The sequence below is a fragment of the Rhodococcus sp. WAY2 genome (assembly GCF_009859915.1).
GTDB classification, from domain to species: domain Bacteria; phylum Actinomycetota; class Actinomycetes; order Mycobacteriales; family Mycobacteriaceae; genus Rhodococcus_F; species Rhodococcus_F oxybenzonivorans.
Genome location: NZ_CP046572.1, coordinates 5429066 through 5486736 on the forward strand (window position 1 = coordinate 5429066; position 57671 = coordinate 5486736).

Consider the following 57671-nt stretch of genomic DNA (forward strand, 5'->3'; position numbering starts at 1 on the left):
TAAGTGACGGCTCCCTGATTCGGGGACGTCGCTGCCGCGCGGAGTAATACGTCTGCGAGAGTGTGGCTTTCACTCAGAGCGACGGGCTGCCGCCAAGGCGTGAGCGCGGCGTGCCGCTCGGCTGCATCGAGGATCTCGATGTCACCGATCGGGGTCTGCGGATTCTCTGTGACCGCCTCCAGTATGCGCAGGAAACGCTCGGCGAATTTCCGCACCGTCTGCTCGTCGAACAGATCGGTGGCATACACGACCCCCGCCTGCATACCGAGGGGGGAGCCGTTGGTGTCGATGCGCTCGGAGAGCCAGAGCTGCAGATCGAACTTGGCCATTCCCGCGTCGTAGTCGACCGGCTCCAGGCGGAGTCCGGGCAGCTCGAGACCGTGCAGTTCCCGGCCCGAAGGCAAGATGTGTTCGAACTCGAGCAATACCTGGAAGAGCGGTGAATATGCCGATGAACGTGGGGGGTCCAGCACCTCCACCAGCTGTTCGAACGGGATGTCGGTGTGACCGAAGGCGGCGAGATCGGTGTCCCGCAAGTGCCGAAGGGTGTCGCCGAAACCCGTCGACAGGTCTGTCTGGGTACGCAGCACCACGGTGTTCACGAACATGCCGACTACGTCGTCCAGCGCTGCCTCGCCGCGGCCTGCCACCGGAGTGCCGACGGCGACGTCATCGGATCCACTGAGCCGGGCCAACAGAACTGCCAGTGCGGCGTGCAACACCATGAACACCGTCGACGTGGAGTTTCGCGCAAGCTCGAGCACGGCGCCGTGCAGCTCGGGGTCGATCGCGAATTCGACACGGCCGCCACGCAGCGACCGGGTGTCCGGGCGCGGGCGGTCGGTGGGCAACTCGAGCAGAGCGGGACTTCCGCTCAGTGTTTCGGTCCAGTAGTCGAGTTGCCGCGACAGCAGGCTGTCCGGGTCCGTGTCACTTCCCAGCAATGCACGCTGCCAGAGGGTGTAGTCGACGTACTGCACGGCGAGCGGTGGCCACTGCGGGGCGTGACCGGCGGTGCGCGCGGCGTACGCCGTGGTCACGTCCCGAGCCAGTGGCGCGGTCGACGCCCCGTCCGCCGCGATGTGGTGCAGAACCAGTGCCAGGACGTACTCACTGTCGCCGAGCTGAAGGAGGGTGCAACGCAAGGGGACGGCGGTGGCGACGTCGAACCTCGTCGAGCACACCTCGGAAAGGCGTTGCGCCAGTTCGCTTTCGTTCTCCACGAGGGTCGGTTCAATGACGGGTACCGCGTCGGCGGCCGGCAGGACGACCTGGTGCGGGCCGTCGGGTGATGCGGGGAACACGGTGCGCAGCGATTCGTGCCGTTCCACGATGTCACCGATCGCGGCCACCAGGGCAGGCACGTCGAGTCGTCCCGTCAAGCGGACGACCAGCGGAATGTTGTAGGCGGGTGACGTGGTGTCGTACTGATTGATGAACCACATGCGCTGTTGAGCGGAGGACAGCGGAATGACGGCGGGGCGTGCCACCGGGGCAAGGGCGGGACGGTCGGGCCCGCGATGCTCTTTCCGGTCGAGTCTCGCAGCCAGTGTCGCCACGGTCGGCGCCTCGAACAGTTCAGCGACCCCCATCGTGGTGCCGAGGGCCGCGTTCACCCGGGCCACCACCCGGGTCGCCGTCAGCGAATTCCCGCCCAGATCGAAGTAGTCGTCGTCGGCGCCGATGCCGCTGACCCCCAGCACGGTCTCCCAGACGGCGGCGACGGTGGCCTCCGTCGGTGTGGCCGGCTTCCGATGAGTGCTGCCGGGCAGGAAGGTGGGTGCGGGCAACGCCGCACGGTCGAGTTTCCCACCAGGGGTGAGCGGGATCTCGTCGAGCGGCACGATGGCCGACGGAAGCATGTACCGAGGGAGGGTGCGTCGCAGGAGCGTTTCTAATCCGGGGACGTCCACCTGCGCGCCTTGCGCCGGTCGCACGTATGCGACGAGTGTGGGGTCGCCTGCGCTGGTGGCGCGGTCGACCGTCGCAGCGAAGCTCACCGTGGGATGCCGCATCAGGACGGCATCGATCTCGCCGAGTTCGATACGGAACCCGCGGATCTTGACCTGGAAGTCGCTGCGGCCCAGGTACTCCAGCGACAGGCCGGTGGGTGTTCCGTCCGGAAGGCCGGCACACTTCCGCCACGCGGCGACGTCGCCCGTGCGGTAGAGGCGCTCGCCCGGTGGACCGTGCGGGTCGGCAACGAAACGTGCTGCAGTCAAGCCGGGTCGCCGGTGATACCCGCGGGCAAGGCCGGGACCACCCAGATACACCTCGCCTGCGACTCCCGGCGGAACCGGATGGAGTCGGGAGTCGAGAACCAGGATCGAGAATCCCCGGATCGGCCCGCCCAGGGTCACCCGTTGCCCTGGCGTGAGCGGTGGGCTCAGCGTCGACATGATCGTGGCCTCGGTGGGGCCGTATGCGTTGCGGACCCTCCGGGCGTCAGACGCCCACCGCGTGACCAACTCGGGCGGGCTTGCCTCGCCGGCGAGGGCCAGATCGGTCAGCTCGGGGAGGGCTGCGGGATCGAGTGTCGCCGCGGTGGTCGGCGTGAATATTGCGTGGCTGACGTGCTCGTCGGCGAGTACCCGGGTCAGTTCGGCGCCGCCGACGACGGCAGGTGGCACGATCACCACCCGCGCGCCCGCACCGAATGCGCTGAGCAGTTCGAAGATGGAAGCGTCGAAACTGGGCGAAGCGAAATGGGAGACCCGCGACTTCGGTGAAATGTCCAGACCTTCGCGTTCCGCGCTGACGAGGTCGGCGATGCCCCGGTGACCGACCGACACGCCCTTCGGGATGCCGGTGGAACCGGACGTGTAGATCACGTAGGCCGCGTGGTCACGCCGCAGCGGCCGCAACCGGTCCGCCTGGGTCACACGGGTAGGTGAGCACCCGGCGACCGTCGTCTCGGTTCGTGTGTCGTCCAAGTCGAGCCAGGACACGGCAGGCGAACGCAGGCGGTGCCGGTGATCGGTCACGCCCAGCACCGCGCCCGAATCGGTCAGCATGTGCTCGATGCGTGCCTGCGGGTAGTTCGGGTCCACCGGGAGGAACGCTGCACCGGACTTCGCGACGGCCCAGAGCGCGAGCACGAACTCGGAAGATCGCGGTAGTGCGAGCGCGACGATGGTGTCCGGTCCGGCACCGCGCGCGATCAGCAGGCGCGCCAACTGATTCGATTCCTCGTCGAGTTCCCGGTACGACATGTCCGTGCCCCGCTCGGAGACGGCGATGGCGTCGGGATCGATCTCCGCGGCCGAAGTCAGGATGTCGGGCAGCAGTCGGGGCGGCAACGCAGGTGGTCCCAGAGCGGGTACCAGGTTCGCGCGTTCGGCGGGAGTGAGGACGTCGACATCGCCGACGGCCGCACCGGAGTCGAGCGTGGCGACATCGAGCAGGCGCACCAAGCGGTCTCCGAACTCCCGCACGGTGTCGGGTTCGAACAAGGCCGTCGCGAAAAGAAGCTGGATATCGACGCCTGCGCAGTCGGGTTGCGCCGTGCAGACGACCGACAGATCCGCGCCGTCGGTCGGTGACGCGTCCGTTGCCGCACCCACGAATTCGAGACCGATCTGGAATGGGTACCGGCCGGACGACTCGTCCCGTCGGCCCAGTGCCTCCGCGATTTCGTCGAAGGGAACGTCGGAGTGGGTGTACGCGCCCAGCTCCGTGTCGCGGACCCGTCCGAGCACGTCGGTGAACGTCTGAGCGCTGTCGACGAGGGTGCGCAGGATCAGCGGCCCACCGCCGGGACCGCCGGAGGTGCCGACCGCGATGTCGTCGGTGCTCCCCAGTCGCGAGAGCAGTGCGACCAGCCCGGTATGGATCGCGGAGAAGGCTGCGAATCGGCAGTCGGCGCCGACACTGTGCATGCGTTGGTGCAGTTCGGCCGGGATGCGAACATCGACCCGTCCGTCGGCCACGAGTGTGCGATCGGCGGGCCGCGGGTGGTCGGTGGGCAAAAGGTCGTTCGCGGACAGGCCGTCGAGGGTCTGCTTCCAATAGTCGAGCGCAGCCATCTTCCGCCGTCGGCGTGCTCCTTCGGCGGCGGATTCGACATGAACGTCCGCTGTCGCGTCTTCGGGGCGGGCCCCCAGGAGCTCCTCCAATAGGGCGACGAAAGCGGAATGGTGCCGACGCAAGTCCTCGTCGGTGTACCGGTGCGGGTTGCCCCGGAACTCGACCAGCGTCCTCTCGGGTGTGCCGCTGCGGTAGACGTTCACCAGGAGGTCCTCGACGGGACCGGACGTGACGACGTGGAATTCCCCGGTCACCGGGCCCAGTGTGATTTCCGGGTGGAAGAGCATGACGTTGACCATCGGACCGGTGAGCCGGCGGCCGGACGATCGGTCGCCGGCATCACGGCGAATGTCCTCGAGGGTGTAGCGCTGATGGCGGAGTGCGCCCATGAGCTCCAACTGGGACCGGCGCAGCATCTCGTCCACCCGGTCTCGGGGCGGCGCGCTGATGTGCAGTGGGGCGAGGCTGACGAGCATTCCACCGGAACGTCGCAGGGTGGTGGTGGTTCGACCGGAGACGGGCAGGCTGAGCAACACTTTCTCGCGGCCGCTCATTCTCGCCAGGTAGCAGCCGAAGGCAGCCACGACCACGCCGGCTGCGGGAACTCCGAACACCTCGTCCGAGTGCATCAGGCGCTCTGACGCGGCATCCGACAGCGAGGTGGTCAGGAGGATGCTCTTCGCGACCGCCGGCGAGACCACCTCGGACAGGCTCGACCCCTCCGCGAACCCGGCGATCCGCTGCGCCCAGTAGTCGCGGTCGGCTTCGAATCGAGACGACGACCGATACTGCTGGTCGAGGGCGTAGAGCGTGCGCAGATCCGCCGCGGGATTCGGTTCCGGGGGGCGCCCCTGCACGGCAGCCGTGTAGAGGGCGGCGATGCGATTGACCATGGTCATCGCCCCGTATCCGTCCAGCGCGATGTGGTGAATCCTGCTGTACCACAAGTAATGCTGATCCCCGACGTGCAGAACCGCTGATGCGGCCAGCATGTCCGCCTCGGGGTCGAGGGGTCTCGTGTAGTCGTCCTCCATCCACGTGTGCGCCGCCGCCACCGGGTCGGCGGCGGCCCGGAGGTCGACGTACTCGGTCGACAACTCGAGGGTCGGGTCGACCACCTGGAAAGGTTCGCCGTCCACCTCGAAAATGCGGAGGTACGGGGAGTGGAACTCGCGCGCAGCGGTCACGGAGGCCTCGTCGAGCAAGCCCACATCCAAGGGTCCGTGCACTTCGACGTACTGCGCGATGCAGAGGGGAACCTCGGGCGTCAGCCGCTGCGCCAGCCACATCCCGCGCTGCGCCGACGACAGCGGGAAGCCGGCACCGAACCTGTCGGTGTGGGGGTCGGATGAAGTTGAAGAATCCAAGGGGAGGATCCCTCCATGCAACGACCGGGGGTCGCGGGTGACCGCCACACCCGTGGGGCGTGGAGGTCAGAGAGGCCCGGGGTACGGGTTTCAGTTACGGTGCGGTGATCGTTCGGGACCGCGTGCTGACTGTGTCCTTCCGGTGTGGTGCTTAGCCTTGTTACATCGTCAACCCGACGCCCCCCGTTACGGGTCCCGGCCAGGAGTTTCGGCAGCCGTGTGGCATCTCCGGGCTACCACCGGGTTACACCCCGAACGGTGACCCGCGCAACTGGTGATCGGTCACCGCGGCCGAGGCCGTAGAATCCAACGACCGTGAGCCTTACCCTCGGAATCGTCGGACTGCCCAACGTCGGCAAGTCCACCTTGTTCAACGCGCTGACCAACAACGACGTGCTGGCCGCGAACTACCCGTTCGCCACCATCGAACCCAACGTCGGCCTGGTCGAACTGCCCGATCCCCGGCTGAACAAGCTCGCCGAGATCTTCGCTTCCCAGCGGATCCTGCCTGCGACGGTGTCGTTCGTCGACATCGCCGGCATCGTGAAGGGCGCCTCCGAAGGCGCCGGTCTCGGCAACAAGTTCCTGGCCAACATTCGGGAAGCCGACGCCATCTGCCAGGTGGTACGCGTGTTCAACGACGACGACGTGGTGCACGTCGACGGCCGCGTCGACCCGGCGTCCGACATCGAGGTGATCGAGACCGAGCTCGTCATCGCCGACATGCAGACGTTGGAGAAGGCTCTGCCGCGGCTCGAAAAGGAAGCGAAGAAGAACAAGGACCTCAAGCCCCTGCACGAGGCCGCACTGGCCGCGCAGGAAGTGCTCGACACCGGCAAGACGCTGTTCAGCGCGAAGGACAAGCTCGACTTCACACTGCTGCGCGAGCTGAGCCTGCTCACCACCAAGCCGTTCCTCTACGTGTTCAACGCCGACGAGGCAGTGCTCACGGACGAGGCGAAGGTCGCCGAGCTGCGCGCGTCCGTCGCCCCCGCGGACGCCGTGTTCCTCGACGCCAAGGTCGAACAGGAATTGCTCGAGCTCGACGAAGAGGACCGGCAGGAGATGCTCGACTCCATCGGACAGTCCGAGCCCGGCCTCCACGCACTCGCCCGCACCGGCTTCCACACCCTCGGCCTGCAGACCTACCTCACCGCAGGCCCCAAGGAAGCACGGGCCTGGACCATCCACAAGGGCGACACCGCACCCCAGGCCGCCGGCGTCATCCACACCGACTTCGAACGCGGCTTCATCAAGGCCGAGATCGTCTCCTTCGACGACCTCGTCGCTGCCGGCTCCATGGCCGCCGCCAAAGCCGCCGGCAAGGTGCGCATGGAAGGCAAGGACTACATCATGGCCGACGGAGACGTCGTGGAGTTCCGCTTCAACGTCTAAGACTCGGGTGACTACCCAGCCGAGTTCGGTCGCTCGAGACGGTTCCCTACACTGTGTCCCGTGCGGATCGCGACCTTCAACCTCAATGGGATTCGTGCGGCGCAGCGGCGCGGATTCGAGGAGTGGCTGGCTGATCGTCGACCCGATGTGGTCGCGATCCAGGAGATGCGGGCCCGTGCCAGCGCTATTCCGCCGGGTGTGTTCGGCGAGTACCACCTGGCGTACGACGAGGGGGAGCTCGCGGGCCGCAATGGTGTGGCGGTCCTGACTCGGTGTGCGCCCCTCGCGATTCGAACGTGGAGTGGTGCGGCGCTCGTGCAACGGCCGGGGGAAACGCACACCGAGACAGTCGAACTCGACCCTGTGGCGTTGGCCCGTGGGCTGGGGGAGTTCGCCAAGGAGGGCCGGTACCTCGAGGTGGACCTTGCCGAGGCGCCGATCACCGTGGTGTCGATGTACCTCCCGAAGGGCGGTCTTCCGGCGCACCTGCAGAAGCCGGGGCGCATGCGGGAGGCGCCCGACGGTGGAGCCCGCTACGACCGCAAGATGCGGTTCCTCTCCGCATTCGCGCGACAGCTGACCCGCGCGCGCCGCACGGCACGCGCACGGGGCAGGGAACTGCTGGTGATGGGTGACCTCAATATTGCGCACACCCGTCACGACGTTCGGAACTGGCGCCGCAGCAACCAGGTGGAGGGTTATCTGCCGGAGGAACGTGAGTGGTTCGACTCCATCCTGTCGCCGCGCACGCTCGTCGACGTCGTCCGGCGACAGCATCCGGGTGTCGACGGTCCGTACTCGTGGTGGTCGTGGCTAGGGCAGTCGTTCGTGAACGACGTCGGGTGGCGCATCGACTACCACCTTGCGACGCCAGGTTTGGCGGGGGCGGTGGTCGCGGCCGGCACCGACCGGGATCCGGCGGCGGACCGCCGGATGAGTGACCACGCTCCGGTGGTCGTGGACTATGCGCTCTGAGCAGATCACGTACTTGGGACAGTGCGGCGAGAACTACAACCCGCGACGAGCGACCTCGGCCTCGAGTTCTTCGATGCGCTCACGGGCGTGGATGCAATACGCCTCGCCGTAGTCGTTGGCAACAGATTCTCCGAGGAGTGCCCGCTGCTCCGCCAGGATCGCGGTCAGCTTTTCGCTGCCCAGTGTGGTGACGTCGTCGTACACCGTCCCATTGTCGCAGGCGTGGGCCGCCGAAGCACGCGTACTCTCGACCGGAAGTGGCTGCTCGTTCCTACGTGTGCATCTGCTCAGCGCGCGGAGTTGAGAAAGCAGCTCCGAGGGCGCGCACGGTCCTGTTCGGTGGGTCTTATGCCGGGCAGGACTTTGTGCTGCAGTGAGCGGATCAGGAGGGTTCTTTGGCCGTCTCGTCGGCGGTTGTGGCGTCGACTCCGGAGACGGCGGCCAGCAGTTCTTTCGCGACAACCCGCAACTTTCGGTTGCTGCGCTGCGAATTCTCGGCGAGCATCTGGAAGGCGGCGTCGGCGTCGATCCGGTGGATGGCCATCAGCATGCCCTTGGCCTGTTCGATCGGGGCGCGGCTTTCGAGGGCCTCGCGTAGCCCGTCGGCGAGATCCCGCGCATGCCGGAAGCGCGCATAGTCGCCGATGGCACGGGCCAGAGCGGCGGTCAGGGCATCGACGACGGCTTCGTCCTGCTCGGTGAAGGCGTCGGGCCTGCGACCATAGATGTTGAGCGAACCGAAACGCTCGCTAGGTGTGTAGAGCGGGGCAGCGAGGAACGAGCGGACGCCTTCTTCTTTCGCGGCGGCGATGAACTGGGGCCAGCGTGCGTCGGCACTGTCGACGTCTACGCGCACTGTCTCGCCCGTGGTGGCCGCATGCAGGCACGGACCCTCGCCGATTTCGTACTGGTGGGCGTCGACCTGCAGGGTTCGCGCATCGGTGTGCACTGCGGTGAAGGTGCGGCCGCCGGACACGATGGTGATGCCGCAGCTGTCGGCGCCGTCGATCGCCTCGTGCGCGATCTCCACTGCTCGCTGCAGTACAACCACCAGGTGATCTTCGTCGGAGATCGACCCGCCCATAGCGGTCACCAACGTAGCCAACCGCTCGACGCTCAGCGTCGCGGCAGACCGGGCAACCTTCTTCACCACCGCGGGGGCGTCCTCGGGTGAGGCGAGGACGGAATCTGCGGTGGCCGCATCAGCGTGATATGCGTCCATAACGACCCATTATGACCCCGCGCCCCTTCGATGTGGAACCAGGGCGTTCCAGAACTGCGGCGGCGGTCGGCGCCAGGGGAGGCGTTCCAGGCGCAGGTCTGAAGCTGTGGTTGAGCAATCGGGTATCCGGGCACGTCTCTTTAGGAAGGTGTCAGAAGCGGTCGGCAACCGGAGGGAGATCCTGATGAGTGTGCGACAAACGGTGACCGGTGCACTCGCGGTCGGGAGGTTGGCGCTCGACGCGGGAGTGGCTCTCATCTCCCTCGGCGGACTGATGGCAGTGCACAGTGCGGTCGGTGAGGGAGCGTCGATGGCCGTCGTAGCGCGTTCGGTTCAGGCGGCCGGGCTCAGTGACTCGGAGACCGTGTGGTCATCCACCGTGTCGCACAGCCAGCGTGCCAACACCTGACATCCCGTCAGCCCACTCGCGTCGAGGGGCTCGGTTGCGTACGCGATGTGCCGTCCACCCCGCCGGTTGGCGATACGAATGCCACGCCAGGCCAGCCGTGGCGGGAGGTAGCCAAGAATTTCGACGAGTGCGATACGCAGACGCCGGAGGTCGGTACGCCACTGACGGGGGCTGAAGCGGGTGTTCGCCGCATTCTGGAAACTGTTGTGGCGGAGCAGCTGCCACATGTGCGTACACCAGGTGTGCACGGTGTGCAAGGACATCGATCGGGTGAGATCCGCAATGTCGCGGATGTAGCTGTCGTCGCTGGCGTTGCAGATCATGTCCTGCGGGTTCGCCACCCACATCACCGAAACCGCGGCGGGGAGTGGCGGGCCTTCGCCGGCGACGCCGCGTCCCTCGCAGCCCGGCACCACCCCGGCCGGTTGCTGCGGATCCGAAATGAATCCGGCGGCAACGATGCGGCCCGCTGGGACAATGCCCGCAGCGATCATTCCGAGAAGTTCCCGGATGACCGTGCACCCCTGCGAGTAGCCGATCAGGGCGATCGGGCCGGCGTCTTCCCGGAGTCGGTCGAGTAACGCGCAGACGCCCGCTTCGGTGCTCTGCACGTAGCTGAGGCCACCCGTCGCGACCGGCCCGTACGACGCCGGGTAACCCACCCATCGGGGCGCAAAACGGTCGTCGAGTCGGACGGTCACCTCGCGGAGGAGGCCCGAGACTTCGGTGCGGCGGTCATCGGGACGGGATTCGCCGGTGCCACCGACGGCGAGCACGGTCATCTGTGACATCACTCCATGGTGCCGCCCGGTGACGCTCCCGGGTGGGTTCGGAGCCTGAGAACTTACTGGCAATCGCGAGACGATCGTGCTCATCCGATCGCCAGGGCCACCAACGCCACCAGGGGAGGTGTGCTCTGGGACAGGGCTCCGGCGACGCCCGACCCGCGAGGGCGGCTCAGGGCCATACGGTCCGAGACGGCCAGGGCGATTCCTGCGAGGAACATGAAGATGCAGGTGTAGATCACGAGGGTGCGGCCTGCGGTGTCCGACCCGGCCCACCAGAGAACCACGCCGGCCACTGCGCCGGAACCGAGGAACAAGTTGTAGAACCCGACGTTGAACGCCCACAGGCGGACAGCCGGTACGTCGGAGGTGGGAATCCTGAACAGCCGCTCGTGCACCGACGGCCGGGGGAACACCACCGATTCCCACACGAACGCGAGTAGGTGAACGGCCGCCGCGATCAGCGCGGCAATCTGAGCAATGACGATCATGACGCACCCGCTTGGCTCGCCAGCGTGATCCCGTACTCGTTCGCGACCTCGAGGAGAAGGGGTGCGGCGTCCTCCTCCGAGTGCTGAGCGCGACCGAGAGCGTCGAGTTCGGTGAAGAACCCGCTCATGTGCGCACCGGCCGTGACGAGGAGGAACTCGGCCGACTCGCTGAGAACGGTGAAGGTGTTCATCGTTCCCGGGGGGAAGGTGATGGATTCACCCGCGGCGAGTTCGTAACCGGTGTCGGCCGCCTGAACGAGAATCCGGCCGCGCAACAGGTGGTAGGACTTCGGCCACGGCTCGGTATGCAGTGGCCCCGGTCTGCCTTGCCGACTCTCGACCAGGAAGACCTCGTATGCCCCGCGGGTGACCTCGCCGGGTACCAGCACCGTGATATCCGCGTCGGGAATGGTGAGGCGTGGGCCGTCACAGGAGCGGAGGATGTGAACGTGGGTAGACATACTGCGACCGTAGAACCGGCGTGATCGGTGGCCCATCCCAGAAATCTGGGATAGCCGCGAGGGTGTGAGCAGCGCATACTTGGCTGCATGCTCGAGATCCGAGCGGACAGGATCCGCCGGGAAGTGGTGGCGTTGGCGGCATCGGGTGCCGGCGTCCCGCAAGTGCACGAGCGCGCCATCGAGCTGGTCGAGCAGACGGTGTGCAGTGACCTGACGTGTTGGGCGATGATCGACCCGGAGTCGCTCTCGATCAGTTCGATGACCAGCGGGCGCAATCGCATTCCTCAGGAATACGAGCCGCTGCTTGCCGAGTCGGAATACGGCGGAAGTGATCCCGCGACGTTCGCCGATCTCGCCTGCACCGGTCGTGGAGTCGCCCGTGCCTCCGACCTGCCCGTCGACGAGGTGGCGCGCAGTCTCCGGCACAGTTCCGTGTGGCGGCCCCTCGGTCTGCCACGAGAGGTTCGGGTCATCTTCCGAGTGGACGGAACCTGCTGGGGTGGAGCCGGCTTCGTTCGATCGGGGCCAGATTTTTCCGACCGCGATGTCGAGTTCCTCGCGCTGGTGGCGCCGGGACTGGCGGCCGCGACCCGGGCAGCGGCAGTGCACGCTCCGGCTACCCACCCACCGGACGATCAGGGGCCGGCAGTGGTGTTGACCAGTGCCACGGGCGATCCCCTTTCCTTCACTTCCGCGGCCCGAACCTGGCGGGATCGCGTCGAGGAAGTCGCCCACGGGCGGATGACCGTGGTGCTACGGGCCGCGACATTCGGTGCACGGTCCAGCAGTTCCGGGATGTTCCGGGCCCGCATCCGTGACGCACACGGCGGCTGGATTCTGGTGCGAGCAACCGCCATGCTCGGTGGCGACGAACCGCAGGCCGTGGTCACTTTCGAATCGGCCGGTGGCGGCGACCTCACCGGTCTGCTGCTCGCCGCCTATGGGTTGACCGCACGAGAACGCGAAATCTGTAGCGACGTTGTGGCGGGATACGCCACATCCGACATCGCGCAGCGCCGTGCCATTACTGCGAATACCGTGCAGGATCACCTGAAATCCGTCTATGCGAAGACGGGAGTTCGCAGTCGCGCCGAACTCGCTGCGCGGCTCCGATTCGGCCCTGCGACGGAACCGGCAGGCGCCGGTTCCCCGCAGGTGCGTCGGGCAGAGTGATCACCTGCGCCAGAACAGGTGGTGTGCCACACCGCTGGGGCTCGGCACAACCTCGAGATGAAACCGGTCGAGCAGTTCATCGGGGGAATCCCACAGTCGCACGCCGGACCCGAGTTGCACCGGAGAGACCACCACATGCATGGTGTCCACGAGGTCGGCGTCGAGGAACTGGCGGATGGTGGTAGCCCCGCCGCCGAGTCGGACGTCCTTGCCGCCCGCGGCGTCACGCGCTTGCTCGAGAACCGTGGCAGGGTCACCTCCGACGAAGTGGAATGTGGTGTCGGAGAGGGTGAACGACGGACGCTCGTGATGAGTCATCACGAATACCGGAGTATGGAACGGCGGTTCGTCGCCCCACCAGCCGCGCCAGCTGTAGTCCTCCCACGGCCCCCGTTGGGGTCCGAACTTGTTGCGGCCCATGATCTCGGCGCCGATGTTTCGGGCGAAATCCCGCGTGAAGTAGTCGTCGAGTCCGCGGCTCCCGCCGGGGTCGGTCCGCATGGGCCAGCTCGCCGTGGCGCCGGCCCAGGTGAACATTTCGCCGGGGTCGGCGTGGCCGAACGGTCTCTCGAAGCTCTGGTTTTCACCGGCGCCGAACCCGTCGCGAGACACCGTGAAGTTCTGGACTCTCAGCAGCTGATCCATTCAATTTCTCCCGCACTGTCGAAGAGGGTGATGATGGTTGGACTCCGCGAGCCGGACAAACTCATCGGTGGAACTCGCACCCCTCACAGTAGAGAAGGCGGGTGACTCTTCTCGTGCAACCGGATCTCGAGTTGATCCACGCCCACCCTGACGGCAACGCTTGACCCTGACACAGTGACAAGGACTCGAATGGTCGGCGAAGGAGGTGGTTGTCGTGAACACAACCAACCACGGTGGGTCGAGCGCTCACCTCGTCGACACTCTGGCTGCGGGCGGCCCGTCGAGCCGGCTGCGGGCGGCGCTCGCGGCCGGCACGCGCTCAGACCCCCAGTTCATGGACGCTCTCGTCGCTCGGTGCGCCGTCGAACCGGACTTCTTCGTCCGCGACATGCTGACCTGGGCATTGTGCCGCCTGCCGCCCGAGCTCACGGTGCCGAGACTGGTCCGAGAGCTCGGGTCCGACACTGCGCAGGCCCGCAGTCAGTCGCTGCACACCCTGTCCAAGATCGGGGATCGGCTCGCCTGGCCCGGGGTGTCGGGACTGCTGCACGACGACCACGACGAGGTCGCGCGCAGCGCGTGGCGGGCGGCCGTGGTGCTCGTGCCGCCGGGCGAGGAGGCCGCGCTCGCGGCCGATCTGGCGACAGAACTAGGCCGGGGCGATCAGCACCTGCAGCTCAGTCTGAGCCGTGCGCTGGTCGGACTCGGGGATGCTGTCCTACCGGTCCTCGACGACGCGAGGGCGAGTCCCGATCCGCGGATTCGTGCGCATGCCGATGCTACGAAGCAGCTCTGTCACGACCCCGACAGCGGATTCAGCCTTGCACTCGAGATGGCGACGCGCGTCGCGGTCGCCGGCCCGGACACGTAGCGGAAGGAGAGGGGATGTTGATCGGCGAGGTTTCTCGGCGGTGCGGCGTCAGTACGCGAATGCTGCGTCACTACGACACGTTGGGATTGGTCAGTCCCACCGGCCGCACCACTGGCGGCTACCGCGAATACTCCGCCGGCGACATCCGACGGCTGTTCCACGTCGAGAGCCTGAGGACGTTGGGGCTGTCGTTGAACGAAGTCAAACGAGCACTGGACGGGCCCGATTTCACTCCGGCCGATCTGGTGGGAGACCTCATCCGGCACACCCGCCAGCGAATCGCTGCCGATCAGGAACTGCTCGCGAAGCTCGAACGTGTAGACGCCGCCTCCCCGGCGGAGTGGGAAGATGTCCTGCGCATCGTCGCCCTGCTGCGCGCACTCGAATCGGAGTCGGCGGCCCGTCGTCAACAAGCGATCCTGTCGCAGAGCGGGAAGGCATCGCTACCCGTCGAAGCGCTGGTCGAGGCCGCCCTCGCGGAGGAAGACCCCAATGTGGCCGGTGCGCTGCACTGGTCGTTGGCGAGGGTCGCCGGTCGCGGACTTGCGCATCTTGCCAAGGGTCTCGACGCGGAGGAGGTCGACGTCCGGCGTCGCGCGACTGCCGCGATAGCGGCTGTCCACACAGCGGAGGCAACGGTACATCTGAGACGAGCCCTCGATGATCCGGATGCCGGCATCCGCGGGTACGCCGCCCTGGCTCTCGGCTCTCGGGGAAACGTGGACTCGATACCGGCCCTCCTCGAGATGGTCGTCGACGGGCGGCGCGATGTCGAGGCGGCCGAAGTCCTGGGCCTGCTGACGACCATTGCATCTCCGGCGGAAGATATCGTCGAGGCCCTGCAGCGCGAACTCCACAACGCCGACGATGCACCCACCAGGCTGCGAATCACACAGGCCCTCGCGGAGATTCCCGGCACGGCGGCCCGGGCGGTACTCGGCAGGCTCACCGACGACGGCGACCGGACGATCGCGTCCACCGCGGCAGCGATCGTGAGCGCGCAGGACCGGGGTCGAAGCCCGCTCCGATAATGAAGGTCGCATCCGGTCAAAGTCCCCGTCGTCCGATGATGTCGAGATACGAACGGACCCGGCGATAGCGGTTCACAGCGCGTCGCCGAGCGAGGACAATGGGCAGAGGCCTCCGGCATCTCGGCGCCGACCGTCGGCGACGGCCGTGAAAGGTGAGACGATGAAGCTTGCAGTCATCGGTGGTACCGGGTTGATCGGATCGCAGGTGGTCCGCAAGCTGAACGAAGCCGGTCACGAGGCGATTCCCGCGTCGCAGTCCACCGGCGTCGACCTGATCTCGGGTCAGGGTCTGGACAGCGCACTCGAGGGTACAGATGTGGTGATCGATGCCTCGAACTCCCCGACCTTCGATGAGGCGTCCCTGGACTTCTTCCGGGCCTCCATGAGTAACCTGCTGGCGGCCGGGGAACGTGCCGGTGTCCGGCATCAGGTGGTCCTCTCGATCGTCGGTGTCGATCAAGTGCCCCAGTTGGACTACTACCGGGCAAAGACCCTCCAGGAGAACCTGCTCCGGCAGGGGCCGACGCCGTACTCCATCCTTCGTGCCACCCAGTTCTTCGAGTTTGTCGACGCCGTCTTGTCCTGGACCTCCGACGGCGACACAGTGCGGCTGCCCTCCACCCCACTCCAGCCGATTGCCGCTGCGGAGGTGGTCGATGCGCTCGTCGAAGTCTCCACTGGTACACCGCTGGGAGGTATCCGAGACATTGCCGGTCCGGAGGTTTTTCCTCTCGACGAACTCGGCAGAATCACGTTGGCGGCGCAGGGCGATGCCCGGACCGTGACTCTCGACGAGAACGCCGGGTTGTTCGGCGCAGTTACCGGAGACGTGCTCACAGTGGGTTCAGACGCTGGTCTGGCGCCCACGCACTATCGGGACTGGCTTCAGCAGCGTCGCTGACGTCTGCGAGGGAACTGCAGTTTCGACGCCGACCCGGGTTCGGGTTCCGGCCAACACGGTGAGGAGTCCAGGTGACGCGAGAGGGAAGTATCCAGGTCGGCGACCGGACCATCACGTATCTCGAAGCCGGTGACCCGGGCGGACCACTCGTGCTGCACAACCACGGGGGACCCTCGAGCCGACTGGAGGCGGAACTGTTCGATCCGTATGCGAAGGCCAACGGACTGAGATTCGTATGCGCGGACCGGCCGGGCATGGGCGGGTCAGATCTCCAGCGGGGCCGCACCTTCGAAAGCTGGACCGATGACCTCCTGCTGCTGGCCGACTCCTTCGGCGCCCACCGATTCGCAGTAACCGGCTGGTCCGAGGGTGGACCGTGGGCCCTCGCGGCCGCCGCCTATCTGGATCCCGCACGGCTGGTCAATATCGTGTGCATCGCCGGGGGCAATTACGGAACGTTCGGATCGAACTGGGCCGCGAAGTACCTCAGTAGCGTCGACGCGCTGGGTGGCCGCCTGGCGCTTCACTTCCATCCCGGTTTCACACTCATGTACGACGTGCTCGGTATCAGTGCCACCCATTTCGCGGATCGCTACGCGAAGGCGATCACGCAGTCGGCGTGCACCGCGGATCAGGAGGTGTTGGCTGACGAAAAGGTCCTCGACGCGTTTCTGAGGGCAGGGCGCGAGTGCTTTCGGCATGGCGCGGACGGACTCGTCGCCGATGCCACGATGCTCTACAAGGCCTGGCCGTTCGACATGACGACAGTGACTCGCCCCGTGCACTTCTGGCAGGGAAGCGCCGACACCCTGGTGCCGGAGATCATCAACAAGACGGTAGCGGACAAGACCCCGGGCGCCGTCTGGCACCCGATCAGTGGTGGTGGTCATTTCATCGCCGTCAGCCACGCGAACGACATTCTCGCGCTGGTAGCGAGCGACCTTGCACCAGTGTGAAAATGACGCTCCCTCCGACTGCCGCCGTCAGAGGACGGTGAACGCTTCGATCCGGACCAGAGTGAGTCGTCAACTTCAGATTCCCGCACCCACGAGCGCGGAAGTCGAGATTGCCACGAAGAGATCTGCGGTCGCGATTCGTCGTACGGCTCGATGCAGGGTCACCGTCTGCAGGATGCCGTGAGGGTCTAGGGCGTAGTCGACGTCGAGAACGCCTGCAGCGGTGCCGATACGGAGCGAACCCGGCCAGCCGATTCGGGCGTTGGTGGCGACGGTCCCGCCCGACACGGTGACGGCTGCCGCCACTGCGACAGCGGACGTGAGCCCGATCGCGGGATGGGGGGCCATCATCGACATCATGCGTACCGACACGTCGTAGTCCTCGGCGCGCACCAGAGTTCCTGTTGCGGTGCGGTAGTCCGTGGGTGGTCCGACGATTCCCACTTTCGGGATGGCGTGGGTTATCGGATCGGTGGGCCGTGCGAGTCCCATCAAGAGTGCAGCCTCGCGGCGAAGGGCGATGAGCGTGGGAAGCCGGTCGGCGAGGGTGTCGTTGTCCTCTGCGCCGGTGAGCCCGAGGTCCGTCGCGTCGAACAGCGCGGTTGGAGCGCCGGCCCGGACGAGTGTTCCTCGATACATGTTGCTGCCGAGCTCGATTCGGTTGACGGCCTGGCCGGTCGGCAGCAGGGTGGTGCGATCGGCGTCCAACCCGGTGAACGTCAGACCCACCGGCACGCCGAGTGCCGGCGTGCCCGGGACCGAGGCGCTTCCCTCGGTGGGGACGTGGCGACCCGGCGTGGCGATCTCTGCCCGCAGTACGGCTCCGGTGTTCTGATTCCGCATGCGCACGATGGTGAGGGTGTCGTCGATGGCGACCAACCCGGCTTGCACTGCGTAGAGGCCGATCGCGGTGGCGCAGTTACCGCAGTCGCTGCCCCATTCGACCGTCCGGTCGTCGATCGCCACCTGAGCGAACAGGTAGTCGACGTCGATGTCCGGCACGGTGGATCGCCGCACGATGGCGGCCTTGGATGTGGTGGAGCTACCGCCTCCGACGCCGTCGAGCTGCCTCGGATCGCCGGACCCGAAAGCGGCCGTGAGGATGTTGTCGAGTCCGCCGGCGCCGGCGATGTAGGGGTCGATGTCGACGGCGTTGAAGAGCCAGCACTTGCTGGTCCCGCCTCGCATCCAGGTGCCTCGGAGAGTGAACATCGGAAGGACCTTTCGATCGTGTCTGTGCTTCCAGGCTGTGGTCCGCGAGGTTCAAGCACAATGGAGAAATCTGTCGTGGTCGTTCAGTGCGGCTTAAGAGTCAGAGCAGTGCCGGCACGACGACCAGGATCAGCCAGCACAGCGCCGGGGCGACGGCGACGACGATGCCTGCGTTGAGCAGCAGCTGACGGTAGAAGCGCGGCCGCTCGATGTTCTGGGCATTGGCCAGAACGAGGGCGCCGTTCGTCGAGAACGGGGACACGTCGACGACGGTGGCGGAGATGGCGAGAGCGGCGACGACACCGACCACTGGTAGCGCTCCCGTTCCCAGCAGCGGCATGGCGAGCGGAATCACCGCGGCGAGCAGTGCTGTGGAGGATGCGAAGGCGGAGGTGACGCCGATGACGTAGCAGAGCACGAACGCGACGATGAGCGGTGCGCCGATGGTGATGGCCATCTCTGCCAGGTGGTCGATGGTGCCCACCTCTTGCAGGATGGAGATGTAGGTGACCATGCCCGCCACGAGGAGGACCGTCGACCAGCTGATGTCCGCGATCGCGTCGTTCTGCTTCTTCAGATCGGTGAACGCCAGGACTGCTCCCGCCGCGATGGCTATGAAGCTGATCGGCAGATGCAGGACCAGGACCAGTACCAACAGGGCCCCGATGAGGAACAGCGTCAGCTTTTGGGCGCGGGTAACGGGTGCGGGTGCATCGATGAGGGTGGTCGAGACCGGCCGCGTGAGTACTCGCGTGCCCGGTGCTCCCGAGCTGCTGCTGCCGCCGCCCGTGGGCAGTGTCGTCCGGTGCGGCGCGCCGTCACGTGAACCGCCGAGGGGCGCGGCATCAGTCGACCCGGTTGCGGAGAACTCCAGTCCTCGGGTGCGGGCGAGCGCGGCGTAGCCGACCACCGTCAGCACCGAGAGCAGCAGGTTGATGCCGTAACTGGAGACGAACAACGTCCACGGGGCGATGGAGAGACCGTTCGACTCGACGATGTCTCGGACCAGGACACCGGAGACGGAGATCGGCGAGAAGGCGCCGGCGTGGGCCCCGTTGATGACCATGATGCCCATGACCAGCGGGCTCATGTGAGTGCGGGCGGCGAACGCCATCGCGGCAGGGATGATCAGAGCGACGGCGGCGGGACTGAATGTTCCCAGTGCGGTGAGCACGGATGCGGTGAAGAAGAACACCCAGGGAACGACCGTGACCCGTCCGTTCACCGCACGAATGCAGCTGTTGACCAGCAGGTCGATGGTGCCGTTGCGCTTGGCCATGCCGAAGAAGTAGGTCACTCCGACGATGGTGAGCACGATCGAACTCGGAAACGCGGTGAGAATTTCCTTGTCGTCGTACCCGAGTGCGAAATAGCCGACGACGAAAGCGCCGATGAAGCCGAGAATGCCGATGTTGATCGGAAAGAAGGTGGCGATCGCGAACATCGCAACGAGCGCGATGAGCGGGAGGATCTCGATGGAGGTCATAAGAGAGCTTTCCAGGCGTGGGCAGAAGGTCACATTCAGCGCTTGAACGTCGTCCAAATCACACTATTGACGGCACCGGCTTAAGGGCAATACCGTTTCGCTACTGATCCCTTTAGCTCAACTGAAGTCGGGAGGTCGAGTGCAGCACTCATTCGACGTCGTCACGCTGTTCCTGTTGCTCGACATTGCGGAAGCGGGTTCGTTGACTGCCGGTGCCGAGCGCGCTCGGATGACCCCTTCGGCCGCGTCGCAGCGCATCGCCAAGCTCGAACACAGCATCAAGCAGCCGGTGCTCACCCGGCTGCCCCGTGGGGTCCAGCTCACCGAGGCCGGTGAAGTCCTGACCAGCCGCGCTCGCCTGTTCCGACGCGAGATGCGCGCCGCGAGCGGCGATCTCGAAGCGATCCGTGGCCTGCAGCGCGGGTCTGTGCGGCTCGGTTCTTTCCCTACGGTCAGCGCGTCGCTGCTCTCTGACGCGCTGAAGGAGTACCACTCACGGTGGCCTGAAGTCGACGTGCGCGTGCGTTCGGCGGTACGCCCGCAACTTCTCGACATGCTGCACTCGAGCGAGGTGGATCTGGCGTTGCTGTGGAGCTACTCGTGGACCGAGGAAGCCGAGCGGTCGCTGTCGCTGGAATCGTTGATGGAGGACGAGACGGTCCTGTTGCTGCCCATCGATCATCGGAGCGACGACGAGATCGCGCTCCCGGAACTTTGCGATGCTCGTTGGATCATCCGAAGCAACGATCATCCGGCAGGGGAGGTTCTTCTCCGTAGTTGCCGCGCAGCCGGATTCGAACCCGACGTCGTCTACGAAGCCCACGACTACCAGGAGATCGAAGCGATGGTCGCTGCCGGCGTCGGAATCGCCATGGTTCCGAGGCTCGCCGTGGCCTACCACCGGCCGGACGTCCGGACGGTGACTTTTCGTGAGCAGGACCGTGTGCCGACGCGCGTCATCTACATCGCCTCTCTCGCCCGCCGCCAGTACACCCCCGCCATGTACGCGATCTCACGCGCACTACGCGGCGCCGCCGACCGCATGGCCACTGCGCCGTCCGTCTGACGGCGGAGGAGGTGCACGTCCCGAAGGGCCGAGTGTGAAAGCAGCACCGAAAGCCCGGCAGCTGTACGACGCGGTCACCGGCGTCACGCGCATCGACGAACGCAGCCCCGAGTGCCGCCGCTGCGCATGGCTGCCGGGACGGTTTCGTATCGGATCGACCGACTGCCGTACCGCCCACTGCCCTCGCTCGATTAGCGTCTGCTCCCGCAGCATCGGGACATGCGACCCCAGATGCGACAGAATCTCGAGGCCCTGCGGAAGCAGGCGCATGCCGGCGCGGCCCTGCCCAGAACAGCGTAGGCACTGCGAACGGTCGAGATCAGGCGGCTTGCCAGAGTCGGCCGAGTACGCCACGCTGAGCCCCGAGCACGAGGACTACCGGCGAGCCCAGATCGCGCACCGATGAGTTTCCCGCGCCGCGCTGGTCTATACGTCGGACACCCACGGACGGAAAGGCTGTGCCATGCGGAAACTGATCTACGGCATGAATTTGACCCTGGACGGCTACATCGCCGCGGCCGGCGACGACATCAGTTGGGGCGGACCGCCGAGCGACGAGCTGTTCCAGTGGTGGCTCGACCACGAGCAGGCGTGTGGCCTGTCGCTGTATGGGCGCAAGCTGTGGGAGACGATGAGCTCCTACTGGCCGACCGGCGACCAACAACCCAACGCCACCCCGGCGGAGATCGAGTTCGCGCGGAACTGGCGGGACACGCCGAAGGTGGTGTTCTCCTCGACGATCGACAAGGTCGACTGGAACACCCGCCTGGTCACCGGCGACGCGATCGCCGAGATCACCCGGCTCAAGGCCGAGGACGGCGGCCCCATGAACATCGGCGGCGCAACGCTCGCCGGGTCGGCCATGCGCGCCGGGTTGATCGACGAGTACGTGATCGCCGCCTATCCGGTCCTGGTAGGCAGCGGCACGCCGTTCTTCACCGCGCTGGACAGCTGGGTGAACCTGAACCTGGTGGAGACGCGGACGTTTCCAGGCGGCGTGGTCCTGACCAGGTACGAGACGAGGCGCTGAGCAGCACCCACGCGCTAGTCTCACGGTGATGTCGTACTGGTACGACGCGGCCCGTGAGATTACGACATCAGCCGCGAGACCCTACATGGTTGGAGCATCTCACTGCCGGTGGCATTTTGAGACGCTGCACAGGAAGCGGCCGTGCCCCTGCTCTGGGCTGTCCCGCACTGGGCTAGTCGCCGTCGTCAATGATGTTCGACCGTTGATTCCCAAGCACAACCCCTTCAGCGTTGTGCGTCCGAGAGATGGGATTCAGCGATGTACATCGGGTATGCACGAGTGTCCACCGATCAACAAGACATGACCGCACAGCAGCACGCACTGCTCGCGCTCGGGGTGTCACCGGAACGGATCTACGTCGACCATGGCTTGACCGGAACCAATCGTCAACGGCCCGGACTGCAGAACGCCCTTGCAGCGTGCCGGAACACCGACACACTCGTGGTGACCAAGTTTGGATCGTCTGGCCCGTTCGTTGCCCGATGCCCGGGACATCGTTGATGAGCTCACGGCCCGGAACGCGTGCCCGCAGATCGGAGCCTCGTTGCAGGATCCCACCGATCCGGTCGGTCACCTGCTGTTCAACGTCCTGGCAATGGTTGCCGAATTCGAGGGCGACCTGATTCGGGCACGAACGAGGGAGGGGATGCGGATCACAATCTGCTGGGCAGCGGTATCCGGCTGCTCCTGGAACGTAGCGCGCACCACCGACATCACAATGCTGATTCTCACGAACGAGGTGCAGTTCGCGCGGGACGTGTCGAACCGGGTGATGATGTTCGACGCGGGCCGAATCGTGGAGGAAGGCTCTCAACAGTTGACGTAGTCTCTGATACCTCCTGATCCTGTCTGCTACTCTCCGTTTCATGTGAATGGGTGAGGCCGCGTGTAGCTGAACTGTCAGTCGTGGGAGTTTGCAAGGCCGCGTCGGAAGGCCGGTTGCCCTCCCGGCGTACGGGTTCCGGTCAACGAGTCTTCGACCGCGCTGACCTCGACGCCCATCTCGGCCGATCTGCCACTGACAAGGTTCCGGTCGACCGGGTGGAAGCGTTGTACTGCAGGGTGTCCGGCAAGACTGGGCAGGAGTCCTCGCTCGCCATCCAGGAGAAGATGTTGCGCGAGAGCGCCACCGGGGTCGTGTATCGGGTGTACAAGGATCGCGGTTCGGTGTGCGGGAAACGCCGGCCGGTTTGGGACCGGATGCTCGACGACGCCGCCAAGGGTCACTTCACCGTGGTGCGGGTGGTGTGGCGGGATCGGTCGGCCTCGGTTCGGTGTCGCGTGGATCGACGCTACTTGTCGGTGGTCGGGGTTACGGTCGAGGTCCTGCGGGAGCATGACGACACATCGGTGGGGGAAGAGTTGATCGATGACTTTATGGCGTTGCCGGCGTCGTTTTCGGGCCGGTTCTATAGCTTGCGGTCGAGGCTGAATCAACGCCGTCTTCTCGGCCGATGCGGCAGCACGGTTTGCGGGGGTAACCCGACGAAGACGGTGGACACGCAGAAGACGCCGGGAAGCTGCGGCTCAACGACGACGAGATGATCACCGTCGACGACATCGTGTTCCGCGCGTCGAAAGACTTCGTCAAGGGAGCTGCAGCGGAAGATCCGGAGTTGCGGGTGGTCGGAGGAAACCCCCACGATGACCGTACCTGGTGGGTGCACGCTGGACCTTGCGGCGGAACAGGACATTGCTGCTGTCCGAAGCACGAGGCACCGCGCGCATCGCTGACTGTCGTACTCAGTGAGGCGGCATGACCGTTGCCGAGGCCGGATGTACCGTGCCACGCCAGTTCTCGTACACCACCCGCCCGTACGCGGCGGTCGACGACGCTACCGGCGCCCCGATCGGGCTCGACGAGATCGACCTTCGTGTTCGGTGGCTGCTCGACCTGATCGGCGCCGCGCAATCGGAGTTGGTGTCGAGGTTGTGGCAACCGGCCACCTTCGATACCCTTACCGCCGGACGTGACAGTCAAGGCCGGCGGCTCCCGGCACAGGGGCATGTCACTGCGGCGCGTCTGGGGTGGAACCCGTCCTACCCGACCGGGGTGTACGTGCCGTCGCGGGTGACCCGGGTGGTCACCGCCCAGGCGGTCGGCACGCTACGCACCTTGGCGTACCGGGACCACGCCATCAGTGCCCTGTCGGCCAGGTTCGACCCGGCTACCCGCCGACTGGCGCCGCCGACTGCGGCCGGCGACTATGTGCCGGCCGGCTTCGCGCGCGGCGTGGCACGCCACCTCGCAGCGCGCTCCCGCCGGGCCGAAAGTGCGAGCCATGAACGCCTACGCATCACCGATGTGCAGACACCGCCGCGAACATCGGTGATGGCCAGGCTCGCCGCCGCCGACAAGCAACTCTCCCAGATCGCCGTCACCGACGCCGTCATGACGTTGACGGTCAAACTTCCCACATACGAGGCCCCGGCAGGTCGGGCGCACTGGCGCAGGGTCCGGTTGACCGCCGCGATCCCACCGCACCTGCACACCAGAGCGATCACGGATTGGCATCTGCCGACCCTCGTCCTCGACCACCGTGGCCTGCTGCTGCGCTGCGCGGCCACCGAACAGATACCCACTGCCGATCTGAGCGGAGGAGCAACCGCGGTGGGAGTGGATTGGTCGCCAGCCACCCTCGGAGCCGCTGCGATCGTCACCGAACGCCCCGACGGACTGGTCTCGGACTACCGGGGCTTCACCTACGACGACCGGGGCCTGGGAATCAAACTGGCCCGCCTCCAAGCGGAAGGCCAACACCTGCACCGCAAAGCCGCACGCCTGACGCGGCTCGCCGCGACCGCACCACCCGAGGTGCGCGCCGAACTTGAAGGCAAGATCGCGGTCCTCGACGCCCACCGCGCCGCGGTCGGTGTCAAACGGGGCAAGATCAACCGCGAATTAGCGTTTCACTTCGCCCGTCACATCGTCGAGTACGCCGCCGCGGCAGGTGCGGCAGTGATCGGGGTGGAAGACCTCACCACCCTCGAAACGCGGGGACACGGCCGGGTGAACAACAACCGGGCCGCGCAGTCCGCCCGCCGTAAAGCCGTCGACGCTCTCGCACACACAGCCACAGGGGCCGGTGTGACGGTGGTGTCCGTCCCGGCCCGCGGCACCTCGGCGCTGTGCCCGGGCTGTAACGAAACACTCTCCCGCCCGGGCGGCTACCACCGGGCATGGTGCGCGAAGTGCAAGGTCGGCGGCAATCGTGACCACGTAGCGGGGGTGAACCTCGCCAAACGTGCCCTACTGGGGCGCCGCGCAGCAATCCGCAAACGCGGACAAAACCCACAGATCCGGATCGCCGAACATGCGCCGGTCCGGCAGTGCCGCGACAAGACCAGCCCCACCCCGAGCCGCCCGCGTCATCGCCGGGTCCGCCGCAGTGTTCCCACCGCGACACCCCAGGCGGGGGTGAATCAAAGAAGAATCGTTCCTGCACCTCGAGCGTCGGTGTGGGACACGGTCAAACCCGCACCAGCATCGCATGTTGTTACGGGTAGCCGTGAAGTACGTACTTCTCCAACCTCTGCCACATCAGTGGCAGGAAGTATGAGTTACGTAGACGCTGCCCGGCGACGATCTTCACCGCGCCGAAGAACGAGCGCACCAAGACCTTCCTGAAGGCTGTGCTGGCCGACTGATTCCCGGCTAGCGCGAACTGGTCGTCGCGAGTTCCGTCTCGTCGGCGGCGCGCCGTGCCATCCGGCCCGCCATCCACGCGCACACGAGCAACTGCAGTTGGTGGAACAGCATGAGCGGCAGCACTATCAGGCCGATCGGCTGGCTGGCGAACAGGACGGTGGCCATCGGAAGACCGGTGGCGAGGCTCTTCTTCGATCCGCAGAACGTGATCGTGATCTGATCGGCCCGGTCGAAACCGAGGCGCTTCGACCCGAACCAGGTGACGGACAGGACCACGGCGAGCAGCACCGTGCAGACCGCGAGCAGGCCGAGGAGTCGGCCGACGGACAGCGTGCCCCAGATACCCTCGTTCATTCCTTCACTGAATGCGACGTAGACGACCAGCAGGATCGATCCCCGATCAACCAGCTTGAGGGGCGCGCCGTGCTTCTTCACCCAGGGGCCGATCCACCGTCGCACGGCCTGTCCGGCGATGAACGGCAGCAGGAGCATGACGAGGATGCCGATCGCGGAGGACGCGTCGAATCCAGCCCCCTCACTCGTCATCAGCAATGCCACGAGGAGCGGAGTGACGAAGATGCCGAGGATGTTGGAGAACGAGGCGCTGACGATCGCGCCGGGCACATTACCTCGGGCGATCGATACAAAGGCGATCGATGACTGGACCGTCGACGGCAGGAGGCAGACATAGAGGAGGCCGAGGTACAGCGGTTGGGTCAAAATCGTCGGGACCAGCAGGCGCGCAGCGATTCCGAGTAGCGGGAAAATCACGAACGTCGCCGCCAGGATGGTGAGGTGGATGCGCCAGTGGCGCAGACCGTGCAGCGCCTCCTGGGTGGAGAGCCGGGCGCCGTAGAGGAAGAACAGAATTCCGACGGCAACCTTCGTGGCCCAGGTGAACGCGGTCAGGGCCGTGCCGTCTGCGGGCACCAGGCTGGCGATCCCGACGGTGATCAGGATGCCGAGAATGAAAGGATCGAGTCTTCCGAGTAGCGGGATCTTCGTCAGCATGGTTCGACCGTAAGGAACGCGCGGATATTTCGAAAGACGATGGCTGCGTTTACTGTAATGCCGAATCGTGATAACAATGGGTGATGTTTGATCCGGTTCATCTGCGGAGTTTCCTGGCGGTCGCGCGCACCCGGAGTTTCACCGCCGCGGCCCGGCGCCTGAATCTGCGGCAATCGACGGTCAGCCAGCACGTGGGGAAGTTGGAACTGGCGGCCGGGCGCCGCCTGTTTCTGCGGGACACGCATTCGGTCGAGCTGACTGCGGACGGCTCCGTGATGGTGGGTTTCGCGACATCGATACTCGAGCGGCACTCGGACGCCGAGCGTTACTTCACGCAATCCGGTGTGCGAGGGCGCGTCCGGTTCGGGGCATCCGAAGATCTGGTTCTGCACGAGCTCCCGCAAGTTCTGGGCGAATTCCGCCGCAGCCATCCACTGGTGGATCTCGAACTCACGGTGGCGTTGAGCGAAGTGTTGTTTCGGCAACTGCGCGAAGGCCAGCTGGACCTGGTCTTCGGGAAGCGTCGCAGAGGAGAGCGGCACGGCGAATTGGTGTGGACCGACCGGTTGGCGTTCTTCGCGGCCCCCGACTTCGTTCCGGATGCAGAGGGGCCGGTGCCCCTGGTGACGTATCCGCCGCCGTCGATCACGAGGGAAGCGGCGCTCGACGTCCTGGAGAGGTCTGGACGCGGTGCGCGGGTGACCTGTGTGACGGACAGTTTGAACGGGCTGCGGGCCGCCTGCCTTGCAGGTCTCGGCGTCGTGTTCCATGCCGAGACGCTTCCACCCGCCGGGCTGGCTCCGGTGCGGATGCGCTCTCGCGACGAATGGGGGCCGGCGGTCGACGTCGAATTCGTGTTGGAGGCCCGCCGGAGTGTTCTCAGCGAACCGGAGCAGGCACTGCGTGCTGCGATCCTCACGAATGCGGATCGACTGCGCGCGTGACCTCGGTGGGAATCGCCCACCGAGGCCGTCGAGCCGTCAGAAGATCAGTACGGACAGCGCGGTGGAGAGCACGAGGCCGGACACCACCGGCACGAAACATTTCCGGGCGAGTTCGAGGACCGGAACCCGGGCGAAGCCGGCGACCGCGATCAACGACGACCAGGCGACGAGCGTGCCGCCGCCGGACCAGATGTTCCCCATCTGACCGATCGCCGCCAAGGTTGCGGGATCCATACCGACAGCGGGCCCGAGCGCGCCCGCGAGCGACCCGGTCAGTGGGAGCCCGGTGAATCCGGAACCCTCTAGCCCCGCGATCATTCCGATGGCGAGAATGCCGAACGACGTGACGAAGGCGTTCTGCGGCAGGTGGGACTGGGCGGCGTTCACCAGGTCGAAGAGCAGCGTCGGACCGGTCACGTCCGCGGGAAGTCCCAGAATTGCGGCGGAGAAGTCACCGTTGCCGATGAAGAAGAATCCGGCGATCGGGATCACGATGCCCATCGCCTTGAACGCGAAGACCAGGCCGTCGATCAGATGCTCGGATGTCGTCTCGAGGAAGCCCTTCTTGTCGTTGGTCGCGGCCGCGGCGAACAGGATGAGCGCGGCGATGCCGCCGACCATCGCGGCCGCGTCGCCGCCCTTGAGGTCGGGCACCAGGTCGGTGAATTTGCCGACCATCAGGTAGACGATGAACGCCAGATACGCGGTGGGCACGAGTACTGCGAAAGTTTTTGCGGCGCGGATGCTCCGGAACGTGCCGTCGATGACCTGCCGGGCGGAGGCCGTGACGGGTTCGGCGAGGACGGCCGTCGACGTCGGGGGAGCCGCACTCGTCGCCGCTTCTGCCGGTGCGCGACTGATCGCGCTGCCGCCGGTAGGGGTCGCACCGCCGTCGGGGGAGTCGTCGCGGGGCTTGCCGAAGTCGCTCTCCGCGCGTGACTCCCAGTCGGTGAGCAGTTCTGGTGCGGGGCGGCGCATGTGCCTACGCTGCGTGAAATAGGTGATGAGGAGCGCTGTGCAACCGACGATCAGGGACATCACCAGGGCGCGGTCCGCGACGACGTCCGGATCGACTCCCGCCGACTTCGCCGACAGGCCGGGCGCCACCTTGATGATGTAGTCCGAGGACAGTGCCATGCCCTGCCCGCAGATGGCGATCGCCATCCCGACCGCCATCGGTGGAAGGCCCGCGCGGATGGCGACGGGGATGAGGACGGCTCCGATCAACGGAACCGCGGGGGTGGGCCAGAAGAACAGCGAGATCGTGTAGGTGACGACGGCCAGGACGATGAAGCTACTGGTGCCGCCGCGCATGACGCGCCGGAACGGGGCGACCATCAGCCTGTCGGCCCCCATCTGCCGGAGGGCGCCGAGCATCGCCGTCACCAACGAGATGATGAGGAAGATGTTGAACAGCTCGCGGGCGGCGACAAGGCTCGCATTGAAGATCGACGCGAGACCGGTGACGAGGCTGCCGGAGAACACGAAGGCGGTTAGGAAGGTGCCGATGACGGCGGGAACGACGATGTTCTTCCGCATGAGCATCGTCCCGAGGATGACAATGATTCCTCCGAGATACACCCAATGTGCGGCGGTGAGACTTACATCCACGGTGCGCCCTTCGAAATAGATACAGACTAGTGGCACTAGTCACAGTGCAGTGATACTGCGCGGGGCGTTTTCCAGGGTCAACGTCCAGAGTGCACATCGATGACCCAGCGTATTTGTGCATTGTGCCCGGCATTTTTCGCCGATATTGCTTGTTGTCACGCGCAAGTAAAGGAATGCTCGACAGAAGCCGTTTCACGGAATCCCGTGTTCATAATTAGGCCTGCCTATCCAAATATGGCGGGCGTGGTGCGGCATGGGTATGGCGGGAAATGGCATCGCCGAAACGCGAATTCTCGGATGAAAGTGGACTCTATGAACACGGCGGTCGGTCAGGCTCAGAGTGCAACTGCGGGTGGCGAACGCGGACCCGGCACGTCGCCCGCGTTGGCGGCGCTGCTCGCCGGAACGTTCGTCGGCACGGTCAGCAACAACATCGTCAACGTCCCGTTGAACGCGATCCTCACCGACTTCGACGCCGGTCTCGGTAGCGGCATCTTCGTCGTCGTCGGATTCCTCCTCACCTTCGCGGCGACGATGCCACTGGCCGGGTGGATCGGTGACCGGTTCGGTCGCAGGCGTGTGTACTGCGCCGCCCTGCTGGGAACCGCGGTCTGCTCGCTCGGCGCGGCGCTCGCGCCGTCCCTGCCGGTGCTCGTGATCTGGCGTTCACTCGGCGGGATCGCGGCGGCCGCGTTCGCGCCCGCGGTCATGGGCCTGATCGCGTGGTTGTTCGGACCCGCGCGGCGGGCGCGCGCCGTCGGCGCCTGGGCGGCGGTAAACGGAATCGGTCAGGCCGTCGGCCCGTCCATGGGCGGAATCGTCAGCGACTTGTGGGGCTGGCGGTGGGTATTCGTGCCACTGGTGCCGGTGGCCCTCATCGGGTTCGCCGCGACCCTCCGCTACATTCCGCGCTACCCCGGCAAGAAGATGCGACTCGACGTGATCGGGGCGTTCGCCGTCACGCTCGGCGCGGTCCTGCTCATCCTCGGCCTCACGACCGTCTCGATGGAGCAGGTGCCCGCCTGGACGGCCGCCGCAACTATCGGCGCCGGAGTTGTCGTCACGGCCGGGTTCGTGATCCATTGCCGGCGGGCGGCGAACCCGTTCGTGCCTATCGACCTGGTGATCGAATCGCGTTTCCTGCGCAGCGCTCTCGCCGCCTTCACCCAGATGTTCGCGCTCGGCGCCCTGCTGCTCGCGCTTCCGCTCTACCTGACGGGCTCGGGCAGTTCGACCACACAGGCGGGTCTGATGCTCTTCGTGCTGCCGGTCGTCATGACGTGCGCGGCGCCCGTCGTCGGCCGTCTCGTCGACAGGATCGGGGCCCGGGTGGTGATGCGGTCCGGTCTGACGATCTTGATCGGTAGCCAAGTGGCACTGGCGATCACGCTGTCGGTCGACATCCGGAACCCGGTCGCCGTCGGCGCCGTGCTCGTCGTCGCCGGAGTGGGGATCGGCATGGTCCAGACGCCCGCCGCGGCCGGTTCGACCCGTTCGCCCGCGGGGGCCGTCGGAACCGGTCTGGGACTGTTCAACCTCATCCGCTTCGGTGGCTCGGCCGTCGGTGCCGCCTGGGTGGGCGTGGCGGTGCATCTGGCGGCCGATCCGTACGGACTGCTGTTCGTGGTGGCGGCCCTCGTCGTGCTCGCCGGATTGGCCGGGACGTTCGTCGGCGAGGACCCGGTGGCGGTCTGAGAGCTAGCGGGTCACGATCTCGTGGTTGACGGTGGCCTGCACCTGGGAAAGCAGATCGAGACGGAGCGCCAGCCACAGCGTGAACTGGTTCTCGGGTTCCCGGATGTCCATGCCGATGAGCCGAGACGTGCGATCGAGCTTGGCGATCATCGTGTTCCGGTGGATCCGGAGGCGCCGCGCCGCCGCGTTGATGTTGCCGCCCTCCTCGAGGTAGGCGAACAGCAACTCCTCGGTGTCGGCGTGCATATTCGACGCCCGAAGGGGGCCGAGGACGTCACGGATGAGCCGTCGGCTCTCGTCGGTATCGGTCGCGCGGGCGAGCACGCTGAAGCCCCGCAGGTCGTTGTAGGCCACCGAACCGGACAGCCCGAGTCGCTGGGCGATGCCCAGCGTGATCCGGGCCTCGCGATAGCTTTCCCCGATGTCGCGGGCGCCCGCCGCCGGACGTCCGTGGGCCACCGGAATCCGCTGACCCAAACGAGCTTCGAGATCGAGCGACATGGCGTGCGCGTACTCGCTGATCTCGGATTCGACGCCGGGCACGTCGGCGGAACTCAGCGATCGGATCACCACGAGCACGTCGCCGATGACAGTGACGTGAGAACGTACGCCCGGACGCGGCAGGACTCCGGCGGCGTACCGAGCCAACCGGACCATGCTCGCGCCGGGCCGTCCCGACGCCCGGTCGACGAGGCCGGGAGCGACGAAGACGATGTAGTGCAGGTCCAGATCGATCTCGTGCAGCGCGGCCCGGGTCCGCAGGTCGTGGTCGTTGGCGAAGTTGCCGTGCACGAGGGCCTGGACGAAGTCGCCGCGTGCTCGCTCCTCGGCCTCGTCCACGCTCCGCTGCCGAAGCATCTCGGTGCCGATGATCGTCCCGGCCTGTTCGACGACCACCCGGTGCTGCGCGATGTCGTGCCTGCGGGGGTTCACGCCGGGCACGATGACCACGACCCAGCCCTCGTAACGGCCTGCGAGTTGCATGGCCCCGGCGACCGCCGTCGTGGGTGCGAACAGTCCATCCGGATGCTCCAGGCGCAACACGTGCACGTTGTGCATCCGTGCCGGCGGCGACTCTTCGAGCCGCGGCAGGTCGTCCGCGAGAGCGTCCAGCAGGGCGACGGTGCCCGCGTCCTCGGCGTCCGGTAGACCCGAGTGCGCGAGGAGGCGTCCCCGGACGTCTAGGGCGACAGCGACGTCCGAGGTCAGCGTCGCGACCTCGCGGATCAGCATGGGCAGACCCGCTCCGCGGTGCAGCAACCCGGCGAGCGACTGGTGCACGGTGAGCGCATAGCGCATCACGTGCGCTTCCTGGGTGAGTGCGCGCTCGGCGAGGAGCCGGTTGAGTGCGGTGAACCCGACGGGAAATCCCAGCTCCACGACCGTGAGTCCGGCCGGCCAGACCGTGCCGGCGGGCGCCGACCCGTCGACAAGAAGGACCCCGGCACCCCGTGCCACCAGTGATTCGAGTTCACGCCGGTGCGAGGACAGGGTTTCCGGCCGGGTGTACACAGCGACCTCGGCAAGCGAGTCGGGCCGGCTCATCACCTCACCCCACGGCAGGCACCACGTCACCGGGCCGCGCAGCGCATCCGTGCCGGACAGCAACCGGGCCGACGCAAGCAGGGGTTCTTCCAGCAGGCCGCCTAAAGACAGTCGCTCGTCCTCCGCGTTCGGTGTCGTGGTGTCGTCCACTACGGCCCTCCTCGGGTGTGTCGAAAAGTGCAGTATGGCGGAGCGCGCGCCTGCACTTCCTATGCACTATGCCCTGACTTCGCCGAAATTGCCGGATAGTTTGACCATGGTTCCTCCGGCTATGCCGGTGATAGAAATCGGTGCATCACTTCCTCCCGAATACGCAACGGAGAAGAACAAATGCACCAGGTTCACCGAATCACCCTCGACGACGCACTTCCACTGCTCGCAGCGGGACGCGCGAAGGCCGAGGAAATCGGCGTCAAGCAGACCCTGTGCGTCTGCGACGACGGCGGCAACGTGCTGGCCTTGCACCGACTGCCCGGAGCGCGCCTGACCGGCGTCGATATCGCGATCGCCAAAGCGTTCACCGCTGCCGGCCACGAGCGGGCAACGCACCTGTTCAACGAGGCCCCCGACGGTCCCGCGTTGCCCGGGAACGAGGCATTCGGCATCAGCCAGATGCTGCCGGGCAAGTTCGCGGTGTTCGTCGGCGGATTTCCCCTCGTCTTCGACGGCCAGATCGTCGGCGGCGTCGGTATCAGCGGCGGAAACGGCACGCAGGACAAGGCGGTCGGAGCAGCGATGCTGGCCGAGTTCGAAGCCCTCGCCGCAGTATCCAGCTGACTGCCACGATGTGCCGACAACTTGCACATCGAAACCGTTCCAACGCAGTCACTTCGACCGTCGTCGGGCAGGCCGCGAGTCGATAACGTCGAAACCACTCCAGTCGGAGCATCCCCAACCAATCTCACACTCGAGGAAGACGAGGCACATCATGACCGAACTTCTAGGCAGGGACGAATTCCGCGCAGCTCTGGAGAACGCCATCAAGGGCCGCGAGGCGAAGAACGCCTCGTTCAGCAAGGCGTGGGCCGAGGGCAAGCTAGAGAAGCATCATTTCGCGCGGTGGGCGGAGAACCACTACCACTACGTCGGCCCCTTCGCTGACTACCTCGCGAACATCTACTCGAATACTCCCGACACCTTCACCAATGCCAAGGATTTCACCCTCCAGAACATGTACGAGGAGGAACTGGCCGACATCCGGCACACCGACCTCCTCATCAAGTTTGCCGAGGCGTGCGGCACCACGAAGGAACGAGTCGAGGATCCGTCGAACATGAACGCGATCACCCGCGGACTCCAGTCCTGGTGCTACGCGGTGTCGCAGCGTGAACACTTCGTCGTGGCCACCGCCGCGCTCGTCGTCGGACTCGAGTCTCAGGTTCCGAGCATCTACAAGAAGCAGATCATCCCTCTGCGCGAGGTGTACGGGTTCACCGAGGACGAGATCGAGTTCTTCGACCTGCACATCACGTCGGACGTCGTGCACGGTGAGCGTGGATACCAGATCGTGCTCGACCATGCGGATACCCCGCAGCTGCAACAGCGTTGCCTGCAACTCGTGCAGTGGGGAGCCGAGATGCGCTTCTCGTACACGAAGGGTCTCTACGACACCTACGTGGCAACCGACCTCGAGCTCGCGACCGCATGACCGTGCGTCCGGAGGGGCCCACATCGGGGCCCCTCCGGACGCGGGTATCTCGACCGACAGGAGAGAACGATGGAGACGAATTGGACCCGGCTGATCACCGTGCGTGAGCTCGGTCGCCACCGGAAGCTTCGCGTCGAGGTCGGGGACACCGCGGTCGCCCTGTTCCAGGCGGACGACCGGATCTACGCCTTTCGTGATCTATGCATCCATCAGGATCGGTCACTGGCGAAAGGAACCCTGCTGCACGGGCGGGTCATCTGCCCAGGCCACCAGTGGGCGTTCGACCTCGACACCGGCTACGAGGAGGACCAGGACCTGTGCCAGCCGACCTACGCGGTGAAGGTCGAGGATGACGTCGTCTACGTGGATCTCACCCGAAGCCCCGATTACGCCGAGACCACGACTTCGCCGGCCGAAGTCGACTGAGAGAGCGAGTGACCCCATGACGTTGAACACCATCGTCTCCATCGGCGCCGGCCAGACCGCTGCCGTCGCGGCGCGCACCCTGCGGCGCCGAGGGTTCGACGGCAGGATCCTCCTCGTCGGCGACGAGCCGCACGCGCCGTATCAGCGCCCGCCGCTGTCCAAGGAATTCCTTGCCGGGCAGGAGGATCGCGAATCGTTGATGCTCCTTCCCGACGCGTGGCGAGACAAGCAGAACGTCGAACTCCTCACCGGCACGAAAGTGACCCGGATCGACGTGAGCGCCGGGTCGGTCGAACTGTCCGGCGGCCGGAGCCTTGCGGCCGATGCCGTGCTCGTCGCCACCGGTGGCAGGCCGCGCACGATGCCGGTGCACGGTCCTGCCCCCGAACGGGTGCACTATCTGCGGACAATCGACGACGCCGAACGGCTCGCCGCCCACCTTCGTCCCGGTGTCGGCCTGGTGTTGATCGGAGGAGGCTTCGTTGGACTCGAAATTGCCGCCACTGCAAAATCCCTGGGGGTGGAGGTGACCGTCCTCGAGGCGGACCCGGTTCCTCTCGCCCGAATTCTCGGACCCGAGATGGGCGACGTCTGTACTCGGTTGCAGCGGGAGAACGGAGTCACCGTCCGCGGTGGCGTCCGGGTCGACACCGTGACGACCCGACCGGACGGCGTACTCATCGCCCTCGAGGGCGGGGAGGTGCTTCAGGCCGACGTCGTGGTGGTGGGAATCGGGATCGTCCCCAACGTCGAGGTCGCGCAGGCTTCCGGACTGGCGGTCGACGGCGGGATCCTCGTGGATGCGCAGGGGCGGACCTCGATTCCACACGTGTACGCCGCCGGCGACGTGGCAGCGCGATTCTCCGACGTGGCAGGCAGACACGTTCGCGTCGAACACTTCGACAACGCGAGCAAGCAGGGGGCGGCGACCGCGAACCTGATGCTCGGACGCGTCGGGGTGGTGGACCCCGCGCACTGGTTCTGGTCCGATCAGTTCGGTAAGAACATTCAGTTCACCGGCACCGCCCGCTACACCGACCTTGTTCTCCGGGGCAGCGCCGACGGCGGCGAGTTCACCGCCTTCTACCTGGACGGCGGTGTCGTGCGCGGCGCCTTCGCGCTCGACCGCGGCGACGAGATCAGCGCGGCCAGAGAACTGATCGGCAGGTCGATCGCACCGACCCGGTTGGCGGACGAGGATGTCGATCTGTTCGACCTGATGGACGAGGACGACGAGGAAATGGTGACGATGTCATGATCGAGGGACTCAATCTCATTGACGGGCAGTGGGTCCCGTCGTCTTCCGGAGCGACGTTCGAGCGGCGCAACCCCGCCGACCACGACGACGTGATCGGCGTGTTCCCGGACTCGACCGCGGCGGACGTGGATGCCGCCGTCAGCGCGGTGGACAAGGCGGCGCCGCAGTGGGCCGCGACGCCCCCAGAACGCCGCGCGGCGATCCTCGAGGCCGCGGCCGCGCACCTCGAGGCGCGCGCAGGCGAACTCGTCGACGAACTCGTCCGGGAGGAGGGCAAGACCCGCGCGGAGGCGACCATGGAAGTCGGTCGCACGCCGATGAATCTGCGCTTCTACGCCGGCGAAGCCCTCCGCACCACCGGCAGTACGTACCCCACCCCGGGTGAGGGACTCGTCATTACCCTGCGCGAACCCGTCGGAATCGTCGGGGCGATCACCCCGTGGAACTTCCCCCTCAACATTCCGTCGCGCAAACTCGGACCGGCGCTGGCTGCCGGCAATGTGGTGGTGTTCAAACCGTCCGAGCTCACACCGTTGATGGGACAGCGGTTGGTCGAGGCGCTGCTCGCCGGGGGACTTCCGGCCGGTGCCCTCGCCCTGGTCCAGGGTTCCGGTCGTGCCGGTGCCGCGGTCGCGGCGGACGAACGCGTCGATGCCGTGACGTTCACGGGCTCCACCCAGGTGGGCCGCGCTATCCACGCGGCAGTGGGCCCGTCTCGCCGCAGTCAGCTGGAGATGGGCGGCAAGAACCCCGTCGTGGTCCTGGGTGACGCCGACGTGGACAAGGCGGCCGCACTGATCGTCAAGGGCGCCTTCGGTTTGTCCGGGCAGGCGTGCACAGGCACCAGCCGGGTGATCGCGGTGAACGAGATCCACGACCGGTTGCTGGACCGCGTGGTGGAGCTTGCAAAAGGGATCACCGTTGGTCCGGGCGCCGACCCAGGTGTGGGGATGGGGGCTCTCGCGAGCGCGGGGCAGCTCTCCAAATTTCTCGAGTACGTGCAGATCGCCCATGATGAAGGCGCCGAACTGGCCTGCGGCGGAGCAAGTCTCGACAGTGGGAACGGCTATTTCGCCGTCCCCACCGTGTTCGCCGGTGGCAGCCCCGACATGCGGGTGGTCACGGAAGAAGTGTTCGGACCACTGCTGGTCTTCCTGCGAGCGTCCGGATTCGACGAGGCGGTCGCACTCGCGAACGACACGGAGTTCGGACTCAGCGCGGGAATTGTCACCAACGACGTGACCAAGGCACTCGCTTTCGCCGGCCGTTCCGAATCGGGCCTGGTGAAGATCAACCAGCCCACCACCGGCATGAGCATGAACGCGCCGTTCGGCGGATACAAGGCGTCGAGCACGCAAACCCACAAGGAACAGGCGGGCGACTCGATGATGCAGTTCTACCAAGCCGAGAAGACCGTCTACCTCAGCCCTTCGGCCTGAGACGTACCTGTCCACAGAGGGAGAAGACCATGGAATTCACTCGCATTGCGCGCTCCGGACAGGTTGCCGAAGGCATCGTGCGCCGCTTCTTCGCCGGCGAACACGAATTCGCGGTGGCCCGCCTGAACGGGAAGGCATACGCCACCTCCAACTACTGCACGCACCTGGACTGCCTGCTCTCGTCCGGGAAACTCGTCGACGACGGCATCGGATGCTCCTGCCACGGAAGCGTCTTCGATCTGGAGACCGGGGAACCCGTGTGCCCGCCGGCGACGGTGGCCATCAAGACCTACCCGGTCGAGGAACGCGACGGCGAGATCTTCGTCGGCATCGACCCCGAGGACACCAGCTCCATCCCGCGCCGGCGAGCCGGGCGGGGGTGCATGAAGTGAATCCTCGACCGCCCACACTCTCCGCCGACGGCATGGTCTCGTCCAGTCATCCCGCGGCGAGCACGGTCGGTGCCCGAGTACTGGCCGACGGCGGCAACGCCATCGACGCAACGCTGGCCATGGCCGCGATGACTTGGCTGACGTTGCCTGGGCAGTGCGGGATCGGCGGTGACGCGTTCGCCGTCGTCCGGGAACCCGACGGATCGGTGTGGACGGTCGGCGGCAGCGGCTTCGGGCCCGACGGCGCCGACGTGGACTTCTACACCGAACGTGGGCTGCGGTCGATTCCCCTCGATGGAGCGCTGGCGGTGGCGGTTCCCGGAGCGCCGGCGGCCCTCGGCGCGCTGCACGCGGGTGGCGCTACCCGCTCGCTGACGGATCTCTGGGCACCAGCCGTGCGCGCGGCCGAGCAGGGACTTCCCTGCTCGGCCAAGACCCGGGACGACGTGAGAGAAGCGCAGACCGCGATCGCCGCCGACCCCGGGCTGCGCGCGGTGTATCTCCCGAACGGGCGGCTGCCGCAGGTCGGGGAACTGCTGCCGCAGCGCGACCTGGCCCGATCCATCCGCGCACTGGCGCGCGACGTGCACGGCTTCTACACCGGCTCGTTCGCTCGGCAGGCTGTCGAGGCGCTCCGCGCCGGTGGGGCACCGTTCGGCGGGGACGAGTGGGCGGCAGGCGCCGACGTGCGACCGGAGTCGGCGATCAGCGGGCACTACGCCGGCGCGGTCGTTCACCAGACACCCCTGCCCACCCCCGGGTGGATGGTGCTCCAGCAGGCGGCGTTGAACGACGGCGTCGTCGGCTTCTCCCCGTGGCTCACCGCTCCGGCGGTCGATCGCATGGCGAGAGCAGCCCGTCTGGCGTTCGAGGACCGGTTCGCGAGCTGCGGCGGCGGCAACGACGGGTGGAAGGACGTGCTCGAGCCGGCCGCGATCGGGGCGGCGAGAGAGCGACTGGACGGCCGCCGGGCGTCGGCGGGCGCCTTCAGCGTCAGCGCCGGAGACACCACCTCGACCGTCGCGGTGGACTCCGACGGCCGCGCCGTCAGTTTCATCCACTCGCTCGCCTTCACGTTCGGCGCCAAGATGACCGTCCCCGGCACCGGAGTCGCATTGAACAACCGATACGGCCGCGGGGCCTACCTGATCCCGGGACATCCCAACGCCGCGGCGCCGCGACGTAAGCCGCTGCACACCCTCAACGCGTGGGTGATCACCGATACGGCCGGGAATCTCCTGCACGTCGGCAACACCCCGGGCGGGGACGGCCAGGTGCAGTGGAACATGCAACTGATCTCGCATCTGCTCGATCACGGGCTCGACCCGGCGGAGGCGGTCGCGGCGCCTCGCTTCACGGTCGTCCCCGGAAGCGACGCCGACGTGGTCGGTCGCCCGGCGGAACTGCGGTGCGAGTCCCGCATTCCGGGGGAGGTGCGCACCGAGTTGGCGCGCCTCGGTCACGACGTCGCACTGCAGGGTCCGTGGGCCGCAGGCGGAAGCGCCCAGATCATCTCCCTCGACGCAGCGCGCGGCCTGCTGTCCGGCGCCGCCGACCCCCGCCAGGAAGGAATAGCACTCGGTGTCTGAGCAGGAATCCGTCGCCACCGCCCCACAACCCCAGGGCCGCTACATTCCCGCTGTCGTGCACGACGGGATCGCATACAGCGCCGGGATGACGCCACGCCGCGACGGAGTGCTGACGGTTACCGGTGTCGTCGGACGAGACCTGGATATCCCGCGGGCCCGGGAGGCGGCCAGGTTGGCGGCGAGAAACGCGATCGACGCCGTCGCCGCGGCCGTGGGCGGCACGGCGGCGATCTCACGATGCCTGCGCATGAGCGTCTTCGTCGCGTGTGCCCCGGACTTCCGCGAGTTGGCCGCGGTGGCCGACGGCGCTTCCGACGTGCTGGTCGAATGCCTGGGACTCGACGCGCTGCCGGTCCGCAGCGCGATCGGTGTGTACGCCCTGCCGTCCGGCGCACCGGTGGAGATAGAACTCACAGTGGCTGTCTCTGCATAGACCCACCGGAGTCAACCTGTGCGGGCGCCAATCTGGAGGACGCCGACTTGGCAAAAGTCGGATCCTCCTACTCGAAAATCGGCGACGTGATGCTTGCAGACGCGGCGCTGATCCAAACGAACCTGTTCGCGGCGAGCCTTTAGCGTGCCATCTTGGCAAAGTGCCTTCTGATCACACCAGAGCTTTTTGCCGCGGCAATCAGCGCCCGTAGCAGTCTCTATTCCCCAGTTCTGATCGGAGTGCGCCTCTCGGATACGTTGAAGTTCGTGGCCGAAGGTTCCCACGTCGTGATGGATCGCGAAACGCTGCAGAATGCGGTCGAGGGGACGGGACCTGATCCGGACCCCTGAGAGTTCGATTGCCAGAGGGATGCCGTCCAGCCGCTGGCCCAGGTGGGCAACCTCCAGGCGGCTCACGTCGTCGAGGGTGTTTGTTCCCGGGCTTGACGTCACGGTGCAGGATCCCGAGGCGGTGGACAGTCTCGAGCGCACCGGCCATCTTCACCCCGAGTCGCAACGCTTCGTCGAGCGGAAGCGGTCCGTGACGGCGGATCCGCATGTCGAGTGAGTCCTGGGCGTGGTACGGCATGACGATGTACGGCCGACCGTTGTCGGTCACGCCGACGTGGAGAACATTGTCGACTTTGGGGTGCCCGGTAAGCCTGCCCGCAGCGCGCTGCTCGCAGTCCGCACATCAGTGGGTACCCCGCACCTACGCTGCGCGCGGGCCCGGCAGCCCCACGGCAGCCAGGCCCCCTGACCGGTCACCCCTCGGCCGGGAGGCCATCCGCCGGGACGCCCCCTCTTTCTCGGACACGGGCGGCACGTCGTGTGCCTTCCGAACCACGAGGGACACCGCCTGGATCACGAACTCGCCGTCGACGCCGGCCCACGAAGCCGCAGAACACTCTAAACGTTCACACGACCGACCGAAGCCGAAATACGGTTGTCATCTTCTGCGCACCTTGCACATCGAACAGGCTCTCGGATAGTCACTTTGACGTTGACGACACGGCAAAGGCAGGCCAGGATCATGCGACAACCGGGCTGCGGCGCCCCGCGTCGCGACCCAACAATCGTCGCTACCCGGCCGTCCTCACCCGCACACTTCCGAGGTACTCGCCGCAGGTAGTTCGATACAAGGAGTCGCACGTGGGTGCTGCGCAGATCGTCTTCTTACTAGGCCTTACTTCGCTGATCGTGGCCATGGCACTACGCAAGAATGTCATGATCCCCGCGGTACTCGCGACATTTGCCACAGCACTGGCGTACAGCGGCAGCGTCCCGAATGCCGTCATGTCAGTGTTCCGGGCCACCATCACCTCCGGCACCGCACTGTTCGAGATCTTCATCGTCATCGCCGCGGTGACCTCGATGCTCGCGGCGATGCGGACCATCGGTTCCGATGAGGTGATGGTGCGCCCCGTCAGCCGGTGGATGGTCAATGGTCGCGTCGCGTACATCGTGCTGTTCGTCTTCACCTATCTTCTCTCGCTGTTCTTCTGGCCGACCCCGGCACTGGCCCTGATCGGTGCGGTCCTACTTCCTGCCGCGATCAAGGTAGGTCTGCCGCCGCTCGGTGCCGCGGTGGTTCTCGCGATCTCCGGCCAGGGGATGTCGATCGCCTCCGACTACGTGATCGGCCTTGCGCCGTCGATTTCCGCGAGCGGCGCGGGCGTTCCCGCCGACGACATCGCCGACCGTGCCCTGGTGATCTCATTGATCGTCGGTATCACCGCGGCGGTGCTCGCCTACTTCCTGACCGTCCGCCGCAGGATGCGTACGGACGCAGTTCCGGGCACCGACCCGATCGGTGGAACCGTACCTCGCCCCGGTGGTATCGGTGGCACGCCCGGTGGCACGTCTGCTGGTTTCGCGCCGGGCCCGGGGGTCGCGGTCTCACCCACTGTCACGGACGTGCTCGACGAGGACCTGCCCGGTTTCGAGGACGACGGAACGAGAATCACCGATCGTCCGACGCTGACCCGCGCTTGGGCGATCGGCGTGCCCGCCGCGTTCGTCGCCGTCCTGGCCTACATGTTGGTCGGTCGTTTCACCGACCTCGTCCCCTGGGAGGACGGTGCGGGCGCGTCCCTGGTGGGAGGCACGGCGATCATCATGATGGCGCTCGTGACCGTCACGTCACGACGCTCCGAGGCTCTCGAATTCTGCGCCACCCACTTCATCGATGGTCTGTCGTACGCATTCAGGGCAATGGGCATCATCCTTCCCGTCGCAGGTTTCGTGTACATCGGCATTCCCGATTACTCGGGCGCCATCCTCGGACTCGACGACGCCACCGCCGGTCCGGCCTTCCTCTTCGACACGGTGGAACGGGTCCAGCCGTACATCCCCGACAACGGCGTATTCGTCGCGTTCAGCATGCTCTTTATCGGTATGGCGGTCGGTCTCGACGGTTCGGGGTGGGCCGGTCTACCCCTCACCGGCGGGCTGGCGGCCGCGCTGGCCCCGCAGTCCGGGATGGACACCGCAACATTGGCGGCCATCGCCCAGAACGGCGCCACGTGGACGGGTGGGGGAACTCTCGTGATCTGGTCGTCACTGGTGGTGGTCGCCGGATTCTGCCGGATACCGGTTGCCGAACTGGTCCGCCACCTCGTCGTCCCGGTGATGGCCGGACTGCTGCTGGCTACCGGAGCCGCCGTCGTCATCTGGTAGCGGCTTATCGCCGAACACGGTTTCCGCACAACCCCGACATGAAAAGGACACTACGAATGAGCTCGGTCCCGTTCCGCTACGACCCCGCCCGCTGCGCACTGATCGTCATCGACGTGCAGAACGATTTCTGCTCTCCCGACGGGTCGCTGGCACAGAGGGGCTTCGACGTGACCGCCCCCGTGGCGATGGCTCCACGACTGGACCGCCTCATCGCGTCCGCGCGCACGGCCGGGGTCCGGGTGATCTTTGTACGCACCCTGCACGACGAAACCACCGATACACCCCAGTGGCTCGGCCGCGTGGGCGAGGGACCGGACGCGGCCCGCACCGGAATTACCTGCCGCACAGGAACACCCGGGGCAGACTACTACGCCGCCGTTCCACAGGAACGCGACGTGGTGATCACGAAGAACCGGTTCAGCGCATTCGTCGGCACCAACCTCGACCTCACCCTGCGTTCCCTCGGCATCGATTCCCTGCTCTTCACCGGCGTCGCCACCGAGGTGTGTGTCGAGTCGAGTCTGCGTAGCGCGCTGTTTCACGAATACTGGGTCTCGCTCGTCGAAGACTGCGCTGCCACCTACAGCCGAACAGCCCACGACGCTTCGGTGTCCGTCGTCGCACAGAACTTCGGCACCGTGATCACCGCCGAGAAGCTCGAGTCGTTCTGGACCGCACTCCCGGGATCGTGAACGGCTGAAGCATCGCCGACCGGTACACCGGGCCCCGACCGATCCGCGGGGCGAGCCTGGAACTACGCCGCTCTCAGTCTCGGCCAATCGCTGTCCGCGCCATCAACAGCGCTCTGGAAGAAGGCAATCTCGATGCATGATCAAAATGATGGTGTGCCCACCGTGATCAACAGTTCGAGGCTGAATCTACGTTCAGATCCTGCAATACCGCTGGTCGACGTATTGCGTCGGGAACTCCACCTGACCGGGACGCACTTCGGCTGCCGCGGCCAACGTCGCGACACTACTCGCGCTCATCACCGTCATGGTCCTGATCTGACACAGGGCCGGTTGCCAGCTCAGCCCCGAGCTGGAGCGGCGTGGGTTCGGAGAAACTGGCGAATTCGAGATCCTTAAATCCACCAAACATGCCGTGCTCCGGGTACCGCCAGCGACGCTCCCGTTCGGCTGAACTTCTCGTTCAGTACCGGGAGTAGCACTGTCCAGTCGTCTGTTCGCTAGCGCAGATGCACTTTCGGTCGAGGTTTCGGTCCGAGGTCACGGCGCAAAACCGAATACCGAGCGCATCGTGGGTATCCGGGCTGTGCGGACATGCCGTGCAGGACAGCGTCGATTCCAGTGCCCGTGCAGGGCTAGATGACTTGGAAACCGCTAGAGAGTTCGACACATTGGTCGGGTTCGACGCCATCGCGGCGCTCCAGTTCTCGGACCTTTGACTTCGGGCCGGTTTGGGCGCCGAGGACGACATGGCTTGACCGCGCATATTCGAATGGCCCTCGACATCCACGAGGCTACACTTCCCCGCCGCCCCTTTGGCTCCGCGCGTGAAAGACCCTCACATAGCAGAGGTGTCAGCGCACGGACCGTATTGCGGGACGCGTCGGCGGTTCACATCGTTCCGACGACCCTTTTCGACCCTCGGCGATCCTGTCACATTTACACCCGAACGAGTCCTCGATGCTTCGTGCGGAATCTTCGCCGTAAGCGGAACAACCAGCGGAACGGTCTCGCCCGAGAACACGCTGGCGGACACGTGATTCCCGCGAGCAAATCGACGACCGGTCAGCGATCCGCTTGCGGGAACCAACCGACCGCCGCCGAAAGGGACTCTGCTGGCCTTCCTATTGGTCCATCCATAGAGTCGGCATATGAGATGTGCGTTCGAAGGTGGAAACCTCGATGGGAGGTACCTCCACGTCGACGAACGGGAGATGAGTCCGTATCAAGGCCATCAGATGTGCTCCCCTGACCAGTCGCCCGCCCAGACCCGGAGCCATGGCCGCTGCGTGTACATGCGTACTGGACGAGCCGTCGAATGGAATGGGGACTCCTGGGTTGTCTTCACACACTACGGCGACTGGGCGCACTATGAGCCCAGTGGCGCGACGTCTGACTTCCGTCACCGATAAACGATCGCCAAGCGGGAGCGATCGGCAAGTCATGCTCGTAGGCTGAACGGAAGCACTCCGCCCCGGTCGCACCGCGTCCGGGAACCCACAATCCCCGCCCGGCTGCCGAGCCAAGCTATCACACAAAAGTGATATCATCTAGGAGTGATACTCTCACGCGGTGGGGAAATGGACCGTAGAGGTGGGGCTGGTCGAAGAGTGGCTGCTGGCACTGGATCAGTCATCGTACGAGCAGGTGGTGGCAGCACTCGAGCTACTCGCGGAGCGCGGACCGCAGCTCGGCCGCCCCTTGGTCGACGCGGTGAAGGCGTCCCGTCACAAGAACATGAAGGAGCTCAGGCCGGGGTCCAGTGGCCGCTCGGAGCTGCGGGTGCTGTTCGCGTTCGACCCCGAACGAAAGGCGATCCTACTGGTTGCCGGCAACAAGGCCGGACGATGGAAGACCTGGTACAAGCTCAACATCCCGATCGCCGATGACCGCTTCGCGGCCCATCTCGACGAGTTGAAAGGTAGGTGAACACGATGGCAAAGAGCCTTGAGCAGATGCTCGCCGAGCGTCCTGTCGATCGCGGCGCAGTCGAGGCACACAAGGCCCGCATGATCGACGAGGTGCGTGCGTATCGACTTCAGGAGCTGCGTGAATCGGTGGCGATGACACAGAAACAGCTGGCCGAGCGGCTCGGAGTCGGGCAGAACCGCGTGTCCAACATCGAGCACGGCGACCTCGAACGTGTGCAGATCGACACGTTGCGCCGGTATGTCGAAGCCGTCGGCGGAGCCCTACGCGTCGAGGTCGAACTCGGCGACGAGCGCTTCCAGATCGCGTAATACCGACGACCTGGGACAGCCGCGATGCGGTCCGCATGAATGACGACCGTTGATGGATCGACTAACGCTCATCGAGTGACGTCCTGCGCGATGCAACAGACCACCGGACGACCGGGACACGACCGGATGGCAGAAAGCGCCCCGGTGTTCAATCGCGATCGACGCGCTCGGCCTTGCCCTGTGGCGGGGCCGCACAGTCCCATGGCTAACGTCGCGACACTGCTCGCGCTCATCGCCGTCATGGTCCTGATCTGACACAGGGCCGGTTGCCAGCTCAGCCCCGAGCTGGAGCGGCGTGGGTTCGGAGAAACTGGCGAATTCGAGATCCTTAAATCCACCAAACATGCCGTGCTCCGGGTTCCGCCAGCGACGCTCCCGTTTGGGTGAACTTCTCGTTCAGTACCGGGAGTAGCACTGTCCAGTCGTCTGTTCGCTAGCGCAGATGCACTTTCGGTCGAGGTTTCGGTCCGAGGTCACGGCGCAAAACCGAATACCGAGCGCATCGTGGGTATCGGGGCTGTGCGGACATGCCGTGCAGGACAGCGTCGATTCCAGTGCCCGTGCAGGGCTAGATGACTTGGAAACCGCTAGAGAGTTCGACACATTGGTCGGGTTCGACGCCATCGCGGCGCTCCAGTTCTCGGACCTTTGACTTCGGGCCGGTTTGGGCGCCGAGGACGACATGGCTTGACCGCGCATATTCGAATGACCCTCGACATCCACGAGGCTACACTTCCCCGCCGCCCCTTTGGCTCCGCGCGTGAACGACCCTCACATAGCAGAGGTGTCAGCGCACGGACCGTATTGCGGGACGCGTCGGCGGTTCACATCGTTCCGACGACCCTTTTCGACCCTCGGTGATCCTGTCACATTTACACCCGAACGAGTCCTCGATGCTTCGTGCGGAATCTTCGAGGCGGTCGGTGAACCCTCACCGACCCGGCCGAACACATCAACGTCCTGCCGAGCGCCCGCGGTACCGGCGCCGCGGCTGAGCTCATGCAACGGTGGCTCGACCTGCTCGTGGCATCCGGATCGCCGGGCTGCTATCTGCAGACCCTGGTGGAGAACACCCGTGCGGTGCGGTTCTTCCGGCGGATGGGATTCACCGAACACGGCCCGACGCCGCTGGTGCCCGGCCTGCGCGACAACGGCAGACGGGTGCACCAGCAAACGATGGTCTGGAACCCCTGACCTCCGGTGTCACTAGCGCATGATGACTCGGCCATTCGACGTGAATCCCCGGGACGACGTCAGAGAGTGACGTCCTCCACCGTCTCGATGATCTGCGCGCGGGGGTCGCGCATAACTGCCTTACCCGGGCCGGCCCACAGGGTGTGTAGCTTCTCGAGCAGTCCTTCGGCCTCCTCCGTGGTCGCGAACTCCAGGTCAATGGTCACGAAAGCGGGGTCGCGGACGGATCGTCCGACGCGGTACCGCTGAACGCCCGAGCCCTTGCGGTCCACCGGATCGTCGTCGAAGAGTTTCTTCCACGCATCGAAGTCGCTGACCGCATGTTCCACGCGAAGTACTGGCATGACGGATCCTTTCTACGAATTCATTCAGTCTTCGCCGGAACGGTCGGTGCTGTCGAGAGGTTGCCTTCCGGCGCCGATGGATCAGCCGCTTGCCACCCGCGGATCACCTTCCATTAGAAGTATTCTGTGAGCGTTCCAGAGAGGATCACGCTGGCTGGCTCTTCGTGTGGAGCTGATCCGTCAACGCCAAGTTCCTCGAGGTTTCCAGAGAGATCATCCGACCGCAATCGCGGTTGGCCTGGTTCCACTTCAAGAACCTGCACCGAGACGAGTTCGGCGATGTCGGATGCCGGCAGCAGTCGGTGCTCGTTCCGTACGCCGATTCTCTACTGGCGATATCTTCTGTGCCGCAGGCCTTATAGTCCGCCGCCTACTCCACCGCCGCTGCTGTTGAAGGGAAAGACGTCGGTATGGGACCCGTCCATGCGCCGAGGTGAGACCGACGAATATGGGCTCGATTTCCGGTCATGGAGAAGTCGTCGGAGGCCACGGAGGAGGTCTCGAAACGCCATCCTCTGGAACCAGCGTCTCCGGTCGGGCGCGGGCTCAGACTCGTACGGGATTGGTTCCTTACGCACGTAGTGCTCCATAACCCCAGGTTAGTCGGCATCGAGCGTCTGCATCCCCGCTTGCGCGGACAGCAATCAGGAGGTCCTACGGCGATCAATCTAGAAACGGGCGTCCCACCAGACACATACTGAGCACGCCGCCGCGTCCGGAGCAGGATCCTTGACCGAAAGCCTGTTGATCCGTGATAGTGGTCGGAGGTGACCCCGAGTCCGCGGTGTTCGTGCCGCGGTTCCCGAGTACTCGGGGCCTGACATGCACAGGTTCACTGAACCGACCCCAGTCCCCACACGCGCCGACCTCATCTCCGTGTTCGTGGAGAACTGGGAGATCGAATGCTGCGGTGTCCCTCCCGTCGTCGGATACGACACCACGTGGGCATTGACCTTCATCGAGTTGGCATCCGAACGAGGGAGGTCCCTGCCTGACGGTGCCCGTTGGAGCCGACGGACCCACCTCATCACTTCTGGCGGGATCGAGGCCTACTGGCCAACCACCGACACACCGCAGGTAAACGCCGTGTTCGGCTATTTCTCCGGCACCCGTCACGGGCCGACCGTGCCCGATGGAATACGCCCCACGACGGGACTCGTTGTCGACCTACAGTTGGAGATCGTCGAATACCAGCAGATCGCCGGCCAGTGGCAACCGATCCCCGACGCGAGGCTGCTGCGGCGTATCCACGCGAGTCCCAAGTGGTTCGCCAACAACCTCGACAGCACTGGATGCATCGAGACCGGGGTCCTCATGGAGCTGGCGGTGATGCGCCCATGAGGAATCGACTCGCAGATCCACGACGCCAACACGTCATCGGCGCCGTCAGCCAGCTCGTGGACGGCATCGCCCGCCAGGATCGATGGACGATCGCGCGGCGATCCACCGGTCAACTACTCGACCAACTGCTCTCGCGCAGCGGCGATCCCGCATTCACTTACCGGAGCGGGAGCTACAGCCTGGGCGTTGACGGTGCGTCCGTTGCGGTGGTCGAGGACGACGACACCGCCGTGGTGCTCGGCGGCGTCCGCTCATCAACTGCGCGCGATCCGATACCCGTTGCCGCCGTACTGGTCGCCTCGACCGCGGCGCCGCGCACCTGGCTTGTCGCGTCGCTGGACATCGCCACTGCCGTCGATAACGACTTCCAACGCGCGATCCAGCAGGGACGGTTCTCCGAGACGATCGACGCCGACATCATCGCCCGACACAGTCCCCTCGAGAGGAGGGCCGCCGCGATCGACTGGGACGACCCCACCGTCGTACTACGCAAGAGCTCGAACGGGACGGCCACGGTCGCGGACGCCCTCAGCGAGTTGGCCGAGTGGGACCAGCGAGCGTGGACGTGGATCGCCGACGAATGTCCGACGTTCGGCGGACTCTATCTCCGTGCCCGCCACCCCGAACTCGTCCGCCAATACTGACCAGTGACGGATCGGTGACCGGTCAGCGGTCCTCCCCGTGCAGGTGGACCGGTGCACACAACCGCATAGGTCAGAATCCCGATGATGGACTTCCGGGCAACGGGTTGACTGTGTCGCTGTCCCACGTGATCTTCTGATCGGAGGTCGCGGGGAGTGCTTCAAGTTCGGGGGCGGTGAGGACGGCCTCGACGCATTCTGCTGACGCACCGAGGTAGGTCGTCATGAGGTCGATGTCGGTCGCCACGCACCACGCGCGATCCTCGGGCCACCACAGATGCGCGCTCATCCCCAGCATGCCGCCGCCGAATTGAGTGTCGGCGAGATCGATGTCTCCAGAAAACAGGACCATGTCCTCTCGGCTGGGCATCGGCAGGCGGGGATAGTTTTCGGGAGCGGTGATGCGGCCGGATCCTTGCCAGTGGGCGAACCAGCAGGTATCGGGTGTCTGGGTGAAGCGTCGGAGGACGCCGACCAAGGAGCGTGCGGTCCGAGGCGGCAGTGATCCTTGCTCAGGTGCCTCCTGCCATACGCCCGGTTGTTCGGGGGTGTGCCAGCTTCCTACAAGGGACCCCCACTCCATGGCGGGATGCGCGGTGGTGCCATTGGCGACGGCCACGTCGGTCCAGCGGACCGGCTCGCCGTCAATGGCCATTTCAGGATGGAAGATTCGGGCGTATGAGTCGAACACTGGTGGCACCAGGGACGCGATCGCGTGTTCGTTGAACCGGTGCACGTGCTTGACAATCCACATCCCGGGCCCGACATCGGCAGCCATCCGCAGGCCGCGCTCTTGCCAGTCGTGATCGTCAGTCGGTTCGGGATCTCGTGCCATCGGTCCATGGCACCACAGGCCTCAGTGCTCTGTACTGCCATTGATTGGACACAAATGCTGACCGAAAGGGGATCGGCTATCGGCTATACGGGACGTGCAAAAAAGTGTCGAAGTGACAACCGACCGCCGTTACCGGTGGATCAGGCTTCAAGCCCGGGTCAGCCGAGGAAGCACGTGCATACTCCGGTTGCTCACGCCTGCCGGGCCTCGCCCTCCGGGGTCCGTCTGGACCAGGCCCATGAAGGCTCGCGCGTGTTCCTCAGTGTCGAAGACGATGCACGCAATCGCATCAGTGTCATCGCGCGCCCAGAGGCCCTCAATGAAGCCTGGTTGCGCCTTGGTCAGCGGCACGATCGTCTCATGCAGTCCAGCCTCCTGCTCTGCCGACTTGGCCGGGTCCATCGACCAGACCGCGACGAATGCACATTCGCTCATGGCAATCACCCTTCTTAGTCGGATGTCGCGTTGTCGGATCCCCGTAACCGTGCTTCACGAAACATCCACGACGACACGGGCAAACGCAACAACAACGACGAACCGCTAGAGACCGCCGGCAGGAACGGCGATCGGGCATTTTCTCCGAATTTGTGCCGCTCCAGCTCGATCCCGTAAGCGGATCGATGACCGGTCATCGACCGGATCCGTCACTGCCCCGACGAGAAGAAAATTGGGCGTGCGAACGATCGTTGTGATGCCGCAGTATCAACTTATGTCTCCGACCATCGGAACGATGCGGACTTGGAACTACGACGAGGGCTGGGGCGTCATCGACTCGCCCGAGACACCCGGTGGTTGCTGGATACACGCGACGACGCCTTCGACGGAGACATACATGGGCTTGGAACCTGGTCGTCGGGTGTATTTCGAGTGGGAACGCCTACTGGGGAAGGGCGTCCAGGACGGATTCGACTTCGTCGCTACCGACGCATGGTACGTTGGCGACGAACCATATCGCCGCCCTCAAGGACCTGACACCGGTGCGTTCAGCACATGGCTAACAATCACCCTCGACGACGATCCTGACCACAAAGCTCACCAGATTCCGCCTGGAGTTTCGCCTGAGGAGTACTTCCGCCAGCTCCCGGACGACAGTTGAGCAAGGACGCTCAGCGCATCTTGAACATCGACCCCGACCCATCCGCAAGCGGAACGCTGATCGGCACATCTCCGGAAGCGGGGCGTTGACCGAGCCTCCCTGAGCTGCGCGTTCCCGTTTGACCCGTCCGGTGATGATTTTGCTTTCGGGGCGTCAATCGGGACACCCCGAGTGATCTAGAGCCGGGCAATTGAGGCGTTCGGCGGTCCGTTGACCCCGGCGTCTCACAACGATGGCGGATCCGCCACCGGCCCGCCACTCGCCGTGAATTCCGCCAAGGGTCTCGAGATCTACACCAGCCCCGCATGATCGGACCGACTCCTCCTGAGCCGGGTTGCCTCGCCCACCCAGCGGGTATGCCGGTGGAAGCCCGGGCGGAGACGCCGCGGGCGTGCATGACCGGCGCACGGTGGACGAACGGGAAGGGTCTGTGATGGTGCCGAGTGGGCTTGTTGCCGTCCAGCTGCTCGCCGTCGACGGTCCGGCCGGACTGCTGCCCGCGCGTCAGCAGATGGCTTTCTCATTGGGCTGGCACATTATCTTGGCGTGTTTCGGGGTGGCCTTCCCCGCCATGATCTACGTCCTGCACCGACGCGGCATCATGCGTGACGACCCGGTCGCTCTCGGCCTGGCGAAACGGTGGGGCAAGGTGTCGGCGATTCTGTTCGCGATCGGCGCGGTGTCGGGCACGGTGCTCAGTTTCGAAATGGGTCTTCTGTGGCCTGGGCTGATGGGCCGCTACGGGGACGTGCTCGGACTCCCGTTCGCCTTCGAAGGCCTCTCCTTCTTCATCGAAGCGATATTCCTCGGCATCTACCTCTACGGGTGGGGTCGTCTGCCGCCGCGCCGGCATCTGGCGATGCTCGTCCCGATGGGGCTGGCCGGTGTGGTGGGCACCTTCTGCGTCGTGAGCGTCAACGCATGGATGAACAATCCGACCGGCTTCCGACTCGTCGACGGTGAGGTCACCGACGTCAATCCGTGGAAGGCGATGTTCAACTCCGGTGTCTGGTTGCAGTTCGCCCACATGTGGGTGGGCGCGTTCATGCTCGTCGGATTCGTGGTGGCAGGCGTCTACGCCGCCGGACTCCTCCGTGGTCGCTGCGACGAGCATCACCGTCTGGGTTTCATCGTGCCGTTCACCTTCGCCAGCGTGGCAGCCCTTCTCCAACCGGTGATCGGTCACGTTCTCGGAATGCGCGTCCACGACACGCAACCGTCCAAGCTGGCCGCCTTCGAACTCGCGGACACCACCGAAGGGCCTGCACCGTTGCGATTGGGCGGCCTGCTCATCGACGGTGAGGTCAAGTGGGCGGTGGAGATTCCCCGCTTGGGCTCGATCATCGCCCGCAACTCCTTGACGGCACCGATTCCCGGACTCGACACCGTCCCGGCGGAGGACCGGCCACCGGTGAACATCACGCACCTCGCGTTCCAGACGATGGTGGTGATCGGCACTCTGCTCGCGGTCGCTGTCGTCGTGTTCTGGCTACTGCGCTGGCGCCGACACGACCCGTTGACCAGCCGATGGTTCCTGCGAGGCGCCGTTGTTGCCGGACCGCTGGCGATCATCGCTCTGGAGTGCGGGTGGATCGCCACCGAGGTCGGGCGTCAGCCGTGGACGGTATGGCAGGTGCTCCGCACGGCTGACGCAGCCAGTGAGAACAGCGGCCTGTGGTGGAGTTACCTCGGCGTCGTGCTCGTGTATCTCGGGATGACGGTGGGTGCGTACGTCGTGCTGCGGTCCATGGCCAGGCGTTGGCGGGCCGGAGACGAGGATCTCGCCAGCCCCTACGGGCCGGGGGCTTCGGCGGTCGACGAAACGCAGCGCTCCGGGGAGGCCGGGCAGAGGAGTGGGCGATGACTCTGTCGAACACCGTTGCGGTGGCCATGTTCACCGGTGTGGTGTTGTACGCGTTGTTCGGTGGAGCCGACTTCGGTTCCGGCTTCTGGGATCTCACGGCGGGCGGACCGCATCGCGGAAGTCGGCTTCGGGTGCTGATCGACCACAGCATCGGTCCGGTGTGGGAGGCCAATCACGTGTGGCTCATCTACATCCTGGTATTTCTGTGGACGGCCTACCCGACCGTGTTCGCGGCGATCATGACCACCTTGTTCATTCCGCTGATTCTCGCCCTTCTCGGCATTGTGCTGCGCGGGGCCAACTTTGCGTTTCGTAAGTACTCGGCGACCATGGGGCAGGCGCGACTGTTCGGAGTGCTCTTCGCCGGTTCGTCCTTGATCACCCCCTTCTTCCTGGGCACGGTGGCGGGCGCAGTCGCCTCGGGGCGTGTGCCCGCGGACGGATACGGCGACGTTATGACCTCATGGGTCAATCCCACATCCGTCCTCGGCGGCATCATTGCCGTCGGAACGTGTGCATTCCTGGCCGGGGTCTTCCTCACCGCAGACGCCGATCGTTCGGGCGACGGCACGCTGGCCGCGTACCTGCGACCGCGCACGATTGTCGTCGGTGTCGTCGTCGGCGCAGTCGCACTGGCCGCGATCGAACCCATCCGCCGCGACTCGCCCACTCTCGGTGAAGGTCTCCTCGGCAGCGCGTTGCCGTTGATCGTTGTCTCCGCGCTCGCCGGTGTCGCCACACTGATCTTGGTGTGGCGGAGTCGCTTCGGTGCAGCCCGGATCACGGCGCTCGTCGCCGTGGCAGCGATCGTGATCGGCTGGGGCGTCGCCCAGACACCCTGGATTCTCGTCGACCAGGTTCTCATCGCCGACGCCGCGGGAGCGAGAGCAACGCTCATCGGACTGCTTGTGGTCGTCGGCCTCGCCGCGGTGACGGTAGTGCCGGCGCTGGCTTACCTCTTCTGGCTTACCCAGACGGACACCTGGAGCCGCGACGAAGCTGCGCCACACTGAGCTCCATCACGGGGAAGGGCGTGGCGGTTACCGGGGGTCGGGGCGCTCCTGATAGCGCTCGAACGACAGCGCGAGGCGGCCCCGTCCATGCGTCATCGAGCGCAAGGCGACGGGGTAGTCGACGACCTCGCTGGTGGGCACTGAGGCGATCACGGTGACTTCTCCGTCTCCGGCGGGCTCGGTGCCCTCGATCTGGCCACGCCGCCGCCCGAGATCTGCCATCACATCGCCCTGAAGGGAGGAGGGCACCGTGACCTCCACGCGGTCGACGGGTTCGAGGATCAGCGTGCCCACCTTGTCGATGGCGGCGCGCAGAGCGAGTGCCCCGGCCATCCGGAAGCTGAAATCGTCCGAGTCGACGGAATGGTGTTTGCCGTCCAGAACCGTCGCCCGCAGGTCGACGAGCGGGAACCCGTGTCGCCCGCCGCGTTCCATCGATTCGGCGACACCTTTGCCCACCGCGGGGATGAGTGACTTGGGGATCACGCCGCCCCGCGTGGCGTCGACGAATTCGTAGCCACCGTTGCGGGGGAGAGGTTCGAATCGGACGGTCGCGACACCGAACTGCCCGTGACCGCCGCTCTGCTTCTTGTGCCTGCCTTCCGTCTCGACCGGGGCGAGCAGTGTTTCCCGGTAGGCGATTTTTACGGGTTCGGTGCGGACGGTGATGCCGTATCGCCGCTGCAGACGGGTGAGGGCCACCTGGACGTGGACGTCACCCGCCCCCCGCAGCACGGTCTGATGGGTTTCGCTGTCGCGGACCACTTCCAGAGTCGGATCGTCACCCACCAGCTCGGCCAGGGCGGTCGACAACTTGTCTTCGTCACCCGCGCTGTCGGCGGCGACGGCGATTCCGTAGACCGGGCGTTTGTGTTCGACCGGTGTGACCGTGAGCGAGGACCCGATCGGGGCGAGGGTGTCACCGGTGGTGACGTCGGTGAGTTTGATCGCCCCCACGATGTCGCCGGCAACTGCGGTGTCGATCGGGGTGTGTTTGCTGCCCAGAACCCGGAGCAAGTTGTGGAGGCGTTCCTTGGTGCCGGTTCGCTGGTCGACGAGCACATCATCGGCATGGAGCGTGCCGGAGAGGACTTTCATCAACGCAACCTGACCCACGTATTCGTCGGTCTGTGTCTTGAAGACGAACGCCAGCGGATCGCCGGACGGATCACACGTCAGCGAGTCGGATCCGTTCCCGTTGCGCACCTCGACACCGGGCACCTCCGAAGGCGCCGGCGCGATGTGACACAAGAAGTCCAGCAGCCGGTCGATCGCGATCGCCTCGGTCGCCGATCCGCACAGCACCGGCCACAGGGATCCGCCGGAAAATCCCCGACGCAGTGCGTGCTCGAGTTCGGGAACACTGATGGCATCACCGTCGAGGTATCGGGCCAGCAGATCGTCTTCGATCTCGACGACGTCCTCCACGAGGTGTTCGTGCTGCTCGTGCTCGCGGTCGGCGATGTCCGCGGGGAGTTCGTCGCTGGTGGTTGCGGAGCCGGTGTCGTAGAGAATGACGTGCTCGCTGAGAAGATCGGCCACGCCGGTGAACTCCGACGCCTCACCGACCGGCAGATCGAGCGGTTCCACCCCGGCGCCGAAATGGTCTCGGAGACCTGCCAGCGTCTGATCGAACGATGCCCTCTCCTTGTCCATCTTGTTGATGAACACGATCCGGGGAATCGAGCGTTCCGCCGCCGCCTGCCAGAGCAATTCGTCGTTGACCTGCAGACCGCTGACACCGTCGACGACGAATACGGCGACGTCGGCGACATGCAGCGCCGTCATCGCATCACCGACGAAATCGGCGTAACCGGGCGCATCGAGGAGGTTGATCCGGCAATCGGCCCACTCGAACGACGCCAGGCCGAGGGTCAGCGACTGGGTACGGTCGTGCTCTTCCGGTTGGGTGTCGAGCACGGTGTTGCCGTTCTCGACGCGCCCCGGACGGGTGACGACGCCGGCACGAAACAGCATTGCCTCCGCGAGGCTCGTCTTACCGTTACCCTGATGTCCCACCAGAGCGATATTGCGGATCGAGTCGCTAGCATTACCTATCGAGTCGCTGACGATGTCACACCCCCTACCACAGCATGTCGTACGGGTCGTCCTCGACGATACCGCGCAACGCCCCGACTTCGGGCGGTACCGGCAGGGTCGGTTCGAGCGACCTGGCTTCTCGAGTGACGAAACGGAGACAGTGTTGGCACCGAAGACTTCCGACGAGTTCCGCGTCGAACGATCCATCGTGATCGATGCAAGCCCGGGTACCGTGTTTCCGCTCATCGACAACTTCCACCGATGGACGGCGTGGTCGCCATGGGAGGGAGTCGACCCGAATCTGCGGCGGACCTACACCGGGCCGGATTCCGGGGTGGGCGCCACCTACAGCTGGGAAGGCAATCGCAAGGCGGGTAAAGGCTCGATGTCGATCACGAAATCGGTACCCGATACCGAGGTGGTCATCGATCTGGAGTTCCAGAAGCCGTTTCCGGCGCAGAACGTCACGACGTTCCTCCTCGAGCCGCACAGCGCCGGGACGACGGTCCGCTGGCAGATGACCGGTCGAAAGAATCGGATGCTGAAACTGTTCGGCTTCATCGTGAACATGGACAAGCTCGTAGGCAAGGACTTCGACAAGGGCCTGGCACAGCTCAAAGCGGAGGCGGAGAAGCGCTAGGCACCGAATCGTCCGCCGTCGACAGCACGAGATCGGCCATGGTGGTGAACTGGGGGGTGCCCGCACCATCGTGCGTCGCTTGTTCCATGACGAGGTGAGCAGCCCTGCCGTGCAGTCGGAGGGTGGCCACCTGATCGCCGAAGAACGGTCCCGTGATCTTGCTCCACTCGATCGGCACCGGCGGAACCTTCGAGACCCGGCCCAGAATGAAGCGGGTCGTCCGTTCGGTGGCGCGCCGCCACGAGATGCGGAAGGCAACCTTCATCGCGGCGGGCACGTAGTTGTGCAGCGGCGAACATGTCAGTTGGTAGACGTGCGACTGCGTCGGCTCCGGATAGTGTGCCTCCGCGACGTACGCGTGGTGCACGTCCCCGGACAGCACGGAAATGGTGGACGGCGCCCGCCCGCCCGGGCCGGTGCACTGGCCGCGGCCGACGTCGCCGAACAATCTGGTGAGTCGATCGAACGAACTGCGGAAGGCCGCCCAGTGTTCGAGATCGGCCCCACGCCGGATCTTCTCGGCCAGGGCGGCCAGGCGTGGTCCCCGGCTGCCCTCGGCCAGATGCTCGTCCCATGATTCGAGGTCGTGCAGCGCGCGTGGCAGCAGCCACGGTAACGACGTCCCGACGAGGAGGTGGTCGTAGTCTCCCCGAGTTTGGCGCTCGATCCAGGTGAACTCCGGATCGGACACCATCTCACGGCGGCCGTCGGTGAGGACGCGTCCACAGCGCGAATCGATGACGAGGAGCCGCGCCGGCCCGAGGTCGCGGCGATAGGACCATTGCGCACCCTTGGCGCCGTCGGCTTCCTCGTCTGCGGCGGATGCGAACTCGCGGAGCATCGGTTCCACGTCACCGCCATGGTTCCGAACACGTTGATACAGTTCGTTTTCGGCAAGTTCCGCGGGTCCCAAATTGCCCAGGTGCTGGTAGACCCAGTACGACGACAACGCGCCGACGATCCGCTCCTCCCACCACGAGGTGGCCTCGAGTTCGTCCCGCCACGACTGCGAGGTGTTCCAATCGTCACGAACGTCGTGGTCGTCGAAGATCATCGATGTCGGCACGGTCGACATCAGCCAGCGCACCTGCGGGTCGGACCACGACTCCGCATACAGCCAGGTGTATTCCTCGTAGTTACGGACCTGCGGTCCCGGTGGCTCGCTCAGGTCGTGGATCTCGGCGAGTCGGCGCTCGGTTTCGGCGGACAGTTCGTCGGCATACACCTGGTCGCCGAGGAGGAGGAGAGCATCAGGCCACTGGTTCTCGGGTTGTTCCGCCATCCTCAACGCGAAGGCATCGAGAGCGTCGGCGCCGAGGTGGTTGTTGTCCTCCGTGGTGGACATGGTGGCGAAACGGCACGAACCGAAGACGAGCACCAGCGAACCGTCGTCGGCGAGCGTGCGGATGGTCGACGGTTTCGCGTCGGGCAGCGGCCAGACCCGGCGGTCGTCGAGGGTGACCTCGTAGGGCGTGCTCGACCCCGCGTCCAGCCCGTCCACCATCACCAGCGCGTAGTGGTGGCCGGCGACCTCCCACGTGTGCTCGGTGTGACCGAGTACGCCGACCGTGCACGGTCCGGAAGTCTCCACCCACACTGTCGCGTCACACCTGCCCACGTGCCGCAGAAGTGGTCCCAGGATCAGTTCGGTCACGCCGGTCACCTCGCCGAAGTTCGTTCCATCTTGCAAGACTACGGCGCTTGCACAGAAGTAGATTACGTTTCCGCGACCGGCTCGGCAGTTCGTCGAGTCGTATTCAAATAACCTCCGCGGGCGGCCTCGACGGGCGTTAGGTTCGAGACATGGAGAAGCCGTTGACGGGCAAGGTTGCCCTGGTGGCCGGAGGGACCAGGGGAGCGGGCCGTGGCATTGCGGTGCAACTGGGTGCCGCGGGAGCCACCGTCTACGTCACC

Annotated in this window: 53 protein-coding genes and 3 pseudogenes (2 of these 56 running past the window's edge); 35 read left to right on the forward strand and 21 right to left on the reverse strand. The window is 65.7% G+C overall.

Annotated features, from left to right (window positions below; translation table 11 throughout):
* Positions 1 to 5393, reverse strand: the beginning of a protein-coding gene (locus GFS60_RS24400; RefSeq protein WP_236603276.1) for a non-ribosomal peptide synthase/polyketide synthase. It extends 21397 nt beyond the left edge of the window; only the first 5393 of its 26790 coding nucleotides appear in the window; the start codon lies at positions 5391 to 5393; its stop codon lies off the left edge, out of view.
* Positions 5394 to 5708: 315 nt separating this feature from the next.
* Between GFS60_RS24400 and ychF the strand changes: the two genes are divergently transcribed.
* Entirely contained in the window at positions 5709 to 6788 is a 1080-nt protein-coding gene (gene ychF, locus GFS60_RS24405) for a redox-regulated ATPase YchF (RefSeq protein ID WP_159925266.1), read from the forward strand.
* Positions 6789 to 6848: 60 nt separating this feature from the next.
* The gene (locus tag GFS60_RS24410) at positions 6849 to 7763 is read left to right on the forward strand and encodes an exodeoxyribonuclease III (RefSeq protein ID WP_159925268.1); all 915 of its coding nucleotides are present in this window, start codon (positions 6849 to 6851) and stop codon (positions 7761 to 7763) included.
* A 33-nt stretch (positions 7764 to 7796) separates the two neighbouring features.
* Here the strand turns inward: GFS60_RS24410 and GFS60_RS38675 are convergent, their stop codons facing one another.
* The 5 genes from GFS60_RS38675 to GFS60_RS24430 form a co-directional block, all read right to left on the reverse strand.
* Positions 7797 to 7967 (reverse strand): hypothetical protein, encoded by a 171-nt coding sequence (locus GFS60_RS38675; protein WP_201453441.1) that lies wholly within the window; start codon positions 7965 to 7967, stop codon positions 7797 to 7799.
* Between the two features lie 178 nt (positions 7968 to 8145).
* Complete coding sequence (locus tag GFS60_RS24415; RefSeq protein ID WP_159925270.1) at positions 8146 to 8985, reverse strand: GAF and ANTAR domain-containing protein; 840 nt, start codon at positions 8983 to 8985, stop codon at positions 8146 to 8148.
* 333 nt (positions 8986 to 9318) lie between these two features.
* Positions 9319 to 10185, reverse strand: a complete 867-nt coding sequence (locus tag GFS60_RS24420) for a PE-PPE domain-containing protein (protein ID WP_159925272.1) — start codon at positions 10183 to 10185, stop codon at positions 9319 to 9321.
* An 80-nt stretch (positions 10186 to 10265) separates the two neighbouring features.
* Positions 10266 to 10670: a DUF1304 domain-containing protein gene (locus GFS60_RS24425; protein ID WP_159925274.1), complete on the reverse strand. Its 405-nt coding sequence runs from the start codon at positions 10668 to 10670 to the stop codon at positions 10266 to 10268.
* On the reverse strand, positions 10667 to 11131 hold the full coding sequence (locus tag GFS60_RS24430; protein ID WP_159925276.1) for a hypothetical protein: 465 nt from the start codon (positions 11129 to 11131) through the stop codon (positions 10667 to 10669). Before GFS60_RS24430 ends, GFS60_RS24425 begins: the two co-directional genes overlap by 4 nt.
* An 87-nt stretch (positions 11132 to 11218) precedes the next feature.
* Between GFS60_RS24430 and GFS60_RS24435 the strand changes: the two genes are divergently transcribed.
* On the forward strand, positions 11219 to 12304 hold the full coding sequence (locus GFS60_RS24435; RefSeq protein ID WP_159925278.1) for a helix-turn-helix transcriptional regulator: 1086 nt from the start codon (positions 11219 to 11221) through the stop codon (positions 12302 to 12304).
* On the opposite strand, the gene GFS60_RS24440 is transcribed toward GFS60_RS24435, so the two are convergent.
* The gene (locus GFS60_RS24440; RefSeq protein ID WP_159925280.1) at positions 12305 to 12949 is read right to left on the reverse strand and encodes a dihydrofolate reductase family protein; all 645 of its coding nucleotides are present in this window, start codon (positions 12947 to 12949) and stop codon (positions 12305 to 12307) included.
* Between the two features lie 205 nt (positions 12950 to 13154).
* On the opposite strand from GFS60_RS24440, the gene GFS60_RS24445 reads away from it, so the two are divergent.
* From GFS60_RS24445 to GFS60_RS24460, 4 genes are all read left to right on the forward strand, one after another.
* The gene (locus tag GFS60_RS24445; protein WP_159925282.1) at positions 13155 to 13820 is read left to right on the forward strand and encodes a HEAT repeat domain-containing protein; all 666 of its coding nucleotides are present in this window, start codon (positions 13155 to 13157) and stop codon (positions 13818 to 13820) included.
* Positions 13821 to 13834: 14 nt separating this feature from the next.
* On the forward strand, positions 13835 to 14851 hold the full coding sequence (locus GFS60_RS24450; protein WP_159925284.1) for a MerR family transcriptional regulator: 1017 nt from the start codon (positions 13835 to 13837) through the stop codon (positions 14849 to 14851).
* Between the two features lie 160 nt (positions 14852 to 15011).
* Positions 15012 to 15752, forward strand: a complete 741-nt coding sequence (locus GFS60_RS24455; RefSeq protein WP_159925286.1) for an SDR family oxidoreductase — start codon at positions 15012 to 15014, stop codon at positions 15750 to 15752.
* A gap of 71 nt (positions 15753 to 15823) precedes the next feature.
* Entirely contained in the window at positions 15824 to 16708 is an 885-nt protein-coding gene (locus tag GFS60_RS24460; RefSeq protein WP_159925288.1) for an alpha/beta fold hydrolase, read from the forward strand.
* A gap of 75 nt (positions 16709 to 16783) precedes the next feature.
* Here the strand turns inward: GFS60_RS24460 and GFS60_RS24465 are convergent, their stop codons facing one another.
* Together GFS60_RS24465 and GFS60_RS24470 are read right to left on the reverse strand one after the other, a co-directional pair.
* Positions 16784 to 17920 carry a PrpF domain-containing protein gene (locus tag GFS60_RS24465; protein WP_159925290.1) on the reverse strand — a complete coding sequence of 379 codons (1137 nt, stop codon included), beginning with the start codon at positions 17918 to 17920 and terminating at the stop codon, positions 16784 to 16786.
* A gap of 100 nt (positions 17921 to 18020) precedes the next feature.
* Positions 18021 to 19406: an SLC13 family permease gene (locus tag GFS60_RS24470; protein ID WP_159925292.1), complete on the reverse strand. Its 1386-nt coding sequence runs from the start codon at positions 19404 to 19406 to the stop codon at positions 18021 to 18023.
* Between the two features lie 139 nt (positions 19407 to 19545).
* On the opposite strand from GFS60_RS24470, the gene GFS60_RS24475 reads away from it, so the two are divergent.
* From GFS60_RS24475 to GFS60_RS24500, 6 genes and pseudogenes are all read left to right on the forward strand, one after another.
* Complete coding sequence (locus tag GFS60_RS24475; RefSeq protein ID WP_159925294.1) at positions 19546 to 20472, forward strand: LysR family transcriptional regulator; 927 nt, start codon at positions 19546 to 19548, stop codon at positions 20470 to 20472.
* 463 nt (positions 20473 to 20935) lie between these two features.
* Positions 20936 to 21502: a dihydrofolate reductase family protein gene (locus GFS60_RS24485; RefSeq protein ID WP_159925296.1), complete on the forward strand. Its 567-nt coding sequence runs from the start codon at positions 20936 to 20938 to the stop codon at positions 21500 to 21502.
* Between the two features lie 258 nt (positions 21503 to 21760).
* A pseudogene (locus GFS60_RS24490) lies at positions 21761 to 22157 on the forward strand (recombinase family protein); the annotation flags it as partial.
* A gap of 36 nt (positions 22158 to 22193) precedes the next feature.
* A pseudogene (locus tag GFS60_RS38680) lies at positions 22194 to 22328 on the forward strand (L-cystine ABC transporter ATP-binding protein YecC); the annotation flags it as partial.
* Between the two features lie 80 nt (positions 22329 to 22408).
* The gene (locus GFS60_RS24495; RefSeq protein ID WP_159925298.1) at positions 22409 to 23047 is read left to right on the forward strand and encodes a recombinase family protein; all 639 of its coding nucleotides are present in this window, start codon (positions 22409 to 22411) and stop codon (positions 23045 to 23047) included.
* Positions 23048 to 23258: 211 nt separating this feature from the next.
* Positions 23259 to 25130 (forward strand): zinc ribbon domain-containing protein, encoded by a 1872-nt coding sequence (locus GFS60_RS24500; RefSeq protein WP_159925300.1) that lies wholly within the window; start codon positions 23259 to 23261, stop codon positions 25128 to 25130.
* Positions 25131 to 25157: 27 nt separating this feature from the next.
* Here GFS60_RS24500 and GFS60_RS24505 read toward each other — a convergent pair whose 3' ends face one another.
* On the reverse strand, positions 25158 to 26162 hold the full coding sequence (locus tag GFS60_RS24505; RefSeq protein ID WP_159925302.1) for a bile acid:sodium symporter family protein: 1005 nt from the start codon (positions 26160 to 26162) through the stop codon (positions 25158 to 25160).
* An 83-nt stretch (positions 26163 to 26245) separates the two neighbouring features.
* Here GFS60_RS24505 and GFS60_RS24510 point away from each other — a divergent pair, with 83 nt between their 5' ends.
* The gene (locus GFS60_RS24510; protein ID WP_159925304.1) at positions 26246 to 27106 is read left to right on the forward strand and encodes a LysR family transcriptional regulator; all 861 of its coding nucleotides are present in this window, start codon (positions 26246 to 26248) and stop codon (positions 27104 to 27106) included.
* Positions 27107 to 27142: 36 nt separating this feature from the next.
* Here the strand turns inward: GFS60_RS24510 and GFS60_RS24515 are convergent, their stop codons facing one another.
* Positions 27143 to 28717: a hypothetical protein gene (locus GFS60_RS24515; protein WP_159925306.1), complete on the reverse strand. Its 1575-nt coding sequence runs from the start codon at positions 28715 to 28717 to the stop codon at positions 27143 to 27145.
* A gap of 312 nt (positions 28718 to 29029) precedes the next feature.
* Here GFS60_RS24515 and GFS60_RS24520 point away from each other — a divergent pair, with 312 nt between their 5' ends.
* Positions 29030 to 30412 (forward strand): MFS transporter, encoded by a 1383-nt coding sequence (locus tag GFS60_RS24520; RefSeq protein ID WP_159925308.1) that lies wholly within the window; start codon positions 29030 to 29032, stop codon positions 30410 to 30412.
* Between the two features lie 3 nt (positions 30413 to 30415).
* Here GFS60_RS24520 and GFS60_RS24525 read toward each other — a convergent pair whose 3' ends face one another.
* On the reverse strand, positions 30416 to 32107 hold the full coding sequence (locus GFS60_RS24525; RefSeq protein ID WP_159925310.1) for a PucR family transcriptional regulator: 1692 nt from the start codon (positions 32105 to 32107) through the stop codon (positions 30416 to 30418).
* A gap of 180 nt (positions 32108 to 32287) precedes the next feature.
* Between GFS60_RS24525 and GFS60_RS24530 the strand changes: the two genes are divergently transcribed.
* The 8 genes from GFS60_RS24530 to GFS60_RS24565 all read left to right on the forward strand — a co-directional run bounded on the left by GFS60_RS24530 (position 32288) and on the right by GFS60_RS24565 (position 39142).
* The gene (locus GFS60_RS24530; RefSeq protein WP_159925312.1) at positions 32288 to 32734 is read left to right on the forward strand and encodes a GlcG/HbpS family heme-binding protein; all 447 of its coding nucleotides are present in this window, start codon (positions 32288 to 32290) and stop codon (positions 32732 to 32734) included.
* A gap of 151 nt (positions 32735 to 32885) precedes the next feature.
* Positions 32886 to 33605 carry a TenA family transcriptional regulator gene (locus tag GFS60_RS24535; RefSeq protein ID WP_159925314.1) on the forward strand — a complete coding sequence of 240 codons (720 nt, stop codon included), beginning with the start codon at positions 32886 to 32888 and terminating at the stop codon, positions 33603 to 33605.
* Positions 33606 to 33674: 69 nt separating this feature from the next.
* Positions 33675 to 34031, forward strand: coding sequence for a Rieske (2Fe-2S) protein (locus GFS60_RS24540; RefSeq protein ID WP_159925316.1), 357 nt, complete (start codon positions 33675 to 33677; stop codon positions 34029 to 34031).
* 16 nt (positions 34032 to 34047) lie between these two features.
* A complete protein-coding gene (locus GFS60_RS24545) occupies positions 34048 to 35289 on the forward strand; it encodes an NAD(P)/FAD-dependent oxidoreductase (protein ID WP_159925318.1) in 1242 nt (413 codons plus the stop codon).
* On the forward strand, positions 35286 to 36728 hold the full coding sequence (locus GFS60_RS24550) for an aldehyde dehydrogenase family protein (protein ID WP_159925320.1): 1443 nt from the start codon (positions 35286 to 35288) through the stop codon (positions 36726 to 36728). The genes GFS60_RS24545 and GFS60_RS24550 overlap by 4 nt, the downstream gene beginning before the upstream one ends.
* Before the next feature lie 29 nt (positions 36729 to 36757).
* Positions 36758 to 37120, forward strand: a complete 363-nt coding sequence (locus GFS60_RS24555; RefSeq protein ID WP_159925322.1) for a Rieske (2Fe-2S) protein — start codon at positions 36758 to 36760, stop codon at positions 37118 to 37120.
* The gene (locus GFS60_RS24560) at positions 37117 to 38709 is read left to right on the forward strand and encodes a gamma-glutamyltransferase family protein (RefSeq protein ID WP_159925324.1); all 1593 of its coding nucleotides are present in this window, start codon (positions 37117 to 37119) and stop codon (positions 38707 to 38709) included. Before GFS60_RS24555 ends, GFS60_RS24560 begins: the two co-directional genes overlap by 4 nt.
* Positions 38702 to 39142, forward strand: a complete 441-nt coding sequence (locus GFS60_RS24565) for a RidA family protein (RefSeq protein ID WP_159925326.1) — start codon at positions 38702 to 38704, stop codon at positions 39140 to 39142. The genes GFS60_RS24560 and GFS60_RS24565 overlap by 8 nt, the downstream gene beginning before the upstream one ends.
* A gap of 11 nt (positions 39143 to 39153) precedes the next feature.
* Here the strand turns inward: GFS60_RS24565 and GFS60_RS24570 are convergent, their stop codons facing one another.
* Complete coding sequence (locus tag GFS60_RS24570; RefSeq protein ID WP_159925328.1) at positions 39154 to 39558, reverse strand: hypothetical protein; 405 nt, start codon at positions 39556 to 39558, stop codon at positions 39154 to 39156.
* Between the two features lie 16 nt (positions 39559 to 39574).
* A pseudogene (locus GFS60_RS24575) lies at positions 39575 to 39823 on the reverse strand (protein kinase domain-containing protein); the annotation flags it as partial.
* A gap of 470 nt (positions 39824 to 40293) precedes the next feature.
* Here GFS60_RS24575 and GFS60_RS24580 point away from each other — a divergent pair.
* Both GFS60_RS24580 and GFS60_RS24585 read left to right on the forward strand, forming a co-directional pair.
* Positions 40294 to 41820: a permease gene (locus tag GFS60_RS24580; RefSeq protein ID WP_159925330.1), complete on the forward strand. Its 1527-nt coding sequence runs from the start codon at positions 40294 to 40296 to the stop codon at positions 41818 to 41820.
* Between the two features lie 56 nt (positions 41821 to 41876).
* Positions 41877 to 42512: a cysteine hydrolase family protein gene (locus GFS60_RS24585; protein WP_159925332.1), complete on the forward strand. Its 636-nt coding sequence runs from the start codon at positions 41877 to 41879 to the stop codon at positions 42510 to 42512.
* Positions 42513 to 42972: 460 nt separating this feature from the next.
* Here GFS60_RS24585 and GFS60_RS38685 read toward each other — a convergent pair whose 3' ends face one another.
* A complete protein-coding gene (locus tag GFS60_RS38685; RefSeq protein WP_201453646.1) occupies positions 42973 to 43275 on the reverse strand; it encodes an RGCVC family protein in 303 nt (100 codons plus the stop codon).
* A gap of 806 nt (positions 43276 to 44081) precedes the next feature.
* Here GFS60_RS38685 and GFS60_RS24590 point away from each other — a divergent pair.
* Both GFS60_RS24590 and GFS60_RS24595 read left to right on the forward strand, forming a co-directional pair.
* Positions 44082 to 44438: a type II toxin-antitoxin system RelE/ParE family toxin gene (locus GFS60_RS24590; protein WP_159925334.1), complete on the forward strand. Its 357-nt coding sequence runs from the start codon at positions 44082 to 44084 to the stop codon at positions 44436 to 44438.
* 5 nt (positions 44439 to 44443) lie between these two features.
* Positions 44444 to 44749: a helix-turn-helix domain-containing protein gene (locus GFS60_RS24595; RefSeq protein ID WP_043790214.1), complete on the forward strand. Its 306-nt coding sequence runs from the start codon at positions 44444 to 44446 to the stop codon at positions 44747 to 44749.
* A gap of 396 nt (positions 44750 to 45145) precedes the next feature.
* Here GFS60_RS24595 and GFS60_RS38690 read toward each other — a convergent pair whose 3' ends face one another.
* A complete protein-coding gene (locus GFS60_RS38690; RefSeq protein ID WP_201453646.1) occupies positions 45146 to 45448 on the reverse strand; it encodes an RGCVC family protein in 303 nt (100 codons plus the stop codon).
* Positions 45449 to 45709: 261 nt separating this feature from the next.
* Between GFS60_RS38690 and GFS60_RS24600 the strand changes: the two genes are divergently transcribed.
* Positions 45710 to 45943, forward strand: a complete 234-nt coding sequence (locus tag GFS60_RS24600; RefSeq protein WP_374435669.1) for a GNAT family N-acetyltransferase — start codon at positions 45710 to 45712, stop codon at positions 45941 to 45943.
* Between the two features lie 59 nt (positions 45944 to 46002).
* Here GFS60_RS24600 and GFS60_RS24605 read toward each other — a convergent pair whose 3' ends face one another.
* The gene (locus tag GFS60_RS24605) at positions 46003 to 46287 is read right to left on the reverse strand and encodes a hypothetical protein (protein ID WP_159925336.1); all 285 of its coding nucleotides are present in this window, start codon (positions 46285 to 46287) and stop codon (positions 46003 to 46005) included.
* An 822-nt stretch (positions 46288 to 47109) separates the two neighbouring features.
* On the opposite strand from GFS60_RS24605, the gene GFS60_RS24610 reads away from it, so the two are divergent.
* Entirely contained in the window at positions 47110 to 47628 is a 519-nt protein-coding gene (locus tag GFS60_RS24610; protein WP_159925338.1) for a DUF6578 domain-containing protein, read from the forward strand.
* Complete coding sequence (locus GFS60_RS24615; RefSeq protein WP_159925340.1) at positions 47625 to 48272, forward strand: hypothetical protein; 648 nt, start codon at positions 47625 to 47627, stop codon at positions 48270 to 48272. The genes GFS60_RS24610 and GFS60_RS24615 overlap by 4 nt, the downstream gene beginning before the upstream one ends.
* A gap of 70 nt (positions 48273 to 48342) precedes the next feature.
* On the opposite strand, the gene GFS60_RS39255 is transcribed toward GFS60_RS24615, so the two are convergent.
* On the reverse strand, positions 48343 to 49104 hold the full coding sequence (locus GFS60_RS39255) for a hypothetical protein (protein WP_236603278.1): 762 nt from the start codon (positions 49102 to 49104) through the stop codon (positions 48343 to 48345).
* 147 nt (positions 49105 to 49251) lie between these two features.
* Entirely contained in the window at positions 49252 to 49539 is a 288-nt protein-coding gene (locus GFS60_RS24625) for a hypothetical protein (protein ID WP_159925342.1), read from the reverse strand.
* Between the two features lie 274 nt (positions 49540 to 49813).
* Here GFS60_RS24625 and GFS60_RS38695 point away from each other — a divergent pair, with 274 nt between their 5' ends.
* The 3 genes from GFS60_RS38695 (at position 49814) to GFS60_RS24640 (ending at position 53077) form a co-directional block, all read left to right on the forward strand.
* Positions 49814 to 50200 (forward strand): hypothetical protein, encoded by a 387-nt coding sequence (locus tag GFS60_RS38695; RefSeq protein ID WP_201453442.1) that lies wholly within the window; start codon positions 49814 to 49816, stop codon positions 50198 to 50200.
* Between the two features lie 391 nt (positions 50201 to 50591).
* Positions 50592 to 52064, forward strand: a complete 1473-nt coding sequence (locus GFS60_RS24635; RefSeq protein ID WP_236603279.1) for a cytochrome ubiquinol oxidase subunit I — start codon at positions 50592 to 50594, stop codon at positions 52062 to 52064.
* Positions 52061 to 53077 carry a cytochrome d ubiquinol oxidase subunit II gene (locus tag GFS60_RS24640; RefSeq protein ID WP_159925344.1) on the forward strand — a complete coding sequence of 339 codons (1017 nt, stop codon included), beginning with the start codon at positions 52061 to 52063 and terminating at the stop codon, positions 53075 to 53077. The genes GFS60_RS24635 and GFS60_RS24640 overlap by 4 nt, the downstream gene beginning before the upstream one ends.
* A gap of 27 nt (positions 53078 to 53104) precedes the next feature.
* Here GFS60_RS24640 and fusA read toward each other — a convergent pair whose 3' ends face one another.
* Complete coding sequence (gene fusA, locus GFS60_RS24645; RefSeq protein ID WP_159927514.1) at positions 53105 to 55135, reverse strand: elongation factor G; 2031 nt, start codon at positions 55133 to 55135, stop codon at positions 53105 to 53107.
* Positions 55136 to 55280: 145 nt separating this feature from the next.
* Here fusA and GFS60_RS24650 point away from each other — a divergent pair, with 145 nt between their 5' ends.
* Positions 55281 to 55757 (forward strand): SRPBCC family protein, encoded by a 477-nt coding sequence (locus tag GFS60_RS24650; RefSeq protein ID WP_236603280.1) that lies wholly within the window; start codon positions 55281 to 55283, stop codon positions 55755 to 55757.
* Here GFS60_RS24650 and GFS60_RS24655 read toward each other — a convergent pair.
* A complete protein-coding gene (locus tag GFS60_RS24655) occupies positions 55732 to 57411 on the reverse strand; it encodes an alkaline phosphatase D family protein (protein ID WP_159925348.1) in 1680 nt (559 codons plus the stop codon). The genes GFS60_RS24650 and GFS60_RS24655 overlap by 26 nt on opposite strands.
* Positions 57412 to 57560: 149 nt before the next feature.
* On the opposite strand from GFS60_RS24655, the gene GFS60_RS24660 reads away from it, so the two are divergent.
* Positions 57561 to 57671, forward strand: the 5' end (the start) of a protein-coding gene (locus GFS60_RS24660; RefSeq protein WP_159925350.1) for an SDR family oxidoreductase. It continues 801 nt past the right edge of the window; the window shows 111 of its 912 coding nt (coding positions 1–111); its start codon is at positions 57561 to 57563; its stop codon lies off the right edge, out of view.

Bases quoted from the DNA above. Each gene is read 5' to 3' on its own strand.
- GFS60_RS24500 (WP_159925300.1), top strand. From the start codon at position 23,259: ATGACCGTTGCCGAGGCCGGATGTACCGTGCCACGCCAGTTCTCGTAC.
- GFS60_RS24430 (WP_159925276.1), bottom strand. From the start codon at position 11,131: ATGTCTACCCACGTTCACATCCTCCGCTCCTGTGACGGCCCACGCCTC.
- GFS60_RS24425 (WP_159925274.1), bottom strand. From the start codon at position 10,670: ATGATCGTCATTGCTCAGATTGCCGCGCTGATCGCGGCGGCCGTTCAC.
- GFS60_RS38690 (WP_201453646.1), bottom strand. From the start codon at position 45,448: ATGCGCGGTCAAGCCATGTCGTCCTCGGCGCCCAAACCGGCCCGAAGT.
- GFS60_RS24510 (WP_159925304.1), top strand. From the start codon at position 26,246: ATGTTTGATCCGGTTCATCTGCGGAGTTTCCTGGCGGTCGCGCGCACC.
- GFS60_RS38685 (WP_201453646.1), bottom strand. From the start codon at position 43,275: ATGCGCGGTCAAGCCATGTCGTCCTCGGCGCCCAAACCGGCCCGAAGT.
- GFS60_RS24605 (WP_159925336.1), bottom strand. From the start codon at position 46,287: ATGCCAGTACTTCGCGTGGAACATGCGGTCAGCGACTTCGATGCGTGG.
- GFS60_RS24440 (WP_159925280.1), bottom strand. From the start codon at position 12,949: ATGGATCAGCTGCTGAGAGTCCAGAACTTCACGGTGTCTCGCGACGGG.
- GFS60_RS24555 (WP_159925322.1), top strand. From the start codon at position 36,758: ATGGAATTCACTCGCATTGCGCGCTCCGGACAGGTTGCCGAAGGCATC.
- GFS60_RS38695 (WP_201453442.1), top strand. From the start codon at position 49,814: ATGTCTCCGACCATCGGAACGATGCGGACTTGGAACTACGACGAGGGC.
- GFS60_RS24640 (WP_159925344.1), top strand. From the start codon at position 52,061: ATGACTCTGTCGAACACCGTTGCGGTGGCCATGTTCACCGGTGTGGTG.
- GFS60_RS24435 (WP_159925278.1), top strand. From the start codon at position 11,219: ATGCTCGAGATCCGAGCGGACAGGATCCGCCGGGAAGTGGTGGCGTTG.
- GFS60_RS24485 (WP_159925296.1), top strand. From the start codon at position 20,936: ATGCGGAAACTGATCTACGGCATGAATTTGACCCTGGACGGCTACATC.
- GFS60_RS24505 (WP_159925302.1), bottom strand. From the start codon at position 26,162: ATGCTGACGAAGATCCCGCTACTCGGAAGACTCGATCCTTTCATTCTC.
- GFS60_RS24470 (WP_159925292.1), bottom strand. From the start codon at position 19,406: ATGACCTCCATCGAGATCCTCCCGCTCATCGCGCTCGTTGCGATGTTC.
- GFS60_RS24465 (WP_159925290.1), bottom strand. From the start codon at position 17,920: ATGTTCACTCTCCGAGGCACCTGGATGCGAGGCGGGACCAGCAAGTGC.
- GFS60_RS24530 (WP_159925312.1), top strand. From the start codon at position 32,288: ATGCACCAGGTTCACCGAATCACCCTCGACGACGCACTTCCACTGCTC.
- GFS60_RS24595 (WP_043790214.1), top strand. From the start codon at position 44,444: ATGGCAAAGAGCCTTGAGCAGATGCTCGCCGAGCGTCCTGTCGATCGC.
- GFS60_RS24615 (WP_159925340.1), top strand. From the start codon at position 47,625: ATGAGGAATCGACTCGCAGATCCACGACGCCAACACGTCATCGGCGCC.
- GFS60_RS24450 (WP_159925284.1), top strand. From the start codon at position 13,835: ATGTTGATCGGCGAGGTTTCTCGGCGGTGCGGCGTCAGTACGCGAATG.
- GFS60_RS24625 (WP_159925342.1), bottom strand. From the start codon at position 49,539: ATGAGCGAATGTGCATTCGTCGCGGTCTGGTCGATGGACCCGGCCAAG.
- GFS60_RS24520 (WP_159925308.1), top strand. From the start codon at position 29,030: ATGAACACGGCGGTCGGTCAGGCTCAGAGTGCAACTGCGGGTGGCGAA.
- GFS60_RS24455 (WP_159925286.1), top strand. From the start codon at position 15,012: ATGAAGCTTGCAGTCATCGGTGGTACCGGGTTGATCGGATCGCAGGTG.
- GFS60_RS24535 (WP_159925314.1), top strand. From the start codon at position 32,886: ATGACCGAACTTCTAGGCAGGGACGAATTCCGCGCAGCTCTGGAGAAC.
- GFS60_RS24545 (WP_159925318.1), top strand. From the start codon at position 34,048: ATGACGTTGAACACCATCGTCTCCATCGGCGCCGGCCAGACCGCTGCC.
- GFS60_RS24610 (WP_159925338.1), top strand. From the start codon at position 47,110: ATGCACAGGTTCACTGAACCGACCCCAGTCCCCACACGCGCCGACCTC.
- GFS60_RS24585 (WP_159925332.1), top strand. From the start codon at position 41,877: ATGAGCTCGGTCCCGTTCCGCTACGACCCCGCCCGCTGCGCACTGATC.
- GFS60_RS39255 (WP_236603278.1), bottom strand. From the start codon at position 49,104: ATGGCACGAGATCCCGAACCGACTGACGATCACGACTGGCAAGAGCGC.
- GFS60_RS24550 (WP_159925320.1), top strand. From the start codon at position 35,286: ATGATCGAGGGACTCAATCTCATTGACGGGCAGTGGGTCCCGTCGTCT.
- GFS60_RS24420 (WP_159925272.1), bottom strand. From the start codon at position 10,185: ATGTCACAGATGACCGTGCTCGCCGTCGGTGGCACCGGCGAATCCCGT.
- GFS60_RS24415 (WP_159925270.1), bottom strand. From the start codon at position 8,985: ATGGACGCATATCACGCTGATGCGGCCACCGCAGATTCCGTCCTCGCC.
- GFS60_RS24540 (WP_159925316.1), top strand. From the start codon at position 33,675: ATGGAGACGAATTGGACCCGGCTGATCACCGTGCGTGAGCTCGGTCGC.